The sequence below is a fragment of the Oscillospiraceae bacterium genome (assembly GCA_015068525.1).
GTDB lineage: Bacteria > Bacillota > Clostridia > UMGS1840 > HGM11507 > SIG450.
In genome coordinates this window covers 1-57,671 of the sequence record SVKJ01000004.1, presented here as the reverse complement: position 1 = coordinate 57,671, position 57,671 = coordinate 1, and the positions used below count along the sequence as shown (strand labels likewise).

The 57,671-nt window shown below is 32.2% G+C and carries 60 protein-coding genes and 1 tRNA gene (1 of these 61 running past the window's edge); 39 read left to right on the top strand and 22 right to left on the bottom strand.

Annotation, left to right across the window (positions count from 1 at the left end; translation table 11 throughout):
• The 13 genes from E7419_02295 to E7419_02235 all read left to right on the top strand — a co-directional run.
• Positions 1-571, top strand: partial view of a hypothetical protein gene (locus E7419_02295; protein MBE7014020.1) — the final stretch only. It extends 602 nt beyond the left edge of the window; 571 of the gene's 1,173 nt are visible here — the last part of the coding sequence; the start codon falls outside the window, past its left edge; it ends in the stop codon at positions 569-571.
• Between the two features lie 47 nt (positions 572-618).
• A complete protein-coding gene (locus E7419_02290; GenBank protein ID MBE7014019.1) occupies positions 619-1,779 on the top strand; it encodes a DNA cytosine methyltransferase in 1,161 nt (386 codons plus the stop codon).
• Positions 1,780-1,862: 83 nt separating this feature from the next.
• Entirely contained in the window at positions 1,863-3,539 is a 1,677-nt protein-coding gene (locus tag E7419_02285) for a hypothetical protein (GenBank protein MBE7014018.1), read from the top strand.
• A gap of 2 nt (positions 3,540-3,541) precedes the next feature.
• The gene (locus tag E7419_02280) at positions 3,542-4,759 is read left to right on the top strand and encodes a peptidoglycan bridge formation glycyltransferase FemA/FemB family protein (protein MBE7014017.1); all 1,218 of its coding nucleotides are present in this window, start codon (positions 3,542-3,544) and stop codon (positions 4,757-4,759) included.
• The gene (gene alr, locus E7419_02275) at positions 4,749-5,840 is read left to right on the top strand and encodes an alanine racemase (protein MBE7014016.1); all 1,092 of its coding nucleotides are present in this window, start codon (positions 4,749-4,751) and stop codon (positions 5,838-5,840) included. The genes E7419_02280 and alr overlap by 11 nt, the downstream gene beginning before the upstream one ends.
• A 2-nt stretch (positions 5,841-5,842) precedes the next feature.
• Positions 5,843-6,850, top strand: coding sequence for a hypothetical protein (locus E7419_02270; protein ID MBE7014015.1), 1,008 nt, complete (start codon positions 5,843-5,845; stop codon positions 6,848-6,850).
• Positions 6,843-7,703: a stage 0 sporulation protein gene (locus E7419_02265; GenBank protein ID MBE7014014.1), complete on the top strand. Its 861-nt coding sequence runs from the start codon at positions 6,843-6,845 to the stop codon at positions 7,701-7,703. The genes E7419_02270 and E7419_02265 overlap by 8 nt, the downstream gene beginning before the upstream one ends.
• A gap of 97 nt (positions 7,704-7,800) precedes the next feature.
• Positions 7,801-7,971: a 4Fe-4S dicluster domain-containing protein gene (locus tag E7419_02260; GenBank protein ID MBE7014013.1), complete on the top strand. Its 171-nt coding sequence runs from the start codon at positions 7,801-7,803 to the stop codon at positions 7,969-7,971.
• A 209-nt stretch (positions 7,972-8,180) separates the two neighbouring features.
• Entirely contained in the window at positions 8,181-8,855 is a 675-nt protein-coding gene (locus tag E7419_02255; protein ID MBE7014012.1) for an SAM-dependent methyltransferase, read from the top strand.
• A gap of 17 nt (positions 8,856-8,872) precedes the next feature.
• Positions 8,873-9,628, top strand: coding sequence for a hypothetical protein (locus E7419_02250; protein ID MBE7014011.1), 756 nt, complete (start codon positions 8,873-8,875; stop codon positions 9,626-9,628).
• A 3-nt stretch (positions 9,629-9,631) separates the two neighbouring features.
• On the top strand, positions 9,632-10,591 hold the full coding sequence (locus tag E7419_02245; GenBank protein ID MBE7014010.1) for a hydroxyacid dehydrogenase: 960 nt from the start codon (positions 9,632-9,634) through the stop codon (positions 10,589-10,591).
• Positions 10,592-10,682: 91 nt separating this feature from the next.
• Entirely contained in the window at positions 10,683-12,062 is a 1,380-nt protein-coding gene (locus E7419_02240; GenBank protein MBE7014009.1) for a potassium transporter KtrB, read from the top strand.
• An 11-nt stretch (positions 12,063-12,073) separates the two neighbouring features.
• Entirely contained in the window at positions 12,074-12,715 is a 642-nt protein-coding gene (locus tag E7419_02235; protein ID MBE7014008.1) for a TrkA family potassium uptake protein, read from the top strand.
• A gap of 57 nt (positions 12,716-12,772) precedes the next feature.
• Here the strand turns inward: E7419_02235 and E7419_02230 are convergent, their stop codons facing one another.
• Positions 12,773-13,609, bottom strand: coding sequence for a helix-turn-helix domain-containing protein (locus E7419_02230; GenBank protein ID MBE7014007.1), 837 nt, complete (start codon positions 13,607-13,609; stop codon positions 12,773-12,775).
• A 125-nt stretch (positions 13,610-13,734) separates the two neighbouring features.
• Between E7419_02230 and E7419_02225 the strand changes: the two genes are divergently transcribed.
• On the top strand, positions 13,735-14,796 hold the full coding sequence (locus tag E7419_02225; GenBank protein ID MBE7014006.1) for an aminoglycoside phosphotransferase family protein: 1,062 nt from the start codon (positions 13,735-13,737) through the stop codon (positions 14,794-14,796).
• Positions 14,797-14,841: 45 nt separating this feature from the next.
• Complete coding sequence (locus E7419_02220; protein MBE7014005.1) at positions 14,842-16,425, top strand: S-layer homology domain-containing protein; 1,584 nt, start codon at positions 14,842-14,844, stop codon at positions 16,423-16,425.
• Positions 16,426-17,012: 587 nt separating this feature from the next.
• Here E7419_02220 and E7419_02215 read toward each other — a convergent pair.
• From E7419_02215 to E7419_02175, 9 genes are all read right to left on the bottom strand, one after another.
• Positions 17,013-17,816 (bottom strand): ZIP family metal transporter, encoded by an 804-nt coding sequence (locus E7419_02215; GenBank protein ID MBE7014004.1) that lies wholly within the window; start codon positions 17,814-17,816, stop codon positions 17,013-17,015.
• A gap of 48 nt (positions 17,817-17,864) precedes the next feature.
• A complete protein-coding gene (locus E7419_02210; GenBank protein MBE7014003.1) occupies positions 17,865-18,038 on the bottom strand; it encodes a DUF951 domain-containing protein in 174 nt (57 codons plus the stop codon).
• A gap of 253 nt (positions 18,039-18,291) precedes the next feature.
• Positions 18,292-18,954: an HAD family hydrolase gene (locus E7419_02205; protein MBE7014002.1), complete on the bottom strand. Its 663-nt coding sequence runs from the start codon at positions 18,952-18,954 to the stop codon at positions 18,292-18,294.
• A complete protein-coding gene (locus E7419_02200; GenBank protein MBE7014001.1) occupies positions 18,951-19,187 on the bottom strand; it encodes a YlmC/YmxH family sporulation protein in 237 nt (78 codons plus the stop codon). Before E7419_02200 ends, E7419_02205 begins: the two co-directional genes overlap by 4 nt.
• Before the next feature lie 34 nt (positions 19,188-19,221).
• Positions 19,222-19,701, bottom strand: a complete 480-nt coding sequence (gene rlmH, locus E7419_02195; GenBank protein ID MBE7014000.1) for a 23S rRNA (pseudouridine(1915)-N(3))-methyltransferase RlmH — start codon at positions 19,699-19,701, stop codon at positions 19,222-19,224.
• A gap of 18 nt (positions 19,702-19,719) precedes the next feature.
• The gene (locus E7419_02190) at positions 19,720-20,370 is read right to left on the bottom strand and encodes a hypothetical protein (protein MBE7013999.1); all 651 of its coding nucleotides are present in this window, start codon (positions 20,368-20,370) and stop codon (positions 19,720-19,722) included.
• 50 nt (positions 20,371-20,420) lie between these two features.
• A complete protein-coding gene (locus E7419_02185; protein ID MBE7013998.1) occupies positions 20,421-21,542 on the bottom strand; it encodes an S-layer homology domain-containing protein in 1,122 nt (373 codons plus the stop codon).
• A 21-nt stretch (positions 21,543-21,563) separates the two neighbouring features.
• On the bottom strand, positions 21,564-22,277 hold the full coding sequence (locus tag E7419_02180; GenBank protein MBE7013997.1) for a hypothetical protein: 714 nt from the start codon (positions 22,275-22,277) through the stop codon (positions 21,564-21,566).
• A gap of 12 nt (positions 22,278-22,289) precedes the next feature.
• Positions 22,290-22,835, bottom strand: coding sequence for a hypothetical protein (locus E7419_02175; protein MBE7013996.1), 546 nt, complete (start codon positions 22,833-22,835; stop codon positions 22,290-22,292).
• 107 nt (positions 22,836-22,942) lie between these two features.
• On the opposite strand from E7419_02175, the gene E7419_02170 reads away from it, so the two are divergent.
• The 13 genes from E7419_02170 to E7419_02110 all read left to right on the top strand — a co-directional run bounded on the left by E7419_02170 (position 22,943) and on the right by E7419_02110 (position 33,154).
• Positions 22,943-23,827, top strand: a complete 885-nt coding sequence (locus tag E7419_02170) for a stage III sporulation protein AA (protein ID MBE7013995.1) — start codon at positions 22,943-22,945, stop codon at positions 23,825-23,827.
• Entirely contained in the window at positions 23,805-24,299 is a 495-nt protein-coding gene (locus E7419_02165) for a hypothetical protein (protein MBE7013994.1), read from the top strand. Before E7419_02170 ends, E7419_02165 begins: the two co-directional genes overlap by 23 nt.
• A 9-nt stretch (positions 24,300-24,308) precedes the next feature.
• Positions 24,309-24,503, top strand: coding sequence for a stage III sporulation protein AC (spoIIIAC, locus tag E7419_02160; protein MBE7013993.1), 195 nt, complete (start codon positions 24,309-24,311; stop codon positions 24,501-24,503).
• On the top strand, positions 24,500-24,886 hold the full coding sequence (locus E7419_02155; protein ID MBE7013992.1) for a hypothetical protein: 387 nt from the start codon (positions 24,500-24,502) through the stop codon (positions 24,884-24,886). The genes spoIIIAC and E7419_02155 overlap by 4 nt, the downstream gene beginning before the upstream one ends.
• A 14-nt stretch (positions 24,887-24,900) precedes the next feature.
• Entirely contained in the window at positions 24,901-25,980 is a 1,080-nt protein-coding gene (locus E7419_02150; protein MBE7013991.1) for a hypothetical protein, read from the top strand.
• A 35-nt stretch (positions 25,981-26,015) separates the two neighbouring features.
• Positions 26,016-26,438 (top strand): hypothetical protein, encoded by a 423-nt coding sequence (locus tag E7419_02145; GenBank protein ID MBE7013990.1) that lies wholly within the window; start codon positions 26,016-26,018, stop codon positions 26,436-26,438.
• A gap of 25 nt (positions 26,439-26,463) precedes the next feature.
• Positions 26,464-26,976 (top strand): hypothetical protein, encoded by a 513-nt coding sequence (locus tag E7419_02140; GenBank protein ID MBE7013989.1) that lies wholly within the window; start codon positions 26,464-26,466, stop codon positions 26,974-26,976.
• Positions 26,977-26,981: 5 nt separating this feature from the next.
• On the top strand, positions 26,982-27,515 hold the full coding sequence (locus E7419_02135) for a SpoIIIAH-like family protein (protein MBE7013988.1): 534 nt from the start codon (positions 26,982-26,984) through the stop codon (positions 27,513-27,515).
• Between the two features lie 287 nt (positions 27,516-27,802).
• Positions 27,803-28,594, top strand: coding sequence for a nicotinamide mononucleotide transporter (locus tag E7419_02130; GenBank protein MBE7013987.1), 792 nt, complete (start codon positions 27,803-27,805; stop codon positions 28,592-28,594).
• Between the two features lie 11 nt (positions 28,595-28,605).
• Entirely contained in the window at positions 28,606-29,451 is an 846-nt protein-coding gene (locus E7419_02125) for a PrsW family intramembrane metalloprotease (protein ID MBE7013986.1), read from the top strand.
• A gap of 294 nt (positions 29,452-29,745) precedes the next feature.
• Positions 29,746-31,509, top strand: a complete 1,764-nt coding sequence (thrS, locus tag E7419_02120) for a threonine--tRNA ligase (GenBank protein MBE7013985.1) — start codon at positions 29,746-29,748, stop codon at positions 31,507-31,509.
• A 73-nt stretch (positions 31,510-31,582) separates the two neighbouring features.
• Positions 31,583-32,485, top strand: a complete 903-nt coding sequence (locus E7419_02115; GenBank protein MBE7013984.1) for a CocE/NonD family hydrolase — start codon at positions 31,583-31,585, stop codon at positions 32,483-32,485.
• Positions 32,486-32,491: 6 nt separating this feature from the next.
• Positions 32,492-33,154, top strand: coding sequence for a hypothetical protein (locus E7419_02110; GenBank protein MBE7013983.1), 663 nt, complete (start codon positions 32,492-32,494; stop codon positions 33,152-33,154).
• Positions 33,155-33,251: 97 nt separating this feature from the next.
• Here E7419_02110 and E7419_02105 read toward each other — a convergent pair whose 3' ends face one another.
• The 9 genes from E7419_02105 to secA form a co-directional block, all read right to left on the bottom strand.
• A complete protein-coding gene (locus tag E7419_02105; protein MBE7013982.1) occupies positions 33,252-34,124 on the bottom strand; it encodes a YitT family protein in 873 nt (290 codons plus the stop codon).
• Between the two features lie 47 nt (positions 34,125-34,171).
• Complete coding sequence (locus tag E7419_02100) at positions 34,172-34,810, bottom strand: redox-sensing transcriptional repressor Rex (protein ID MBE7013981.1); 639 nt, start codon at positions 34,808-34,810, stop codon at positions 34,172-34,174.
• Between the two features lie 291 nt (positions 34,811-35,101).
• Positions 35,102-36,262, bottom strand: a complete 1,161-nt coding sequence (locus tag E7419_02095) for an isocitrate/isopropylmalate dehydrogenase family protein (GenBank protein MBE7013980.1) — start codon at positions 36,260-36,262, stop codon at positions 35,102-35,104.
• Positions 36,263-36,314: 52 nt separating this feature from the next.
• The gene (tsaD, locus tag E7419_02090; GenBank protein MBE7013979.1) at positions 36,315-37,406 is read right to left on the bottom strand and encodes a tRNA (adenosine(37)-N6)-threonylcarbamoyltransferase complex transferase subunit TsaD; all 1,092 of its coding nucleotides are present in this window, start codon (positions 37,404-37,406) and stop codon (positions 36,315-36,317) included.
• A 3-nt stretch (positions 37,407-37,409) separates the two neighbouring features.
• Positions 37,410-37,847: a ribosomal-protein-alanine N-acetyltransferase gene (gene rimI / locus E7419_02085; GenBank protein MBE7013978.1), complete on the bottom strand. Its 438-nt coding sequence runs from the start codon at positions 37,845-37,847 to the stop codon at positions 37,410-37,412.
• A complete protein-coding gene (locus E7419_02080) occupies positions 37,847-39,280 on the bottom strand; it encodes a threonylcarbamoyl-AMP synthase (protein MBE7013977.1) in 1,434 nt (477 codons plus the stop codon). Before E7419_02080 ends, rimI begins: the two co-directional genes overlap by 1 nt.
• Before the next feature lie 15 nt (positions 39,281-39,295).
• Positions 39,296-40,366: a peptide chain release factor 1 gene (gene prfA, locus E7419_02075; protein ID MBE7013976.1), complete on the bottom strand. Its 1,071-nt coding sequence runs from the start codon at positions 40,364-40,366 to the stop codon at positions 39,296-39,298.
• A gap of 247 nt (positions 40,367-40,613) precedes the next feature.
• Positions 40,614-41,733 (bottom strand): peptide chain release factor 2 gene (locus tag E7419_02070; GenBank protein MBE7013975.1). Its coding sequence is split into 2 segments (ribosomal slippage): positions 40,614-41,657 and positions 41,659-41,733, totalling 1,119 coding nucleotides; the frame shifts between segments, so codons are not numbered across the junction.
• Between the two features lie 13 nt (positions 41,734-41,746).
• Positions 41,747-44,491 carry a preprotein translocase subunit SecA gene (secA, locus tag E7419_02065; GenBank protein ID MBE7013974.1) on the bottom strand — a complete coding sequence of 915 codons (2,745 nt, stop codon included), beginning with the start codon at positions 44,489-44,491 and terminating at the stop codon, positions 41,747-41,749.
• 177 nt (positions 44,492-44,668) lie between these two features.
• Here secA and E7419_02060 point away from each other — a divergent pair, with 177 nt between their 5' ends.
• Together E7419_02060 and E7419_02055 are read left to right on the top strand one after the other, a co-directional pair.
• Positions 44,669-45,337 carry a response regulator transcription factor gene (locus E7419_02060; GenBank protein MBE7013973.1) on the top strand — a complete coding sequence of 223 codons (669 nt, stop codon included), beginning with the start codon at positions 44,669-44,671 and terminating at the stop codon, positions 45,335-45,337.
• A gap of 10 nt (positions 45,338-45,347) precedes the next feature.
• Positions 45,348-46,766 carry a HAMP domain-containing histidine kinase gene (locus tag E7419_02055; protein ID MBE7013972.1) on the top strand — a complete coding sequence of 473 codons (1,419 nt, stop codon included), beginning with the start codon at positions 45,348-45,350 and terminating at the stop codon, positions 46,764-46,766.
• A 69-nt stretch (positions 46,767-46,835) separates the two neighbouring features.
• Here E7419_02055 and E7419_02050 read toward each other — a convergent pair whose 3' ends face one another.
• The 3 genes from E7419_02050 to E7419_02040 all read right to left on the bottom strand — a co-directional run bounded on the left by E7419_02050 (position 46,836) and on the right by E7419_02040 (position 49,647).
• Positions 46,836-48,017 carry an iron-containing alcohol dehydrogenase gene (locus E7419_02050; GenBank protein ID MBE7013971.1) on the bottom strand — a complete coding sequence of 394 codons (1,182 nt, stop codon included), beginning with the start codon at positions 48,015-48,017 and terminating at the stop codon, positions 46,836-46,838.
• A gap of 103 nt (positions 48,018-48,120) precedes the next feature.
• Positions 48,121-49,128, bottom strand: a complete 1,008-nt coding sequence (locus tag E7419_02045) for a 2-hydroxyacid dehydrogenase (GenBank protein ID MBE7013970.1) — start codon at positions 49,126-49,128, stop codon at positions 48,121-48,123.
• Between the two features lie 442 nt (positions 49,129-49,570).
• Positions 49,571-49,647: transfer RNA gene (locus tag E7419_02040), tRNA-Arg, on the bottom strand.
• Positions 49,648-49,825: 178 nt separating this feature from the next.
• Between E7419_02040 and proB the strand changes: the two genes are divergently transcribed.
• The 9 genes from proB to E7419_01995 are packed head-to-tail and all read left to right on the top strand — an operon-like array spanning position 49,826 to position 57,547.
• Positions 49,826-50,620 carry a glutamate 5-kinase gene (proB, locus tag E7419_02035; GenBank protein MBE7013969.1) on the top strand — a complete coding sequence of 265 codons (795 nt, stop codon included), beginning with the start codon at positions 49,826-49,828 and terminating at the stop codon, positions 50,618-50,620.
• Positions 50,617-51,864: a glutamate-5-semialdehyde dehydrogenase gene (locus E7419_02030; GenBank protein ID MBE7013968.1), complete on the top strand. Its 1,248-nt coding sequence runs from the start codon at positions 50,617-50,619 to the stop codon at positions 51,862-51,864. The genes proB and E7419_02030 overlap by 4 nt, the downstream gene beginning before the upstream one ends.
• A gap of 5 nt (positions 51,865-51,869) precedes the next feature.
• A complete protein-coding gene (locus E7419_02025) occupies positions 51,870-52,808 on the top strand; it encodes an AEC family transporter (GenBank protein ID MBE7013967.1) in 939 nt (312 codons plus the stop codon).
• An 8-nt stretch (positions 52,809-52,816) separates the two neighbouring features.
• A complete protein-coding gene (locus E7419_02020) occupies positions 52,817-53,413 on the top strand; it encodes a reverse transcriptase-like protein (GenBank protein ID MBE7013966.1) in 597 nt (198 codons plus the stop codon).
• A 27-nt stretch (positions 53,414-53,440) separates the two neighbouring features.
• Entirely contained in the window at positions 53,441-54,022 is a 582-nt protein-coding gene (locus E7419_02015) for a GNAT family N-acetyltransferase (protein MBE7013965.1), read from the top strand.
• Positions 54,023-54,036: 14 nt separating this feature from the next.
• Positions 54,037-55,398, top strand: a complete 1,362-nt coding sequence (locus E7419_02010; GenBank protein ID MBE7013964.1) for an MATE family efflux transporter — start codon at positions 54,037-54,039, stop codon at positions 55,396-55,398.
• Positions 55,399-55,442: 44 nt separating this feature from the next.
• Positions 55,443-55,901, top strand: a complete 459-nt coding sequence (locus E7419_02005) for a hypothetical protein (protein ID MBE7013963.1) — start codon at positions 55,443-55,445, stop codon at positions 55,899-55,901.
• 12 nt (positions 55,902-55,913) lie between these two features.
• A complete protein-coding gene (locus E7419_02000) occupies positions 55,914-56,795 on the top strand; it encodes a rubrerythrin family protein (GenBank protein ID MBE7013962.1) in 882 nt (293 codons plus the stop codon).
• Positions 56,792-57,547 (top strand): ZIP family metal transporter, encoded by a 756-nt coding sequence (locus tag E7419_01995; protein ID MBE7013961.1) that lies wholly within the window; start codon positions 56,792-56,794, stop codon positions 57,545-57,547. The genes E7419_02000 and E7419_01995 overlap by 4 nt, the downstream gene beginning before the upstream one ends.
• Positions 57,548-57,671 lie beyond the last annotated feature (124 nt).

The following is a 57,671-nucleotide window of genomic DNA, read 5'->3' as shown; positions in this document are numbered from 1 at the left end:
TTCTTACAAAGAAATGGTTGCAGAGCATTTTAATAACGCTTTACAACCTGAATGGCCAGGGTTTTACTTGGAGTATAATCTTGCTAAGTATATAAAAAAATATCATGTTGAAGATATTATTCAATATACACAAAATAAAAAGAAAGGAGAAATTGATTTAGATTTATTTTTTCCACAAACCGGAAACTATGGTGATCTAAAAGCACATAGCAATGATTCTCCTGGAATTCAAGGAAATGACTGGGATACCATTATGTCTATTATAAGTGATTCCAGTGTTTATTATATAGTATGTAACCATGACACCGAAAAAGATAAGAACCATGAGTATGAAGTTACAATGTTCTGGAATACTTTGCTTAAGAAATCAAATCTGATGAGTTATGCTAGCAAAATGAAAAATTCAGTGGAATTAACTTCGTATTTAATATTGGAAATTAATAGATTTAATAGTCAATATTTAGATGTTTTTAAACAGGGACATAACAGTGATGGTAGTCCTCGTGCACCGAAAATATCTATAAAAAAGCAGAATATCAGTAACTTTTTAATCCATCAAATAAATTTTTGAAATAAAAAGTTACTAATATTTATTGGATAATTGTTTGGGGTGATTGAATGAAAGAATTTAAATTTATTGACTTATTTTCGGGGATTGGGGGCTTTCATCAAGCAATGGAACAACTTGGTGGGAGATGTGTATTTGCTTCTGAAATAGATCCTCATTGTATAAAAACCTATTACAAAAATTATGGCATAAATGCAGATTATGATATAAGGCAAGTTGATGCAACGGATATTCCCAAGCACGATGTACTTTGCGCGGGGTTCCCTTGCCAAACATTTTCCAAAGCTGGGTTTCAGAAAGGAATGAGCGATACTAGAGGGACATTGTTTTTTGAAATTGAACGAATACTTAAGTATCATAAAACCAAGTATATAATACTTGAAAATGTTAGAAATCTAGTATCGCATGATAATGGTAATACATGGAATACAATTTATAGAAGTTTAAACGATCTTGGGTATAGATTAACACCACGTCCAATAATTATAAGTCCCCATCAATTAGGTGTTCCACAATTGAGAGAGAGAGTAGTTATTCTTGGGGTTTACGATCCAAAAAATTCTAATAAAGATTTAGTAATTACATTCGATAATTTGAAATCAAAAGAGGACAACTCAATTTATAGTATACTTGAAAAGCAAAGAGTAGACAAAAAGTATTACATTAACGAAAAAGAAGAATATGTATTGAATGCTTGGAATGAGTTTTATAATGGAATTTCCGAAAATATTATAGGATTTCCTATATGGGCAGAATATTTTAGGGATAAGGACGAAGAGGAAAACTTCCCGATTTGGAAGAAGGAGTTTATTAGAAAAAACAAAAAACTTTATGATAATAATAAAAGATTTATAGATAAATGGTTACAAAAATACAATAATTTAGAATTATTTACTCCCACTCAAAAAAAATTGGAATGGCAAGCTGGAGATAAAATTAACTCTTTGTGGGATGGAGTAATACAGTTCCGACCGTCAGGCATTAGAGTAAAAACTGATTGTACGTTTCCAGCTCTTGTAGCTATAGTTCAAATTCCAATTATTGGACGTTATAAACGAAGGTTAACTGTTAGAGAAGTTGCAAGACTTCAAAGTTTTCCAAATTCATTCATACCAGATTCCGATCTTCATCAAGCCTACAAACAATTTGGAAATGCTGTTAATGTGGATGTTATTAAAGTGGTAGCAAGAAAATTATTTGAGTTTAGGTGATTTGATTTTTTATAATGAGTGGCGTTGGCATCGGATATAAAAAATATACATTTGTTTTAGATTTTAAATCTTTATAAAAAGAAATGAGTTATTTGTTAGACATAGTTACTAATATAATGATAGACAATTTAGTTAGCAAGAAAATGATATTATTTTGTTGTTGGAGGAAAAAAATGAAACGTTTTGTTTTATTAATATGTGCATTGACATTGTTTTTATCTTTACCTGTTTTTTCAATGGAACTTGAATGGGCAAGTGACCAAGTTTATTCAATTATAGATATTGGGAAAGATATCGGACTTGTATATAACGAAAAAGGGTCTGCTGTTATAAATAAATATTGCCAGATAGTTACTCCTTTTACCGAAAATCAAAAAAGAATAACACCTAACGGTCTTGTTGCAGTTTTAGGCGATAATGGTTATATCGGTTTTATTAACAATAAAGGGGAGCAGGTAACAGAGTTTATTTATGATGCTTTTTCCGATACCCATGAAAAAAGCCATATAACACAGATTGGCTATCTTAGCCACTTAACAGGTTTTCCAAGTGCAGGAGATGGGTCTTCTGATTTAATTCCTGTAAGCATCAATAAAAAGTTTGGGTATATCAATTCCTACGGTACAACAGTTATTCCGCATAAATATGAGTACGCTTACGGTTTCCATCAGGGAATTGCAATGATATGCGCAGATGGGATTTTAAGCGATTACGGAACATATACTAACGGGAAATACGGATTTATAAAAGAAACAGGAGAAGAAATTCTACCTCCTGATTCTTACTGGATAGCATCATATTTCCAAAAGGACAGAGGTTATGCGTCTGCAGGAAACGGTGTAGGAGATTCTGTTTTAATTGATAAAGACGGTAATATTTTTAAATGCGATAATGACGGATTTGCTCCTGTAGCCGATTACATCTTCTTAAATTCCGAATATGGAAGATGTTCAGTAGTTGATAAAAATAAAAACACTGTTATTCCTTGGACATGGTGCTACGGGATAGAGTTATATAATAACCGTTTTGTTTATAACAACGGCATATATAATTTAAATAACGAACTTATTTATCAGGCACCTGAGGGAGCGTCTTTGTATACTATTTCTAATGACGATAAAAATTTTATGTATCTTAGAGTACCACATCCTGAAATTGATGCCTATGCTCTTATTGGTTGTCTTGATATGAATGGGAATACAGTTATTGAACCGATATATCAATCAGTTCTTGATTTAGGCGAAGGTATCATTTATGCAAGAAGCGAAACAGAGAATTTTCTTTTTGACTATAACGGAAAACAGTTAATGAAATTAAACGGTCAGATTGACTATGACTTTTCGCATAACGGATTTTTTGCAATGAGAGATTTTGACAGTATGAAATTTAAAATAGCAGTAAATCCTCTTGTTCATCCAAAAATATATTTAAACCAAGAAAAAGTACAGTTTTACGATGCATATCCATTTATTGAAAACCAAAGAACATTAGTTCCGTTAAGAGCAGTTTTTGAAAAACTGGGAGCAGAGGTTTTATGGGATGATAGTACTAGTACTGCAACTGTTAAAAAAGATGATAAAGTAATTTCTATGACAGAGGGAAGAAATATCATAACTGTTAATGGTGTTGAAAGTACAATTGATGTATCTCCTAAGATTATAGATGACAGAACATATATACCACTTCGTGCATTTTCTGAAAATCTTGGATTTACAGTAAATTGGGATGAAAATACTTATGAAATCAATATAGGAGTTTAACTATGATAACTTATTTAACCAAAGAAACACATAAAAAATTTGATGAGTTCGTTTTTAGTAATAAAAAAGGGCATTTTATGCAATCGACACTTTGGGGTAAAATTAAAGATAACTGGATAAATGAAGCAGTTATATCACTTGATGAAAACGATAATATAAAAGGAACTTTAAATCTTCTTATAAGAAAACTGCCTGTTCTTAATTATACAATTATGTATGCACCGAGAGGCCCTGTTTGCGATATATGTGACAGGGAAACAATATGTGAACTTATAGAAGGAACAAAAGAACTTGCAAAAAAATATAAGAGCCTCGTTTTAAAAATTGATCCTGATGTAATATCCCCATCTGCAGAACTTGAAGAGGGCGAAGAAGAAAATAATATAATAAATGAAAAAACAAAAAAAGAATCTGAGGAATTCTTAAAAATAATGAAAGATCTTGGCTTTAAATCAAATGACAAGTCAAAGAAATTTGAAGCCATTCAACCGAAACACGTTTTCAGACAGGATATAAAAGATAAAGACTATGACACTGTAAGAATGATGTTTAAGTCTGATACACGTAATAAAATCAATAAAAACAACGGTGTTACATTAGAAATCGGCAACAGGGAAGATTTGAAAAAATTCAGTCATCTTATGGACTTAACAGGTCAGCGTGACGAGTTCGTTGTAAGAAATCTTGAATATTTTGAAAAAATGTATGATGTACTTGCACCGGACTTTCTAAGACTTTATATGGCATACTATAACCATGAAGAGTTTGAGAGAATAAAAAAAGCCAAAGAAACGGGCGAAGAAATTATACCATCAACTGATAAAGGACAAGCCATAGCAGGAGTTTTGGCAATATACTACGGAAATAAAGTGTGGTATCTTTATGGTGCTTCGGGCAATGAATTCAGAAATAAGTATCCGAGTGAAAAACTTCAATGGGAAATGATGAAATGGGCAATAGATAATAAGTGTGACATTTATGATTTCAGAGGAGTTGAAGCAAAAGATAAAGAAAGTGAAAAGAACAAAAACGGCGGCACACGTGGAAAAAGTATATATAATTTCAAAAAGCAATTTCGGGGAACTTATGTAACTTTCGTTGGGGAACTTGAACTTGTATTTAATAAACCACTTAATTTTATGTTTAATTTTGCAGAAAAGACATTCAGGGAACTTAGAAGAAAACTATATGTCATAAGAGGAAATAAAAATGGTAAATAAGAAAATCATAGTATCAAAAGATGATATAAGATATAATATATCCGTTTTAAAAAAGGAAATGAAAACTAAAATAATTGCAGTGTTAAAAGGTGACGGATACGGCCTTGGGCTTGTTAATATGGCAAACTTATTAAGAGATTGCAAAATAGATTTTTTCGCCGTTTCCGAAGTTAATGAAGCACTGAAATTAAGAAAAGAAGGTTTTCTTTCTGAAACAATACTTCTTCTTACTCCATCTTCCAAAGAGGAAGAAGTAAGGGAACTTATAAAAAATAATATTACATTAACATTAGATTCATATGAAAATGGCGAACTTTATTCTTCTGTATGCGAAGATTTAAAAAAGACCGTAGATGTTCACATAAAAATTGATACAGGCTTTGGAAGATTTGGTTTTTCATATCATAACAAAGAGGAAATAGTTAAAGCATTAAGACTTAAAAATTTAAATTATATGGGGATATATTCTCACTTTTCTTGTGCGTTTGAAAAGAAATATAAAATAACAAAAAAACAATTTGAAAACTTTTTATCCCTTATATCATATCTTGAAACATTTGATTTTAAATTCCAAATAAAACATATTGCAAATTCTTCGGCTGCGTTGAAATTTGAAAATACTCGTCTTGATGCAGTAAGATTAGGTTCTGCCATTCTTGGAAGAATTCCTGTTGCAAACACTCTTAATTTAAGAAAAATTGCGTACTTAGAAAGCGAAGTTTTATCAGTAAAAACATTAAAAGCAGATTCAAATATCGGATACGGCAATACATATAAAACAAAAGGGATAACCGATATTGCCATTATTCCTGTAGGGTATAAAGATGGTTTTATGACTGAAAAAAGTCAGGATACATTTAGAATAAGAGATGTACTTCGTGCAGTATATAATAATGTAAAGTCGTTCGGAAAGAAAAACTATGTTAATATTAATGGAACAAATTATAAAATTGTAGGAAGAGTAGGTATGTATAATACTGTTGCAGATGTAACAGGCGGAAATGTTAAGCCTCTTGACAAGGTAACTTTAAATATAAATCCTCTTCTTGCAAATTCTAATATTACAAGGGAATATAGATAACTATGAATTTTAAAGAAATAATCGGTCACGATTTTGTAAAATCAGGCTTAATTGATACAATTAAATCAAAAAAAATAAGCCATGCCTACATCTTTGATGGTGAAGAGGGGATAGGTAAGTTAAAGTGTGCCAAAATCTTTGCGGCAGGAATTTTGTGTGAAGATTTTTCTTCTGATTTATGTGGAGTTTGTAATACCTGCCGTCTTACTAAAGGCGAAGTCCATCCTGATTTAAAAGTTTTAGACTTAACGATAGGAGAAGACGGAAAGCAAAAAGCCTCTATATCAGTAGAATCTATCCGTCAGTTTAAAAAAGAGGTTTATCTTAAACCTTTTTATAACGGAAGAAAAATATACATACTTGAAAACGCAGAGAAAATGACGGTGGAAGCGCAAAATGCAATGCTTAAAATATTTGAAGAACCGCCTTCTTATATAACCATAATTCTGATTACAAACGGGCTTTCTAAAATATTAACCACTATAAAATCAAGAGCAGTAATTTATAAATTCGCAAATTTAAATCCAAAAGAACTTGAAATCTATCTTGATAAATATTATAATAACATAGATAATAAAAACATTTATGCAAATATTTCCGGTGGAAGTATTTCTAAAATGATAGAACTTATTTCAGATAATGAGAGTCTAAAATTCAGGGATAATGTTCTTAATGCTTTTTATGAACTTATAAATAACAGTAATAAAACAGCTATCAATCCTATTTTTGATATATTTATGAAAAATAAGGATTTAAAAAACGATATTATTAAACTTATGTCTTTATTTGTTATGGATATAGCATATATAAAAGCATCAAATGAGAATGCAGTTGTCAATATTGATATAAAGGATAAACTTGAATTTCTTGTCAGAAAACTGAGTATATCAAATGTATTCAATATCCAAAAAATATTGGCTGATTTAAATGAACAACTTACTAAAAATGCAAATTATAAACTGGCAGTGTTAAATTCTATTTTAAATATCAGGGAGGAAATTCATGACTGAAATAGTAGGAATAAGATTTAAAAAGAATTGTAAAACATATTACTTTTCTCCGAATAATCTAAAAATTGAAAAAGGGCAATATGCCATTGTAGAAACATCAAGAGGTGTTGAACTTGGCGAAGTTGTTATTGCAAACAGAGAGGTAGATGATAAAAATATTTTACATCCTCTAAAACCTGTTGTAAGAATAGCAAACGAAAAAGATATGAAAACCTTGCAGGAAAATCAGATAAAGGCAAAAGAAGCCATAGAAATCTGCAAAGAAAAAGCAAGTAAACATAAACTTAATATGACTTTACTGGATGCTGAATATACTTTTGACAGAGGAAAGATTTTGTTTTATTTTACTGCCGAAGGAAGAGTAGATTTTCGTGAACTTGTTAAAGATTTAGCGGCAGTTTTTAAAACAAGAATTGAATTAAGACAAATCGGTGTGCGTGACGAAGCCAAAATTATTAAAGGTATCGGTGTATGTGGTAGGCCGTTTTGTTGTTCAAGCTTCTTAGGAGATTTTCAGCCGGTGTCTATAAAAATGGCAAAGGACCAGAATTTAAGTCTTAACTCTACTAAAAATTCAGGTGGGTGCGGACGTCTTATGTGTTGCCTTAATTTTGAACAGGAAAATTATGAAGAACTCTGGAAAATTACTCCAAGACCAAAATCTTTAATTAAAACTCCTCAGGGCGAAGCAACCGTTTTAGATGTAAATATATTAAAAGGAACTTTAAGAGCCGTTGTATCAAGTACAAATGCAGTTCAGCAGTTTAATGTATCTGAGATTAAAATTTTAAAGAATGCGGACACGACACTTGATGAAGAAACATATAAAGAACTTAAAAAATTAGAAGATTAAAAAAATAGTTGATATCTTTTGAAATATGTGTTATAATTTAGGCGTAAATGGAAAAGTTTACGGTAGATGTATTATAAATTTAAGGAGGTGCGGACCAATGGCATATATTATTTCAGATGAATGCATTATGTGTGGTGCTTGTGAAGGTGAATGCCCAGTAAGTGCTATTTCAGCAGGTGATGATAAATACGTTATCAACGCTGACGAATGTATCGAATGTGGAGCATGTGCAGGAGTTTGTCCTGTAGGAGCGCCTGTTCAAGAGTAATTTAAAAAATGCCTGCCTTAGAGCAGGCTTTTTTTCATAGGCACTCGGGAGTTGAATACCTTATGGTTTAAAATTAGAAATTTCGCTTAATCCTGCAGAAATTCCTGCGAATATACGAAATATATCGGAAACGGCAACGACAAAAAAGTCGAATTTTAAAGGTTTTGGCGAGTTTGGATATTAACGCATTTGCTTATAGAGAGGGGCTTATGTTGCTAAAGGAAAACGAGGTTATAGATAACCTTAATATAAATAATCTTAAAATTATTCAGAATAACGAAGAGTTTAAATACGGTACTGATGCAGTTGCACTTTCAAAATTTGCGAATATTAAAAATGGCGGTAAAGTCTTGGATTTATGTACGGGAAGTGGTATAATTCCGATACTTTTATGCGGTCTTAAAAATCCGAAAAAAATTGTGGGTGTAGAATATTTTTCGCATATTTGTGATATGGCAAATAGGTCTGTAAAACTTAACTCTTTAGAGGGAAAAATTGAAATTATAAATAAGGATGTAAAAGATTACAAAGAATATATTGAAGCATATTCTTTTGATAATGTCACAATAAATCCTCCGTATAAAGTGATTGATTCAGGGTTTAAAAATGACAATAGTTTTAAAACTTGTGCAAGGCACGAAGTGCTGGTTACACTTAAAGAATGTGTAAAAGCAGCAGAATACGCCCTGAAATTTGGCGGGAAACTTACTATGGTAAACCGTATTGACCGCTTATCAGATGTTTTTTATGAATTTAAATTAAATAAGATAGAACCGAAAAGAATTATGTTTATAACCGATTTTTCTTCGCCTGCTAAAATTTTTGTTTTGGAAGGTATTAAAGGTGGGAAAAGCGGTATGACTATGGAAATTTATAATAAATAAAAAATGAGGAATTTAAAATGAAACAAACAGAAATTTTAGTAAGGTCTACAATAGATGGGTCAATGCAACCTTCACTTTTTTATAAATCAGAATCAAAGGATAAACGCCCCTTACTTGTCGGACTTCATACCTGGAGTAACGATCGTTTTAATCAGATTGAAAATATGGTGCCGATTGCAGAAAAATATGACTTTAATCTTTTGCTTCCTGAATTTCGCGGCAGTAATTTAAAAAGTAATCCTGTTTGTACTAAAGCCTGTGGCTCAATGTCAGCCAAACAGGATATTAAAGATGCAATTGACTATTTAGTTGAAAACGAAAATATCGATAAGGATAATATTTTTTTATTAGGTCTTAGTGGTGGTGGTCATATGGCACTTCTTATGGCAGGTTTCTGCCCTGAGTATTTTAAAGCGATAGGAGCATATGTGCCTATAACCAATCTTGAGAAATGGACAACTCAGAACGGATATTACCGTGAACATGTTCTTGCTTGTTGTGGTAATGACGCTAAAGTGATGGAGGAAAGGTCGCCTTTTTCCTATATTGATACGATAGCGAAAGCAAACCTTAAAATTTTTCACGGTAAATTTGACAATACTGTTCCAATGACTCAAAGTGTTGAATTATATAACGAGATAATAAAAAGATATCCTGATTGTCGTGTGTTTTTGGATATCTTTGACGGCGGTCATGAAATTGACCTTGAAACTGCTATGTACTGGATTAATTCACAGTATATAGGTGCAAATAAAATAAAGGTTACGGGTTAAAATATGAAAATTATTATTTTAGACAGATTAACATTAGGGGAAGATCTTGATATTTCTTATTTATATAAAATTGGAGAAGTTGTTTCTTATGATACAACCACCCCTGATTGTGTTGAAGAAAGAATAAAAGATGCTGATGTAATATTTGTAAATAAACTTAAACTTAACGAAGAAAATCTTAAAGATGCAAAAAATTTAAAATTGATTTGCGAAGCGGCAACAGGATACGATAACATAGATATTGATTATTGTAAAAAAAGAGGTATTGCAGTATGTAATGTTCCTGGTTATTCGGTTTATAGTGTTTCACAAATTACAGTTGCAATGGCGCTTTATTTATGCAATCATATAAGCGAATATACCCGTTATGTGAAAGACGGGACATATATAGATTCTTCTTCTGCCAATATTCTTACCCCTGTATATAATGAACTTTATTCTAAAACATGGGGGATTATAGGATACGGGGCAATCGGTAAAAGAGTTGGAGAGATTGCAAAAGCTTTAGGTTGCAATATAATTTGTTATAAAAGAAAAAAAGAAGAAGGCGTAAAGTGTGTCGATTTAGATACATTGTTAAGCGAAAGTGATATAATATCAGTTCATATTCCTTTGACGGAGGAAACAAAAAATCTTATAAGCAAAGAAAAAATAAAACTGTTAAAGAAAAATGCTATATTTATAAATACTGCAAGAGGGGCAGTTGTTGACGAGGAGGCGATATGCCTTGCACTGAAAGAAGGTAAAATTGCTGGTCTTGGATGTGACGTGTATTCCAAAGAACCACTCTCAAAAAATAGTCCCTATGTTGAGATAAAAGATTATGACAATGTGTGCCTGACTCCTCATATGGCTTGGGGGGCAAAAGAAGCAAGAGAAAGATGTTTTGATATAATGATAAAAAATATGAATGCATTCTTTAACGGTGAGATTTTAAATAGAGTAGATATTGTATTGAATTAGCAATGCATCGATATGAATTCTTTGGAATTCTCGATATATTTCTATATTTTAAAGAGTTCTTTGTCCCTAACTTGACAAAATCATAGTAAGAATGTCAAATAATGTCGAAAGGTGTGATAAATTGCAAAAGATTACAAGAAAATTTTCATCAATACATATGATTATGTTTGCTTTTTTATTTGTAATTATGATTGGAAGTATTCTTTTAAGCCTGCCTATAAGTTCGGCAAGTGAAAAGAGTGTGCCCTATGTTGATGCACTTTTTATTGCAACATCGGCTACTTGTGTAACAGGTCTTGTAACCTTGCCGACTATAACAACATGGAGCATTTTTGGTCAGATTGTTATACTTTTTCTTATTCAGATGGGTGGCTTGGGAGTTATAACAGTTATTGCAGGCGCGATGATGATTTTGCAATGTAAAATTAATATAAATGATAAAATTTTAATCAGTGATTCCTTTAATATGACTTCTATAGGAGGAATATTAAATTTCGTAAAAAAAGTAATATTGCTGACCTTTGTAATAGAACTTGCAGGTGCATTATTATATATGATAGTTTTTGTTCCCGAATTAGGTTTAAAAGGAATATGGGTGTCAGTTTTTACTTCTGTATCTGCTTTTTGTAATGCTGGTATAGATATAATTTCAGAAAACAGTTTGTGTGAATATGCCCTTAATCCGATAATAAATATAACAACTGTTACGCTTATTATTTCAGGTGGTATCGGGTTTGTTGTTTTATTTGATTTGGCTAAAGTGCTGGGAGGAAAAAAACGTAAATGTGTAAAATTTTTATCTCTTCACAGTAAAATTGCACTGTCAGTTACGGCTTTTTTGATAATTATAGGAACGGTTTTGATTTTAATTTTTGAATATAACAATCCATATACTTTGGGCGGATATACATTTGGGGAAAAAATTATGGTATCCCTGTTTCAGTCTGTTACATTAAGAACGGCAGGATTCGCATCAATAGCACAAGAATGTATTACAGATGCATCTGCATTTATATCAATGCTTCTTATGTTTATTGGTGGTTCACCGTCAGGAACAGCCGGTGGAGTAAAGACGGTTACTGTTTTTGTTTTGCTTGTAAGTACGGCGGCGGTTATAAAAAACAAAAGAACAGTAGATGTGTTTAACAGGCAGGTTTCAACAGAAATTATAAAACGTTCAGTATCCATCTTCGCAGTTTCGCTGCTTACTGTTATAGGTTCAACTTTATTACTTATAATTTTTAATGGCGGCGAATTTATTGATATATTATATGAAACTATAAGTGCCGCAGCAACAGTTGGTTTGAGCAGAAATTATACGAGTACTCTGAATACAGTAGGTAAAATTATTATTACATTAACTATGTATCTTGGAAGAGTAGGGCCTATTTCTCTCGCTTTTGCTTTTAGTGTAAATAGGGGAAAAGAAAATCTTATTGAAAATCCCGTTGAAGAAATAAGTGTTGGATAAGGAGTTTTTATATGAGTAAAAATTATGCAGTTTTTGGACTTGGAAGATATGGAAGAGCAGTTGTAAAAGAGTTATTGAATAATGGAGCTGAGGTTCTGGCAGTTGATAGGGATAGAAAAATTGTGGATGAACTGGTAGGAGAAATTCCCATTTGTAAATGTGCGGATATAACAGAGCCCGGAGTGATAGAGCAACTTGGAATATCGGATATAGATGTCGTTGTTATTTCAATGGCAAAAAGTTTTGAGGCGAGTGTTATGGCAACAATGCTATGTAAAGAAGTTTGCAAAGGCAAAGTTATTGTAAAATGCTCCGACGAATCACAATGTAAGATTTTAAAAAAAATCGGAGCAGATGAAGTTATTTTGCCCGAAACCGAATCAGGAACTCGACTTGCAAAAAATCTCCTTAGTTCAGGATTTATAGATATTGCTGATATAACTGATAATATTTCAATTCTGGAAATAGGTATAAAATCTGAATGGATAGGTAAAACATTAAGAGAACTTGATTTGAGGAAAAAGCATAATATAAACATAATAGCTTTTAAAAATATAAACGATGTAGTCTTTGCAAATCCAGATGCTGTTATCAGTGATAGTATGAAGATGATAGTAATGACTGATAAAAAAGGTAAAGATTTCCTTAAATAGTATATAAAACCACCAAAATGGGGACAGTCCCCATTTTGGTGGTTTTTAAAATTATAATCAAATTTCTGACGGGCTTATTCCCATTTCTCTCTTATATGAAACAGAAAAATAACTTTGTGAACTGAAATTAAGTTTTTCGGATACTTCACTCACGCTCATTCCGTCTTTTAACATTTTGGTAGCAACCTTGAATTTTAATTTCAGAAAGTATTTATGGATACTTATTCCTGCATACTTTTCAAACAGTCTTTTTAAACCCGATTGGCTTAAATAACAACTTTTCGCAATATCTGATACAGTTGGATGATTAAAAACATTATCATTCATATATTTTATTACATCTTTAAATATAAGTGCATCTTTACTGGTTGACACCTTTGAAATATTAGGACTATCTGCCAAAGATAAAAGTAAGTGTTCAAGGTGAGTAACCACTTGTTGTAAATACAACGGATTATCTTTCTTTGCATATAAGAACTGTTCTTCCTTTTTATAATTCATAATTAAATCATCTTCATTTGACTTAATAAATTCCAAAAATAACTCTATAATATCCTGTTGTTCTTCTGTTAAGTGAAATACTTTGTCATTAAAATAATCTGCATATTTACCTTTAAGATTAAAAGAGAAGATTAAAATGTGCGCACCCTTTTTTCCATTTACGGATAATTTGTGCATTTCCATAGGTTTATGGAATATAATATCTCCTTTAGAAAGTTCATAAATTTTTTCATCTGCAGATACTAAAGCAGTCCCTGATATAATATATCTGCATTCCCAAAAATTATGAGTTTCCCCTGAAAAATCAAACCCCTCTGGTTTTTTCTCAATGAAGAGAGAATAAAGAGCATCAATATTAACTTGTTTAACAATTTTAATAGGTTTCCATTCCATTTTTCTCACCTTTTTGAACTAAAATCAAATATTTTTGAACTTTTTGTGTATTTAAATTTGATTTCTGACCGTATATAATATATCATATAAAAATTAAAAAGTAAATATTATGAGGTGAAAAAAATATGGATTTAAATTACATTTTACAACAATTCAAAACAGAAAAGGAAATTGAACCATATGGTAATGGTCATATCAATGATACCTATGTAGTAAATCCTGCACGATTTATTATTCAGAGAATCAACACAAATATTTTTAAAAACCCATACGAACTTATGGAAAATATTGAAAATGTTACTGCTCATTTAAGAGAAAAAATTATCAAAGAAGGCGGAGATCCTGACAGAGAAACTTTAACTGTTGTAAAAACTGATAACGGAGAAAATTTCTTAAAAACAGAAGACGGATGTTTTCGTGTATATAAATTTATTGAAAACACAAAAACTGTTGAAAACGATAAAACAATAGAAGACATATACAATGCAGGTAAGGGTTTTGGAAGATTTCAGAATATGTTAAGTGATTATCCTGCACATACTCTTCATGAAACTATTAAAGATTTTCATAATACCGTAAAAAGAGTTGAAGCATTAAAAGAAGCAATAAAAGAAGATAAAGCGGGCAGAGCTGAATCGGTTAAAGAAGAAATTGAATTTGCACTTTCCTGCGCAAGTTTTTCTGATGTTGTAGTAAAAGGTATTGAAGACGGAAGCATTCCTGTTCGTGTTACTCATAATGATACAAAAATAAACAATATATTATTTGATGATAAAACAGGAGAAGCTGTGGCAGTTATCGACCTTGACACAGTTATGCCGGGTAGTATGTTATACGACTTTGGCGATACTCTGCGTATGGGTGCGTCAACAGGTGCAGAAGATGAAACAGATCTTTCTAAAGTATGGTTTGATGAAAAAATATTTGAAGAGTTTGCAAAAGGATTTCTTTCGGAAACAAAAAATTCTCTTACTGAAAGAGAAATTGAACTTTTACCATTCTCTGCAAAACTTATGACTTATGAATGTGGAATAAGATTTTTAACTGATTATTTAAACGGAGATACTTATTTTAAAATTCACAGACCAAACCATAACCTTGACCGTGCAAGAAATCAGTTCAAATTGGTAAAAAATATTGAAGAAAAAGAAACAATTCTTATTGACATTATAGCCAATTTAAAATAAAATATATATGTATACATATATATAAATTTTTAAGGAGGCTATAATATGAAAAGAATAATTTCTTTTGTACTGGCATTTATGATGTTTGGTACAGTAGCACTGGCGAATATTACTTTTACTGACATTGACGCATCTCACTGGGGATACCAAAATGTCGAAAAACTTGTTAACGATGGTACTGTTAAAGGTTATACCGACGGAAGTTTCAGACCTGACAATACTGTTACCCGTGCAGAATTTGTTAAAATGATGGGTAAAGGCGAAGTTTCAAGAGAAACTGCTTTTTATGATGTTGATGCATCTCACTGGGGTTATGAATATATTATGACTTCAGGTTTTGATTCAGCGGATGGTAATTTCTATCCTGATAAAGCGATTACAAGAGGCGAAGCAGTTACACTTTTATGGAAAAGATTTGGTTCTAAAGAAGGTTTATACGCACCAAGTGCTTTAACAAGTTCAAATTATAATAAAAGTGCTGTTTACTGGGCATATAATTACAAAATTATGATAGGGGATGACGGTCTTAATTTAAGACTTGACGATTCTATATCCCGTGTTGAAGCGGCAGCGCTTATTATAAGAACAAGAGAAACCGACTTTAATAAAGCACAGGCAAACTTTAAAGATACAGTATCTAACGATGTACTAAAAGCAGTTTTTGACAGTTTCGATATTTTTGATACCGATGTACAGTATCAAGAAAATAAAACAATTACCAACGGCGAACTTGCACGTGCAGTTATAAGAATTATAAGCGGAGAAAAAAATCTTTCTTATATTGGATTTAATGCATCATCTACTTTTGAAGGTACTTATGCAAAAGACATCAACATTGTTGCAAACAAATGTTTAGGAAAAGAATATGACACAAAAGAGTTTTCAGACAAAGAAGCAACAGTGGGAGACGCTGTAGCAATGTTATCTTATATGGCTATTGAAAAGTCCAATACTCCGATTGTACCTTATGTAAGTGATGCAGTATATAGTGATGCTCAGTCAGTAAGCGGTACAAAAAGAAATTATCTTAATTTTGCTTTCCAACAAGGAGTATTCTTAACTTGTGACGGTAAATTAGGTATTAATGATAAATTAACTCATAAAACACTTGCACTTTTACTTATCCAGTTTGATGAGATTACAGGTACTAAAACAGGTTATTCAACATTAAAAGATTCTAAAGGTAACTTTATTAAATATGATATCAGTTTAAATAAAAATATTGCAACATACCCTGCAAATTACAAAGAGTTTGACTGTGTAATAGAAGGCGTTGAAAACATTGCATATAACAAACCTCAGAAAGCAAAAGAAGAAGCATATAAGTCATATAGTTTTGCTTCAGAATTCAGTTCAATGTTTATTGATAAGATTTCTACACTTCCTGAGTTTATTAAAAAGAATTACGGCATTGATACTGAAATTGTAATGTATCCGTCACTTGTTTGGAATAACGGAAGCGGTTTTACATTAAGAGTAAAATGCAAAGTTTTAGAAACTTATGGCAAAGCAATTGACATTAATGAAATGTTTGGCGATATGTTGGTATCTAACATTTCAGGAAATCTTGCTAACGGAATGGAAATAATGATGGAAATTTCACTTTCCTATGCTGATTTAATTATGTAAATATACTTATTAAAAAAAGATGTTTGAAAATATTCAAACATCTTTTTTTACAGCCTTTTTTAATCTAACATCCCCAATGTAATTTAAAAGGGCTAGGAAAAAATGTTTGGAATGGACAAATTTAGCCAAAATCTTTGATTTTGGGTTACCCGAAGGCGTACTAAGGTACGTCGAGTGGCTAAATTTGTTCATAGCAAAAAGTATAAATTTCAAAGATTTTTTAAAAAAAATCTTTACCTTTTTCATATATATTTTAGGCTTTTTTCCTAAAAAACATTGATATATTTCACTTTTTGCGGTCCAGACTTTTTTTACAGCCTTTTTTAACCTAATATCCCCAATGTAATATAAAAGGGCTAGGAAAAAATGTTTGGAATGGACAAATTTAGCCAAAATCTTTGATTTTGGGTTACCCGAAGGCGTACTAAGGTACGTCAAGTGGCTAAATTTGTTCATAGCAAAAAGTATAAATTTCAAAGATTTTTTAAAAAAAATCTTTACCTTTTTCATATATATTTTAGGCTTTTTTCCTAAAAAACATTGATATATTTCACTTTTTGCGGTCCAGACTTTTTTTACAGCCCTTTTTAACCTAACATAACATCTAAAAGCATCATAGTAGCAAATCCTAAAATTATTCCCATAGTGGCAAAATATGGCTGTTTGTCTTTACTGCTCTGACATTCTGGAATAAGTTCATGAACAGCTACTAAAATCATTGCACCTGCTGCAAAAGACAGGGCATAAGGAAGTATTATTTCTATATAAACGACAAGTAAAGCACCTATAACTCCTGCTATTGGCTCTACCATTCCTGATGCCTGACCGTAGAAGAAACTTGTTTTTCTTGAATATCCCTCTCTTCTTAAAGGAAGAGAAACTGCTGCACCTTCAGGGAAATTTTGCAAACCTATTCCGATTGCGATTGATATGGCACCCATAAGACTTTCTAAACTGTAACCTGAGTTTTTTAAAGCACCAAAGGCAACTCCTACAGCAAGACCTTCAGGAATGTTGTGAAGAGTTATAGAAAGAATAAGCATAATAATTCTTCCCGTTTTTTCATTCCTGTTATCATCAAGTGAATTTGCTTTTTTTATGGATTGGGACACGATTTTATCTGAAATCCACATAAATACTGCACCGAATAAAAAACCAATAGTTACAACAATATAGGCAGGAAGGGAAGAGGAAACCTCTGCGCGTGCAATGGCAGGAGAAAGTAAAGACCAGAAACTTGCCGCAATCATAACTCCTGATGCAAACCCAAGCATAAGATTAAGTATCTTTGTACTTGGAGCCTTAAAAAAAATAACGGTTGCAGCGCCAAGGGCTGTAACAAACCACGTTCCCAAAGTCGCCACAAACGCCATTAAGACAAGTTCATCCATGATGCACCTCCTATATTTATTATATAGGAAGATATAAAAAGTGTTAAACTAATTTATTTTTTTAATGTTTTTTTCTAATTTTTTTCTTTCAATCAGTGTATAGTGAGAACAGTTAGTGCATTTTATTCCAATATCCATTCCCACTCTTTTTACTTCAAAGGTTTCACACCCGCAAGGATGTTTTTTCTTTAAAGTTAAAATATCTCCGATATTTATTTCCATTTTGTTACCTCATAGCCGTCGGAAAGTTATCCGAACTCGTTTTTAAATTGTAAATTTTTGATATAATTTCGTTAAAAGTCTTGGAAATATCGCATATTCCCTGCACCTTTTGCCTCATTCTATCGAAAAATTTCCTAATTTGAAAATTCTTCGAACCTCTAACTCTTAAAAATTGAGATTTTTCTAGGCGGAAGATTTCGATAATACGAGGTATATCGAAAGCGACAACAACGAAAAAGCCGATTTTTAAGTGTTAGAGGCGGGTTCGGATAGCTCTCCGACGGCTAAAATAATCTGTAATTTCTTTTGTATCATTAAATATTTTTACAGGATTATATTTTAATAATTCATCTGTTGTGCCAAACCCATAACTTACACCGTAAAAGTCAATTCCAACATCAGTTGCACCCTCGCCGTCAAATTTAGTATCGCCAATTAAAACGCAGTCTTCTTTATTAAGTTTAAATTTTTTAGTAACATAGTTTACAACCTGAATTTTGGAACTGTCAGGCTTGTCCTTTTCGCTTCCTGATACAAATTTAAAATATTTTAATATATCTTCTTTTTCAAGTATCATTTTCGCATAATCTGTCGGTTTGGATGTTGTTATAAATAAACTATAATCTTTGGATAAAGATGTAAGCATTTCTTTCATTCCGTCATAAAGCGAGAATTCAAAAATTCCTTTTTTGCTGTAATATTCTCTGTATTTTGAAACAAAAATATCTGCAGTTTCAAAATCAACATTAAATGTATTTAAAAAAGAGTTATGCAGGGGAGGACCTATAAACGTTCGCAATGTTTTTTCGTCTAATTCTTTTAGATTATAGGACTTAATAACATATTTAATTGAATTAAATATACCCTCCATAGAGTTTATAACTGTTCCGTCTAAATCAAAAAAAATATTTTTCATATGTTCTCCTTAATTAAAATTATGTCATCGCCAATTTTTTTAATTTTTCCCCATTCAATAACATAGTCTTCATTTTTCCCGAAAAAATTAAATGTTTTTGTTGAGGATGGGATTCTTATTGCTTTTATTTCTCCTGTAGTTAAATCTATGTCAATATTACTCACATATCCAAGCCTCGTACCATCATCCGCATTTATTACTTCTTTTTTTTGTAAATCTAAAAAAGTATTCATATAATCACCCTTATTATTATATAAAAAGGTTGATTTATTTATGATAGGATTCGCCCTTTTGAATTTTAAAGGCACGGTAAATTTGTTCGGTAAGCATTAGCCTTGCTATGTTGTGCGGAAATGTCATATCCGACATTGAAAGTTTAAAATCACTCTCTTTTTTAATCTTATCAGAAATACCGTAAGAACTTCCTATAACAAAATTTATTTCAGAGTAGTTTTGAGAAATATCTGAAATCATTTTGGAAAGCTCCTCTGAAGTCACTTTTTTACCCTCGATACACAATGTAAAGGTGTATGACTTGTCGGATAATCTCTTCTTGATTTCAATCGCTTCTTTTTCTAAGCATATATCAATTTCACTCTGAGACGGCTTTTCCGAAATAGGCAGGTCATTAAGTTCCAAAACCTCAAGTTTTGCATACTTTGAAAGCCTTTTTTCAAACTCTGAAATTGCATTTTTAAGATCTTTATTTTTAATTTTTCCTAAAGTTATAATTTTAATTTTAAGCATAATTTTTCCTTCTGTTACCTATTTTTCTAATTTTTTTAATAATTCATCAACCTTAATACCGCTATATATCTTCTTTGCTTGTTTGTTTTCAGAAAATGCTGAAATTGTATATCCATCGTCTGTTACATAATACATTCCTATAACTGAATAACTTCTTCTTGTCGGATGCTTTGCATTTTTACCTTCAAATACAGGTACAACTACCTTCATTCCATCGGATAATTTTGGATTGTAGTCTTTAAAAATGATATTATCGCTTATAGTAATAACATCGCCTTTTTGATATTTACCTTCGGTATCGTTTATAACATTAAGAGTATATTCGTAAAACTCAAATGTATCTTCAATTCCTTTATCTTTCCTTTTTTTATCTACCTCAGTTTTGCCTGTTGAAGCATTTACGAAATATGTTTTATAATCTCCCACTACTTCGCCATATACAAACGAATCAGAAAGTTCGATTATATCTTCAAGTGAAATATTATGATTAAGAGATACATTCGGAGGTTCAATAATACCGCATATCGGATATTGTTCTCTTAATTGCGAAATTTGCTCATCAGTCAATTTGTCTTCCTTATTGTTTAACGAAAATAAACAAATCAGACATAAACTTATTGCAATTATAACTAAAATACAAATCAGGATTTTATTTTTTGATATATGCATAACAAAAACCTCCTCTACCAATTTAGTTTTTATCACTCTTTAAAATTATTTTATAAAGCATAAGTTTCAATAGGGCCGTACCATACTGACAGCGTTGTTGTTCTCCCTGTAGTATCTGTATAAACAGTTGTTACCTTTCTTTTATACCATTTGTTTAATTCTATTTCTTCGGGCAGATTGTCACATTTTTCATATCTGAAATACTCATATCCACAAGCCTGTTTTGTACTGAACACTGCAGGAAAAACTGTTTCATAACAGTTTTCGGGTGCAAAAACATGAATACTTTCTCTCTTTGTTCCAAATTTTTGCGCTTCTTCTATAATATCCGTTATAGTAATACTTCGGTCATCTTTAAATATAATTTGGTTTGGGGTTCTTATAGAATAAGGAAAGCAAAAATTCATCTGATGCTCTTTGTAACTCTCGTCTTTTAGTTTTTCATAGTCAAGATTTCCTATTGCATCCATCATTATAATCATTTGATCTGCTACCAAAGTTTTATCGTACGAAGGTCTCTCATATTCTGCACCGCCTTTAGCAGTAATTATAGGTGTAAATTGACATATCTCATTATCATAGGCAGAATTTAAAATCTGATTCATTGATATAGGGGAAGTCCCGCAGATTTCATATAAAGAATACTTTTGCCTTGCATTTAATCCGTATTGCAAGCGTTCACCTATAATTTTAAGTTGTGACTCTGTTATATTATCTTCCGAACCGAACACATCTCCGTATCCCATTAAATACCCATGTTCTATACAGTATTTAACCTCTTTTTCGTTCCAGTAAGATAAATCTTTATAGTTACCATTGTATGTAATACTGTCAACAGGAGAAGTATAATAATCTTTTATTCTGTATATCATACAGGCAAATTCTGCTCTTGTTACATTTTGTGTAAGCCGTAAAGTTTTATCTTCGTAACCTTTTATTATATTATATTGCAACGCCAGACTGACAATATTTTTATCCTCTGCGGAAAGCTCGTTCGTATCTGTGTATTGTTTTAGTATAGTTGTATCTGCTTCTTCTATGTTAATAGAAGAATGATATATAATAAATTCAATACATCTTAATCGGGAAACAGGCGTAGAAGATGCGTTGCCATATATGGAAATTCCCGCTGATAATATTAATACTAAAAAATATACTACAAATTTCTTCATTATAACCCTCTTGTTTAAAAATTATTTGTTCTTAAGTTTTTTTACACCATAAAAAACTGCAAATACTAATGTAATAATTAGTAGTATTAACAGAAAAGTATAAATGTTGTTTTCAAAGAAACTGCCTCCGCCGATAAGTCCACCCTGCGAACTTTCCATTCTTTTTATAAAGTCGTTAATAACATTATCGTTTGTTGACTTTGCATCTATAGGTTTATCTAAATCTATAAAAATTTCCTGTTTGCCGTCATTAATTAAAAATCCGTTTATTATTGTTGTTTGTTTTATATATTTTGCATTTTTAAAATCAATGTTTTCCTTTAAATTATTTTCATTTGATACACATAAAACCTTGTAACCTGAGTCATCTTTTACTATTTCTACTGTCGCAACCTCTCTGCCTGAAACAATTATCGGAAAATAATATTTGTTATCTTCAACTAAATAGGGAAGTACATTTTTTTCGCCATTATCGTATGCCTTTTTTAGTTTTTTAAAATCAACTTTGTAACCTTTAATGCCGTCGCCAAAAGAAATTGTGCTTAAATCATCACTTTCTAAAATATTAAAACCCTCAGGGTCTCCTTTTAACGGAATTAAAATTGATTCATAATTTTTAATTGTTCCTTTTTCTAATAACAATGCTATTTCATTAAGTTCATTATTTACATTGGCTGATGCCATAATATTAATACCAAAAATAAATATGCATATTAATAAAACTATTTTCTTCATTTTATTACCTCTTTATGGACGCATTGGGGTCTGTCCCTTTTGCGTCCATTTTATACTTTTTAGCAACTTGATAATTTCTGATTTGTATAAGTTATATGTTTTAATATCCATTTTGATATTAGCAGATATGTGGTCATTTTCATTTATAAATGCCTGTGCTTCTATAATATCTCCGTTTTCTTTTTCATAAAGAACAATGTTTTTATCAATATCCGTTTTTTTATAACCGCTATCTCTAACAAACTTATCCGTTTGTTTTCCGTAAGTTTCATATACGTAGATAAAATTTTCTTTATTCCCGTCAATGTATATATTAATTCCCGAATCAGGAGAAGGATTTTCGTTTTCTGAGCCGTATCTATAAGCAAAAGTTTCACTTGCCCATGTTGACGGAAATGTTACACTAAAACCGAATATTCCATCGGTGTATGTTGAATATCCTTTTTCAAAGGTATTTTCAATTTGATTATCTTCTATAATTTGATTTTCGTTAATATTACATGAAGTTAAAAATAGTACAACTAAAATCCCTGTAAGTAAAATTAATGTTTTTTTCAAAGAAAACAGTCCTTTCTTTTTTTCTTATTATAGCATTAAATAATTCAAAAATCAACTTATGTTCTAAAATTGGACAAAGTTAAATATAAATTAGTAAGGTGATTAAGATGGATAAAAGAATGGAAAGTATTTTTAATATTTTGCCTGATAGTATAATAAAGGCGCTTAAACCGTTTTGTGATAGTTTAATTGAGGAAATAAGAATAAAAATAAATTGCCCCATATTTATATATATAAAAAGTAAGGAGCATACCCTTTATTATAACAATGAAATTTATATTGCAAAAAAAGAAGATGTTGATTACATTTTAAAAAAAGCAACAAAAAATTCTTTATATGCATATATAGAAGATATAAAAAACGGGTTTATTACCATTGATAACGGTCATAGAATAGGTATCGCAGGAAGAGCAGTTTATGAAGATAAAAAACTTATAAACATTAAGGATATAAGCAGTTTAAATATAAGGTGTGCCAATGAACTTAAGGGTGTATATGAAAATGTATATAACAAACTATTTAAAAATAAGGATATAGAAAATACGCTTATAATTTCACCTCCAAAATGCGGCAAAACTACTCTCTTAAGAGATTTAACAAGGCTTCTTTCAAAGAATAAAAATATAAAAATTGCCTTGATTGATGAAAGAGACGAAATTGCATCTTCCTATATGGGTAAAGATTATAACGATGTAGGTGAAAGGACTTTTGTGCTTTCGGGTTATTCAAAAGAGGAGGGGTTTTCACATGCTGTAAGAAGTTTATCTTCTGATATTATTATCGCAGATGAGATAGGCGGAAGGGAAGATTTTAATATAATTTCCTATGCACTTAAAAGAGGTGTAAAAATAATTGCCACACTTCATGGAGACGGCATTTTTGAAATAAAAAACAAAAGAGAATTTAGTGCATTTAAAAATATAGTTGTTCTTGATAAAAATTTTGACTATAAGATTTATAAATTTACGGATGGTGAAAATGATGAATTTTAAGATAATGGGAATTGTTTTCATACTGTTTTGCGGACTTTATTTTTCTTATGATGTTAAGAAAAAATATGATAACAGAATAAAGGTGCTTGAAGGATTTTTAAAAGACTTTGAATTTTTTATAAATGAAATATCGTTTTTAAAAACTCCTGTTAATGAAATAATCTTAAAGTTAAAAGAAGAGTGGAACAGTGATTTTTATGATTTTATTTTAAAGAAAGGTACAGATAGAGTAAAAGAAAGGCTTTTAAGTTATGAATATAACATTTTACCTAAAGATGCCGATATAATATCTGATTTTTTTCAAAGTCTTGGAACAGGTGATTATGAAAATCAGATAAACAGTTTAAAATCTTATGGTGAACTTTTAAAGGGAAGAATTAAAGAAGCAAAAAATGATAAGGAAAAAAATCAGAAATCGTCATCTTCTCTTATAATGTGCAGTTTTATAATAGTAATAATTTTTTTGGTTTAGGAGTAAAGAATGGATATAGATTTAATTTTTAAAATTGCCGCAATAGGAATAATCGTTGCTGTACTTAATCAACTTCTTGTAAGGTCGGGAAGAGAAGATCAGGCAATGATGACAACACTTGCAGGACTTGTTGTGGTTTTATATATGATGGTAGATGTTATAGCAAATCTTTTTGATACAATTAAAACAGTTTTTTCACTATGAGCATACTTATTAAGATAATTATTATCGGGATAATAACAGTTCTTCTTAGTGCCCTTTTAAAGAAATATCATCCCGAATATTCGATTATTCTTATTATCGTTTCATCAGTAATAATTTTGGCATTATTGGCTGATTCATTTACCACAGTATTTGATAATATTAATGCCATTTTAGTTGATGCAAAAATTAATCCCGACTACATAGAAGCGATAGTAAAAATAATAGGAATAGCATATTTAAGTGAATATATGGCGGCGCTTTTTTACGATGCTAATGAAAGTGCAATGGCAAAAAAAGTTGAACTTGCAGGAAAAATAATAATTTTTATAATAACACTTCCTGTTATAACTTCACTTTCCGAAATGATAATTTCTATACTTTAAGGGGCTTAAGACAAATGCTAAAAAAGATTATTTTTACGATATCCGTTATTTTAATTTTTTTAAATATATCGGTTTACGCTTCCGATTCTCTTAGCAAAATAATAGATAATGAACTGGAACTTGTAAACATAGAAAATTTTGATATAAAGGAATTTAAAAACGATATAATAGAGAAAGGTGAACTTCCTGGTCTAAAGGGGATTTTTAAAAAAATCATAGAACTTTTATTAAAAGAAACAGGGGAGCATATAAAAATTCTTTTAGTTCTTATTGTGCCGATTTTACTTATGGGGGTAGTATCTAATCTTTCTTTGTCATCTTCAGGCGTAATAAATATGGCAGAAATAATGTGTTATTTTTTAGTGTCGGGGATAATTATATATGTGTTTTCGGATATTACAACTCTTTTTTGCGAAACTGTTTTAAATATTGATGTTATGTCCAACAGTATGATACCTGTTTTGTATTCGCTTATGCTTACAATGGGAAAAGTAACCTCTTATACGGTAATGCATCCTACTATACTGTTTTTAACCCGTATACTTATTATTATAATAAACAAAGGAATTTTTCCTCTTATAATGCTGTCCTTTGCACTTAATATAACTGACAATATAACTGAAAGAGAGAAGTTTAAAAGTATTTCAAATCTCATTTTAAAATTTACAAAATGGACTCTTATTTTTTTAATAACGCTTTTTACAGCAGTTTTGTCCGCGCAGAATATACTTACTCATTCTTTTGATACGGTTGCCTTAAAAGGAACAAAATTTGTTGTTGCAAATTTTATTCCAGTTGTCGGTGGAGCCATATCAGAGGGTGCTGAAACTATAGGAAGTTCGCTTATTTTAATAAAAAATGCAACAGGAATAGCAGGGATTGCAGGGGTTATAGTTACTGCGTTTGTACCGGTTTTAAGGATATATATTGTTAGTTTTATATTTAATATACTATCGGTTGTAAGCCGTATAGTATCTAATGAAAAAATAGCAAAAGTTCTTGACAGTACGGCAGGCACGATAAGCATGCTCGGAGCATCGGTAATAAGCGTTGCATTTTTGTTTGTCGTTTCCTGTGCCATAATGCTTGGATAAAATGGTTTTTTAAAAAACTTAAACGGGTGGATAAAATGTTTAAAATGATTGTGGCAATAAGTCTTATATCAGTTATTTGCGAAATGTTTCTTTCAGGGAGCAGTTTTAAAAAATATATAAGCGTAGTTTTTGGAATATTTGTTCTTCTTATAATAATAGAAAATATATTTTTGTTAGACCCTGTAAATATTGATACTTCAATTCTTGATAAGGCTGAAATGATAACTGATTTAACTGTAACAGAGGCAGAAAAAGAACTTATAGATATTTATGAAAAAAATATTAAAGAAGAACTTTTAAAAAATAATATCAGCGTTTTAGATGTTTATGTAAGATGCGACAACAACCTTACAATAACTAAAATAAAAATAGACCTTAAAGATAAGAAAGAAAAAGACAAAGTATTAAGAATACTTACTGAAAGTTTCGGACTTGATACAAATATTATCAGTGTTTAGATAAATTGACTAAGAGGAGAAAATAATGGACTTTTCTAACATAAAAGAAAATATATTAAAATATACTAAAAGTAAAAAGAATTTACTTGTTTTGGGGTTGCTTATAGCAGGAATTATTCTTATTGTACTTCCTTCGGGAACTTCAAATAAAAATAGGGTTAACGATGAGAATGCAAAAAAAGATTTAGGTATATATGAAGAGGAAAGGCTTGAAAATATTCTTACATCAGTTGAGGGAATAAAGAATGTAAATGTAATGATATGCTATTCTGACAGTGGTGTTAAAGAATATTATAAAAACAAAAGCGAAGATATAGATGAGAGCAATGTAAGAAGTGATACAAAAATTGTTACAACGCGCCTTGATGGAAATGAAATTCCTGTTTTAAGAAGGGAAATAAGTCCTGAAATTAAGGGGGTGTCAATTGTTGCCGACTGTAGCAAAAAAGGAATGAAAGAAACGATATATTCTTTAACATCAAAGGCTTTGGGCGTTGAAATACATAAAATTGAAGTAGTAATAAATGATAGGAGATAACAAAAATGATGGTAGTAAAAAAGAAACAAATAGTAACAGTTGCTATGGCACTTATTCTTGTTGTGGCAGGGTACATAAATTATGTGTATATAGATAAGGAAAGTGAAAATCAGCCGGTTGCAAAGAATATTGAAGATAGTGTTGAAAATTATGGGGAAGCGCAGTTTGTGAGTGCTCCTGATAATGCAAAAGAGGATTACTTTAACTTATCAAAAACCAATAAGGATAAAGCACGAAGTGAAGCAATAGCACTTATAAAAGAAGTTTCAGAAAATGAAAATGCAGATTATGAGGCTAAAAAAACTGCCCAGACCGAGATGTTAAAAATTGCAAAGAATATTGAAAAAGAGGGCAATATTGAAAATATTCTTATGAATAAAGGTTTTAAAAACGTAAGTGCATTTATTAATGATGAAAGAGTAACTATATCAGTGCTTACAGACGGACTTGAACCGTCAGATGTTGCAAAAATAAGAGATGTTGTAATTAACGAAACGGGAATAGGTGCAGATAAAATAAGTATCAATGAAATAAAATAAAATGTCAGCTTAAAAAACAGTCAGTGTAATCTGGCTGTTTTTTAAAATTAAAATTTGCTAAAGATTGACAAATTTTTTTAAATATTTTATAATTAATCTATTAAAAAACAGGAGGTGGAGAGTAAGTGAAACTAAAAAAACTTAATTACAAAACAGTGCCGTGGTTTGGCGGACTTAAAAGGTGTAAAAAAAGAGCACACGGTCAGGGAACAAATTCTCCACCCCAAATTTCTCTTTTTTAAATTTTATAACTAATAAACAATTGATAAAAAAAGGAGAAAATTTTTATGAAAAAAACTTTACAAAAATTAAAAGATATATGGAACTTTTTTACACTTTATGAAAAGATATGGTTCTTTTCAATTTTAATATTATCGGTAGTATTTGCATTTGTATTTCCTGAAGAAGATATGAACGGTATTAACGGTAAAATCTTTATGGCATTGTATCTTGCTGATATCTTCTTAAACATACTTTGCGAACTTCTTATTTCAAAACAAAGTAAGTGGAATTTTATAGTATCGGTATTTGTTGAAATTACCGAAATTGTTACTTTAATACTTCTTGCAAGCAGATTTGCTACAATGGCAGTAACATTATTCTTCTGGCTTCCAATTGATATTATAAGTTTTATCAACTGGCACAGACATCCTGACAAACAGCAGGAAGAACTTACTAAAGTCAGAAAACTAAGCGGTACTATGGCAGCAATCGTAATATCAGGAATAGTTTTATGGACTGTAGTTGTAGGTTATTTCCTTTCAGGTCTTAATATTTTAACTGATCTATTCGGCGGAAACGAACTTTTAGAAAATATCGTATGTTATCTTGATGCTTGTGCATCTGCAGTCGGAATTGCAAACGGAGTATTTATTTTCTTAAGATACAGAGAACAGTGGATTGCCTGGTATATCTGCACATTTTTAGAAACTGCAATCAATATTCTTTCGGGACAATGGGTACTTTTAGTTCTTAAATTCGGTTATTTAACAAACACAACTTATGGTTATATTAAATGGACTAATTACATAAAAAATCATAAAGAATCAGAACTTGATGGTAAGAAACTTAGTTTCTAAAGGGGAGTTAAATGGATTTAAACAGTAAACTTCTTATCATAGCAGCACTTCTTCCGGCTATAGTGCTTTGCGTATATGTATATAAGAAAGACAGGGTTGAAAAAGAGCCATTAATATTTTTAATACAGTTATTTTTACTTGGCGTTTTATGTTGCGGACCTGCAGTTATTTTAGAACGTGCTATTACAGGTGCAATTGATAATTTGTTCAGTTTAATACATCTTAAAACAAACGCGTATTTTTGTAATAGTGTAGATTTTTACTATTTCTACAATCTTTTATATTATTTTGTAGGTGTTGCGTTAGTTGAGGAAGGTTTAAAATGGATTGTATTAAGATTTTTTGCACTAAGGAAAGGTAATCTTAACTGCGTTTTTGACGGACTTATTTATGCAGTATTTATTTCTTTGGGATTTGCTGCTCTTGAGAACGTTTTATACGTAACAAACCACGGATGGGTAAATGCGCTTACCCGTGCAGTTTTATCAGTACCCGGGCATATGTTCTTTTCGGTTATGATGGGATATTATTTTTCCCGTTTTGTTATACTAAAAGAAGCAAACAATGTTATGAATAACTTAAAAAATGAGGGATTAGTACCTGAAAACGCAAAAAAATTTCCTGACAAAAATTGTGAAATTTTAAGTCTTGTTATTCCTGTTTTAATTCATGGGACATATAATTTCTCTTTAAGCATAGGCTCAACTGTTGTTACAGTATTGTTTCTTTTGTTTATTGTGTTCTTATATGTGATTTCTTTTAAAACAATAAGCAAAATGTCAAAAGGCGACGGATATAATGAAACTTATGTTTCAAAACTAATTTATAAGAAATTCCCTGATTTAAAAAATACTTGACGAATGTAAATTAAAGTGCTAAAATAGTTTTAATGGCAATGATAAAGACAGTAGCATTCCAAAGATTTTTACAGAGAGAAAAACCATGGCTGGAAGTTTTTTAAAATCCGGATTTGCGAACACCCCTTTGGAGCCGCAAATGTGAACGAAATTTTTTAGTAATGTTTGCCGTAACCTTATCGTTAAAGGAAAGAAGTGGCAGTAACTCTGCAATCAGGGTGGAACCGTGCTTAATTTGCACCCCTGAAAAGTCTTATATGGCTTTTCAGGGGTTTTTTTAATACAACTTATTAAATGAGAGGATGTTATAAAATGAGTGAAATGAATGAACTTCAGATTTTAAGGCACAGTGCGTCTCACGTACTTGCACAAGCAGTTAAAAGACTCTTTCCTGATGTTAAACTTGCAATAGGTCCTGCAGTTGATAACGGATTTTATTACGATTTTGACAGTGAAATACCTTTTACACAAGATGTGCTTTCTCAAATTGAAGCGGAAATGAAAAAAATAGTTAAAGAAAATTTAAAGATTGAAAGATTTGAACTTCCAAGAGAAGAAGCATTAGAGCTTATGAAGGATGAGCCTTATAAAATTGAACTTATAAACGACCTACCTTCTGATGCTGTTATTTCTTTTTATAAGCAAGGCGAGTTTACCGACCTTTGTGCAGGCCCTCACGTTGCTTACACAAGTAAAGTAAAAGCATACAAACTTTTAAGTTCAACAGGTGCGTACTGGAGAGGCAGTGAAAAAAATAAAATGCTTCAAAGAATTTACGGTACAGCATTTGCTACAAAAGATGAACTTAATGCTCATCTGACTCAGCTTGAAGAAGCAAAGAAAAGAGATCATAATAAATTGGGAAGAGAATTAGAACTCTTTACAACGTCTGATTTAATCGGTCAGGGACTTCCTATACTTCTTCCAAAAGGTGCCAAGATAATTCAGACTCTTCAAAGATTTGTGGAAGATACTGAAGCCGAAAAAGGTTGGTTGCTTACCAAAACACCTTATATGGCAAAAAGTGATTTATATAAACTTTCAGGTCACTGGGATCACTATCAGGACGGAATGTTTATTATGGGCGATCCTGAGGATAAGGAAGTTTTTGCTCTTCGTCCTATGACTTGTCCGTTCCAGTATCAGGCATATCTTAACAAGCAACGTTCTTACAGGGATTTACCTTTAAGATATAACGAAACTTCAACTCTTTTTAGAAATGAAGCGTCAGGCGAAATGCACGGTCTTATAAGAGTTCGTCAGTTTACCATATCCGAAGGTCATTTAATGTGTACTCCTGAACAGTTGGAAGATGAATTTAAAGGTTGCCTTGAACTTGCAATATATATGCTTAAAACACTTGGACTTTATGAAGATGTTTCTTACAGATTTTCTAAGTGGGACCCTGAAGACAGAGAAAAATATATAGGAACCGAAGAACAATGGGATGAAGCGCAGGGTATAATGGAAAAAATCTTAAATCACCTTGAAATTCCATATAAAGAAGGAATTGGCGAAGCGGCATTTTACGGTCCTAAACTTGATATTCAGATTAAGAATGTTCATGGTAAAGAAGATACATTAATTACAATTCAGATTGACCAGATGTTAGCAGAAAAATTTGGTATGGAATATGTTGATTCTGACGGCACAAAGAAAAACCCTTATATTATTCATAGAACATCAATCGGATGTTATGAAAGAACGTTAGCACTTCTTATTGAAAAATATGCAGGGGCATTTCCAACATGGCTTGCACCGACACAGGTTAAAATTCTTCCTATTGCAGATGCTCATCACGAGTATGCGAAAAAAATCGGGCAGATGTTTAAAAATGCCGGTATAAGAGTTGAGGTTGATACCCGTAACGAAAAAATCGGCTATAAGATAAGAGAAGCACAACTTGAAAAAGTTCCTTATATGTTAGTTATAGGGGATAAAGAAGCAGCAGAAGAAAAAGTTGCCGTTCGTTCAAGAAAAGAAGGGGACAAAGGTGCTTTACCTGCAACTGATTTCTTAAAGGATATCTTAGTTGAAATAGCAAATAAAACAATATAAAATGTAACTTTCCGACGGCTAAATTCACAAATAAAACATGAGATTTTCATACTTAATATAACTGGAGTAACTTATGGAACTTAAATATTATGGCTACAATGAATATATTAAAAGCGGTGGGTGTATGTTATACACTGCGGTTATGCTTCCGTCAAGGGAGGGTAAATTTCCTACAGTTATAAAGCGTAGCCCTTATGTGAATTCTACGGTATCTATGTCTGATGATAAACTTCTTCTTAGCTATATGGCAGAAAATGAAAAGTGGCTCAAAAGAGGATATGCTGTTGTATTACAACATTGTCGAGGACGGGGAAAAAGCAGCGGAGAATGCATTCCTTTTATTAACGAAAGGGAAGATGGCCTTAGTCTTCATAACTATGTAAGAAATCAGGATTTCTATAATGGTGAACTTTACCTTTGGGGCGGAAGTTATTGTTGCGAGGTGCACTATGCCACAGCACCATTTGCCGATGATATAAAGGGTGCAGTGCTCCGAGTTCGCGATACTGAAAGGTATAACTTCTGTTATAGAAACGGGTTTTTCAAAATCGGGCTTTTTGGTGACTGGTTTGTTACTGAAATGTATAAGGTGCGTAATGGAGTAACTAAAAACTATACTCCGAAAACTTTTGACACTCTTCCTTTAAAAGATTTTTCTAAAACGGTTTATAGAGAAAGTGTGCCAGAATTTGATGAAATGCTAAAGCATCCTGATAAAAATGATCCTTTCTGGAATACACATCTTGGCGGTTGCGTAGAACGCGATGCACTTAAAAATGTAAAATTTCCTGTTCTTATTGAAACCGCATTCTATGATATTTTTGAGGGTGGAGTTTTCGATATGTGGAATTCAATGTCCGAAGAAGCAAAAAGTATATGTGCATTTGTGGTATCAGCATATGACCATCCGGATAATTCGTATTCCAGTCCTATACCTTTTCCAAAGGCAAGCAGGGCAGAGAAATTCGGTGCGTAATACGATGTGGATTGGTTTGACTATGTTCGCGGTAAGCGTGATGCCCCCATTGCACCCGGTAAGGTTACATACTATAACTTATTTCTTAATGAGTGGGCAACAGATGACTTTGAATTATCGGGAAAAAGTATGAATTTTCCTTTGGGCGATAAAGAAATTACATATACTTATAATCCATACGATGCTCCCGCATTCCCGGGCGGACTTTCCAGCAATTTCGGCGGTGTAGCTTTTGAAAATCCTGTGGGGCAAAGGTACGATGTTATAAGTATATACACTGATGTGTTTAAGGAGAATGTCCTTGTAAAAGGGAATATGACAGCTTCTCTTACAGTGTCATCAGATTGCGAAGATACAGCGTTCTATATACGAACCAGTATTACTAAAGATGGGGGAGATTATGGACTCAGGGAAGATATACACTCTTTAAGTGAGTTCTGCCCTGACTATAAAATAGGAGACAAAGTTAAGATGGACTTTACCTTTGACGAGCATGCCTTTATGATAAAAGCAGGCGAAAGGCTCAGAGTTGATATAGCCTCTGCAGATATAAGTAACTATGTTCGTCACACCAACACCAAAGGCCTTTTTAGTGAGCAAACAACAGCCAAAATTGCTCATAATACTGTTTATCTTGATAAGTCATATCTTAAAATACCTATAGAATAGATAAAAACATTACTATGTAAACCTATAATAAAAAAAGGGGATGTTTAAAAGTGAATTTTAAACGTCCCCTTTTTCAAGGGATATACATCCCTCCTTTTTAAATTTTTTTATCCAAATCTTCAAAATTATAAAAACCTTCACCCAAAGCTCGTCTTACATCGAATATAACCATAAACGCTTTTTTATCAATATCTTTTACTATATTTTGAAGAATAACACTTTCTTTAGGTTCGACAACAACAAAAATCATTTTTTTATCTTCTTTTGTGTACATTCCCTTAACATTAATTCCTGTGTTTCCACGACCTAGTTTGGCTATGATTTCTTTGGAAATTTGCTCGTATTTTTCCGAGAGTATAAAAGCAGCACGGTTAAAATGTGCTCCGTCTAAAAATATATTTATAATTTTTGTTGAGATATATACTGCTAAAACAGCATAAATTCCGTGTATAACTCCGAATACCGACATTCCAAGTATTATGATTAAAGCATCAATTATTAAAAGGAGTTTTGATATATCAAGATGCGGTTTTACATATTTAACTATTGATGCTAACATATCGGTTCCGCCGGATGTGGCAGTAGCACGGAGAACAAGACCTAATCCTACACCTGAAAATACACCTGCCATAAGTGAGGTTAAAAAAAGATCATTTGATACATCTAAAGGATTTTTAAAAAAAGTTGCTCCTTCCAGTACTAAACTCATCCAGAGTACTGAAATTAAGGATTTATATATAAATTTAAAGCCTCTTTGTTTAATTGATATTATAAACAGGGGAATATTAAGAACTAAATTTGTAATAAAAATGGGTATCAGTCCGTCTGATAATGATTTTATTATAATGCCAATTCCTGATACACCGCCTATAACAAGTCCTGCAGGGTCAGCAAACCAGGTGACTGACAGGGAAAAAAGGGTGCTTCCAAATATAATATCAAGGTATTCCTTATATTTTTCTTTTTTCATATCACACATTCCTTTTGCAAAATAAAAAAGAGGTTTATACCTCTTTTTTATTTTGTGTGATTTTCTTTTATTTTATACGACAGTGTCATCAAACTGTCAGATAAATGAACATTTACCATAGAAATGTGTTTTGGAACTTTTACATCAAGGTATGAAAAATTCCAGATGCCTTTAATATTTGATTTAACAATGATATCAAGCACATTCTTAATTCCAACAGCGGGAAGAGCGAATACAACAATATCAATTTCATTGTTCTTTAAAAATTCTTCCAATGTGTCAATATCAACGACATCAATGGAATTAATTTTTGTACCGATAATTTCTTTATTATTATCAAATATTGCTTTTATAGAAAATCCTCGCCTTTTAAAATTTGTATAATTGGCGATTGCTTTTCCCAAATTGCCTGCTCCTAAAATTATAACCGAATTTTCTCTGTCAGTACCTAAAATATCGCCTATTTCCTCATAAAGATAAGGAACGTTATAACCGTATCCCTGCTGACCGAAACCACCGAAACAGTTAAGGTCCTGCCTTATTTGCGACGCTGTAATGCCCATCAGTTCGCTTAAATCTTTGGAAGAAATTCTTGATACTCCGTCATTTAAAAGGTCCCCTAAATATCTGTAATATCTCGGAAGCCTTTTTATAACTGCCTCAGAAACCTTCTTTTTCTTATTCATAAACTTATCCCCTTTAGACACTCGGGAGTTGAATCCCATATGCCTTTAATTTGTTAGATTTTAATTTTTTCAACTTGGCGTCCTCGTAAGGCGACAGCCTGACTTCGTCCTTCGCATTGAAAACCTTAGAAATTTCCCTGCATTTAAGGTCGAAGAGTTTAAAATTAAGAAATTTTGTTTTAGACAAAGAAATTTCAAGGATAATACTTTCGTATATTCGCAGGAATTTCTGCAGTATTAAGCGAAATTTCTAATTTTAAACCATATGGGGTTCGACTCCCGAGTGCCTATTTATATATTTGAAATTGTTTCCATAACATAGTCTGCAAATTCTTTGCAGGTAGCGCCATTATCTCTTCCTGTGATTGATATTTTCTTTTCTTCGAACATACATTTATTAAGTGCATCTTCAAGTTTTTTTGCTTTATCTATAAATCCTATATGTTCTAAAAGCATAACAGTTGCTCTTAGCATACTGCAAGGATCTGCATAAATATCTCTGCCTTCTTTAACCATTCTTGGTGCAGAACCATGTATTGCTTCAAACATAGAATATTTTTTACCTAAATTAGCACTTCCTGCAGTACCAACACCACCTTGAAATTCGGCTGCTTCGTCGGTAATAATATCCCCGTAAAGATTAGGAAGAATAACAACTTCAAACTGATTTCTTCTCTTTTCGTCAACAAGTTTGGCAGTCATTATATCAATGTACCAGTCATCAACGGTAATGCCGGGATATTCTTTTGCCATTTCGTAGCAAAGTTTTAAGAATTTACCGTCTGTAGTTTTGATAACATTTGCTTTTGTAACAATGGTAACTCTTTTTTTGTTATTTTTCTTAGCATACTCAAAAGCCGCTCTCGCAAGTCTTTCGGTACCTTCAGTTGTTGTAACACAAAAGTCGATTGCAAGGTCATCGTTAACATGAATACCTTTTGAGCCAACAGCATAAGAGCCTTCAGTGTTTTCTCTGAAAAATGTCCAGTCAATGCCTTGTTCTTTAACTTTAACAGGTCTGACATTGGCAAATAAGTCCAGTTCTTTTCTCATTGCAACATTGGCACTTTCAACGTTAGGCCATGGGTCGCCTGCACGAGGTGTGGTTGTTGGACCTTTTAAAATAACATGGCATTTTTTAAGTTCCGAAAGTGCTGATGGTGGTATTGCAACATTAAGTTCAGCTCTTTTTTCTATTGTTAAATCGTCAATAACATTAAATTTAACTTTTCCGCTCTTCACTTCATCTTTTAATAAGAATTCCAAAACTCTTTGTGCTTCGCCTGTGATTCTCGGACCGATACCGTCACCTCCGCATATACCGATAACGATAGTGTCAAGTTTTTCAAAATCAACAAAATCTTTATCCTGATTCATTCTTTCCACTCTTGCAAGTTGTTCTTCTAAAACTTTTGCAAAATGGTCTGTTGCATTCTTTATTATTTCCTGCATTTTTTTCTTCCTTTCTTTTATTCGTTTACTAAATGTATATTAAAATAATTTTTTAACTGTTTTCAATGTCAATATAAGGTACAGCGTTTAAATTTATGTCAGCCACCTGACCGTCTTTATATAAATAATACCCCATTGAAGCAATCATTGCCGCGTTGTCAGTACATAAAACAGGCAACGGGTAAAGAACGTCTATATTATTTTTTTTCCCTTCCTTAAGGAATTTGTTTCTTAAATGAGTGTTACAGGCAACTCCGCCTGCAAGTACAATTTTGTCGTATCCATACTTAGTTGCAAGTTTAAGAGTGTTTTCACAAAGTATAGACGTTATCGCATTTGTAAAAGACGCCAAAATATCTGCTTTTGTAATTTCTTCTTTTAATTGCTTAACACCATTTCCATTAAGTTTTTCTTTTAATATAACTTTGGTAAAATCTTCTTTTTGAAAATCGGGATTTATTTGTGATATTCTGTGAATGTAATTTATAACTGCTGTTTTAACACCACTAAAAGAAAAATCAAAAGAATTATCAAAAGTAACTTTTGGAAAAGAGATAGCGTCTTTATCGCCCTCATAACTTAGTTTATCTATCTTCGAGCCTGCAGGATAGGGGAGATTAAGAACTCTTCCTATCTTGTCAAACGCTTCGCCTGCTGCATCATCTCTTGTTTTTGCTAAGATGTTATAACTGTTATAATCCTTTACCTCGATAATATGGCTGTGCCCACCTGATACAACAAGGCATAAAAACGGAGGCTCTAAATCTTTGTGGGTAAGATAATTGCCTGCAATATGCCCCTTTATATGATGCACTTTTATAAGAGGTTTTTTAAGTGCATAAGATAAAGATTTTGCATAAGATACTCCGCAAAGAAGTGCTCCCACAAGTCCGGGACCGTAAGTAACGCTTATACCATCTATCTGAGAAAGCGAAACATCAGCTTCTTTTAGTGCCATATCCACAACCTGAGAAATTTTTTCAATATGCATACGTGAAGCCAGTTCAGGAACAACTCCGCCGTATTCTTTATGTAAATCAATCTGGGAATATATAGTGTTGGATAAAATTTCTCTTCCGTCTTTAACAATAGCGCACGAAGTTTCATCGCAGGAAGACTCAATTCCCATAATAATTGTACTCATAACTTATCCTTCCAAACTGTATAGAAACGCAGTTTCATTATTTTTGTAATATTTTTTTCTTTCACCTATTTTTTTAAAGTTGTATTTTTCGTATAGTTTTTGTGCTTTTATATTTGATTCTCTTACTTCTAAAGTAAGAAATGAAAGATTTTCTTTATTTTTATATTCAATAATTCTTTTTATTAAGTAATTTGAAAGACCTTGACCCTGAAATTCTCTTTTTATTGCAATGTTTGTAATATGCCCCTCGTCAAGAATATGCCAAAGTCCAACATATCCAACTGCTTTATCGTCTTTTATAAGAACAAAATATTTTGCAAGAGGATTTTTTACTTCTTCATAAAAAGAGTCAATTGACCATGGATGTGAAAATGCAGATATTTCAACTTTATGTACATCTTCAACTAATTCTTCGGTCATAGGAGTAATTTTAATATCCATTATAAAAACCTCTTTTCGACGGCTACTCTAATGTCATCAAACACTGCCTGATATACATAGTCAGGTTGCATATAAGGGTCTTTAATATCGCCATCATCTTTTAAAGTTTTTATTTTATTTTCAAAATGGGGAAATGCGTTAATAAGAATATCTCTGTGGCTTTTTGTCATAGTATATATTTCGTCTGCCTCATTAATATCAGTTTCGGAAACCTGAGAAGATTTAAAATTAGAAAATAAAATATCATTATCCTTTAAAACCTTTTCAGAACTAAATGACATATCTGCCATACAGCAAACATATAATCCTCGAGATTTAACATTAAGTCCTTCAATGTTAAAACTTTTTAAAATAAATTCAGCCATCGGGCTTCGACAAGTATTACCTGTGCATATAAACAAAATATTTTTAACATCAACAATATTGCCTGCACAAGTTTTTTTAAGTCTGTTCATAATGGCTATACCTAAGCCTTCTTCCTTAACAGAAGGAATATATATTTTTTTACAACCCGACTTGTCTGCTTCTCTTAAATAATCAAAGATTTTTTCTGCACATTCTTCTAAAGAGTTTATGCTTCCAAGACAGTATGGGGAAAACGATAACTTTTCCTGTTCCTTAAAGTAAAATACACACTCGTTTTCCTTTATATTATTTAAGATATAGTCTTCTGCTTTTTTAAGATCTCCTCTTACAAGGACAACAGGGCAGGAGGGACTGTAATGTTTGTATTTCATTCCCGGAGATGCAGGAGATGAAACATCCGAAATATCTTTTTTTAAAGATGGATGATATATACAATCGGGAATATATTGTTTAATTTCTTCTAATGTAACCTTGCCGGGTCTTAAAATCATCGGTGGTGTTGTGGTTAGATTTATAACTGTTGATTCCAAACCGATTTTTGAGTTTCCACCGTCTATAATATAAGGGATTTTATCTTTAAAATCATCATATACATACTCTGCTTTGGTTGCACTTACAGTTCCTGAAATATTGGCACTTGGTGCAGCAACAGGACAACCTGCTTGTTTTATTAAATATCTTGTATATATATTGTCAGGCATACGGATACCAACCGTATCAAGCCCTGCAGTAACGGAGTGCGGGATACGGTCGTTTTTCTTAACTATCATAGTAAGAGGGCCCGGCCAAAATTTTTCCGCCAAAGTATAAAAACTTTCAGGAATGTCAGAACCAACATTTTCGGCGTCTGAAATTTCTGCTATATGAACTATTAAAGGATTATCCGAAGGTCTACCTTTAATTTTAAATATTTTCTCTGCCGATTTAGAAAGATACGCGTTTGCACCTAATCCGTAAACAGTTTCAGTAGGTATAGCAATAACTTCGCCGTCTTTTAACGCCGAAGCGGGTGCATCTAAAATATCCAGTTCGTTTTCATTTTTTACTCTTATTATTTTAGTATCCATTTGATTTTCCTTATATTATGCTTCTGAGTGTTTAAGTTTTTCTGCCTGATCTGCAGTAATAAGTGCATCAATAAAATCATCAAGATTTCCGTTTAAAGTGTTTTCAAGTTGATTGATTGTAAGTTTAATTCTATGGTCGGAAACTCTGCCCTGAGGGTAGTTATATGTTCTTATTCTTTCACTACGGTCTCCTGTACCAACCTGACTTTTTCTCTCAGATGCAACTTTTTCGTGTGCTTCAGCCATTTTTAAATCATAAAGTCTTGAAAGCAGAATTTTCATCGCTTTATCTCTGTTTTTGTGTTGACTTCTTTCATCCTGACACATAACAACAATACCAGTAGGCTTATGTGTAAGTCTTATTGCCGATTCAGTTTTGTTAACGTGCTGACCTCCTGCGCCCGATGAACGAAGTGTATCAGTTTCAATATCGTCAGGATTTATATCAACGTCAACTTCTTCTGCTTCAGGTAAAACTGCAACAGTAACAGTAGATGTATGAATTCTTCCGCTTGATTCAGTTTCGGGAACTCTTTGAACCCTGTGAACACCGCTTTCATATTTTAAGCGGGAATATGCTCCTTCACCATAAACCATAAACGAAATTTCCTTGTATCCGCCTATACCTGTAGGGCTTTCAGACAGTACTTCTGTTTTCCATCTTCTCTGGTCAGAATACATTGAGTACATTCTGTAAAGGTCACCTACAAACAGTGCCGCCTCGTCACCGCCTGCACCTGCTCTTATTTCAACTATAACATTTTTATCATCATTAGGGTCTTTTGGAAGCAGTAAAATTTTTAATTCTTCTTCATATACTACAATATTTTCTTTTGCTTCTTCCATTTCCATTTCAACAAGTTCTTTGAAATCTTTTTCTAAAGTCGTTGAAAGAAGTTCTTTTGATTCTTGGATTGTATCTTTTGCTTTTTTATATTGTTTGTATTTTTCAACAATAGGAGTAAGGTCTTTTTGCTCCTTCATAAGTTTTCTCCATCTTTCCTGATCGGCAATAACTGCAGGGTCAGCGATGGTTTCGTTTAATTTGTTATATTTGTCTTCTAAAAAATCAAGTTTATCAAACATAAATTAACCTCTCTTTAAGCAGATGCGTTAGTATCTGAATCCGTTTCTTGTCGGATTTTTTGCTACTGCTTTATTTATTATATTTACTTTGTATGAGTTTTTCCAAATCTTAAAAATTCGATGAGAAATCTCTTAAGACCATAAACCTTTTAAATTTGTGATTTTTCAAGGCGAAAGATTTCGATAATACGAGGTATATCGGAAGCGACAACGAAGAAAAATCCATATTTTAAAGGTTTTGGCGGGTTTAGATATTAACGTTTCTGCTTATAGTCTTCTTGAGATACTCGTTTATAAAACCGTCAAGTTCTCCGTCCATGACTGCGCCTATATTTCCCATTTCAAAACTTGTCCTGTGGTCTTTAACAAGATTGTAAGGATGAAAAACATAAGAACGTATCTGACTGCCCCAACCGATATCCATCTGTTCTCCCTGAATATCCGATAATTTATCTCTTTGTTCCTGCTCTTTTATTTCCAAAAGTTTTGCTTTTAGCATTTTCATAGCAGTTTCACGGTTTTTATGTTGTGAACGTTCGTTCTGGCAGGAAACAACAATTCCGGTAGGGAAGTGGGTAATTCTTATTGCAGAGTCGGTTTTATTTATATGCTGACCTCCTGCTCCTGATGCCCTGAAAGTGTCAACCCTGATTTCATCGGGATTTATATCAACTGTAACATCGTCATCAAGTTCGGGTAAAACATCTAATGACGCAAATGATGTGTGCCTTCTTCCTGATGCATCAAAAGGGGAAATTCGAACTAATCTGTGAACCCCTTTTTCCGCTTTAAGATAGCCGTAAGCATTAAGTCCCGACACAAGCATTGTAACACTTTTAATTCCTGCTTCGTCGCCGTCTAAAAAGTCAATTGTTTCCGTTTTGAAGCCTCGCCTTTCACACCATCTTGAATACATACGGTAAAGCATTTCGACCCAGTCCTGAGCTTCAGTACCGCCTGCACCTGCATGAAGAGAAATGATAGCATTATTCTTATCATAAGGGCCTGAAAGAAGAGTTTCAAGATTCATAGTATTGGTATCTTTTTTTAACTTTTCAAATAAATCTTTGGCATCTTTTAAATAAGATAATTCTTCTTCTTCGTTTCCTAATTCAATTAAAAGTTCAATCTCATCTGCCATTTCGTTTAAGTTTGAAAACGCTTCATCTTTATCTTTAAGATTTTTAATCTTCTGAAGTGTTTTTGAAGAAGTTTCCGAATCGTTCCAAAAATCCGGCCTTGCAGTTTCTTCCTCCAATTTTTGCACCTGACATCTTATATCAGCCAAGTTAAAGTGAATCACCTAACTTTGTTATTTCTTCTTTTAGAGTTTGAAGTTCCTTATTTAGTTCTTCGTATTCTAACATTTAATCAACTCCTTTAATCCTTACTGTCAAATCCGCAACATTTTTTATATTTTTTACCGCTACCGCATGGGCAAGGGTCATTTCTTCCTACCTTTTCTGCTTTTCTTACTGTAACTTTTTTTGGTGCATTTCCGTTATCGAGTGAAGCACTGACAGGAACTATAGTTTGTTCTCTTTTAAGACTTTCGGGAGCAACTGTGTTAAGAAGAAATTTTACAGTATCAAAACTGATTGATGTAACCATTTCTTCAAACATATTATAACCTTCTAACTGATACTCGATAACAGGGTCTTTCTGTCCGTATGCACGAAGCCCGATACCACGTCTTAACTGGTCCATATCATCAATATGATTCATCCACTTTTTATCAACAACGTTAAGAAGAATAATTCTTTCTACTTCTCTTATGTGTTCACCAAACGCATTTTCTTTTTCTTCATATCTTTCTAAGGCAAAATCGGTAAGAATGTTTGTCATACGTTCTTTGGTAAGATAATCATAATCATTACGTGTAAATTTTATTTCTTTTCCTTCAGGTGCAAAGTATTTATTGGAAAATTCTAAAATATGTTCCATATTCCAGTCATCCGGAAATTCGGTAGCACAGTTTACTGATGTAAAATAAGAAACTGCATCGCGAATCATTTTTATAATACTGTCCCTGATATTTTCTCCATTAAGAACTTTCTGCCTTTCTCCATATATAACCTCTCTTTGCTTGTTCATAACATCGTCATATTGGAGAACGTGTTTTCTTATCTGGAAGTTTCTTCCTTCAACTTTTTTCTGTGCATTCTCAATAGCAGAAGTTAAAAGATTATGCTCAATCGGTTCATCATCAGGCATACCGAGTGCATTTACCATGCTCATAATTCTTTCCGAACCGAAAAGCCTCATAATATCGTCTTCAAGTGATATGAAAAATCTTGTTTCTCCAGGGTCACCCTGACGACCTGCACGACCTCTTAGCTGATTGTCAATTCGTCTTGACTCATGCCTTTCAGTACCAATAATGGCAAGACCGCCTGATTTTATAACTTCATCGGCTTCTTTGTCGGTTTGTTCTTTGTATTTTTCAATAAGTTCTTTATATGTTTTTCTTAAATTTAAAATATCTTCGTCATTTGTTTCAAAGAAACTTTCGGAATCTGATATTTCTTCGTGAGTGTAACCAAGTTTTGCCATTTCGGACTTTGCAAGAAATTCAGGGTTTCCTCCTAACTTAATATCAGTACCTCTTCCTGCCATATTTGTAGCAATGGTAACTGCATTGAGTTTACCTGCCTGAGATATTATTTCCGCTTCTTTTTCGTGATATTTAGCATTTAAAACTTCATGTTTAATTCCGTATTTTTTAAGCATTTTGCTTAAAAGTTCACTTTTTTCAATAGAAATAGTACCTACCAAAACAGGCTGTCCTGTTTTATTCTTTTTAATTATTTCGTTAACAACTGCATTAAATTTTGCAGTTTCGTTTTTATATACAAAATCTGATAAATCTTTTCTTGCTATTTCTTTATTTGTAGGAACAACAACAACATCAAGTTTATAGATTTCCTGAAATTCAAGTTCTTCAGTAAGAGCAGTACCTGTCATACCCGAAAGTTTTTTATAAAGTCTGAAATAATTCTGGAAAGTGATTGTAGCAAGAGTTTTTGATTCTCTTTCAACCTTAACTCTTTCTTTTGCTTCAATTGCCTGATGCAATCCGTCAGAATATCTTCTTCCGAACATAAGACGTCCTGTAAACTCGTCAACAATGATAACTTCACCATCTTTAACAACGTAGTTTACATCTTTTTTCATAAGACCATGAGCCTTGATTGCCTGGTTTATATGATGCGAAATCGTCATATTGTCAGGGTCGGATAAGTTTTCAATGTTAAATGCTTTTTCTGCTTTTTCAATACCTTGTCTTGTAAGTGTGGCATTGTTTGCCTTTTCGTCAACAATATAGTCAGCAGTTTCTTCTTCTGCTTCTTCTTGTTTTAAATCAGTTTCAACAATAACTTTGTATTTTAAAGTTCTTACAAATTTGTCTGCTTTTTCATAAATGTCAGTCGATTCATCGCCTGCACCTGAAATAATAAGTGGCGTTCTTGCTTCGTCAATTAAAATACTGTCAACTTCATCGACAATGGCAAAGTTATGACCTCTTTGCACCATCTGGTCTTTAAAGATAACCATATTATCTCTTAAATAGTCAAAGCCGAATTCATTATTTGTTCCGTAAGTGATGTCGGCAAGATAATTTTCTTTTCTCTTTTCAGGTTCAATATCGTGTATAATAAGTCCGACAGTCAGTCCTAAAAACTTATAAACTTTTCCCATCCATTCACTGTCTCTTTTTGCAAGATAATCATTAACTGTTACTATATGAACACCTTTACCGCTTAAAGCATTAAGATAAGCGGGAAGGGTAGCAACCAAAGTTTTTCCTTCGCCTGTTTTCATTTCGGAAATTCTTCCCTGATGGAGAATAATTCCCCCTAAAATCTGAACAGGATAGTGCTTAAGGCCAAGAACTCTCCAAGATGCCTCTCTTACTGTAGCAAAGGCTTCGGGTAAAATATCATCTAAACTTTTTCCTGAAGATATAAGTTCTTTAAAATAAGGAGTTTTTGCTTTTAATTCTTCGTCAGTAAGATGCGAAAACTCTTCTTCTAACTGTAAAGTTTTATTTAATAAAGGTTTTAATTTTTTAATTTCTCTTTCAGAATACGAACCAATCATTTTTTCTATTATATTTTTAAGCATTTTATCATATCCTTTCTCAAAATATCATTATAACATTAATTATAATTTTTTACAATAGCAAAAATATAAATAAAATGTGAATTTTTGTTGTGATAATCTAAAAATAATGGTAAAATTATAATGAAAATTTCACACAAATATCACAAAAGAGAGTTATTATATAAAAAGGTGATTATTATGTATAGTGTTTTAATATGTGATGATGAGCAGAAAATAAGAGAAGTTATAAGAGAATATGCAGAATTTGAAGGGTACAAAGTGTTTGAGGCAAAAGACGGTATTGAAGCGCTTGAAATTATAAAATCAAGTGATATTGATGCAGTAATTTTAGATATAATGATGCCTAAAATTGATGGATATACCGTATGTAAGGAAATTAAAAAGGTAAAAAACATTCCGATTATAATGCTAAGTGCAAGAGCAGAAGAGTATGATAAACTGTATGGATTTGAAGTCGGTGTTGACGATTATGTAGTAAAACCTTTTTCTCCAAAAGAAATAATGGCACGTCTTAAGGTTGTTATCGGCAGGGAAAGGCATAAAGATATTAAGAATGAAATTTTTGAACTTTCAGGTCTTAAGGTTGATTTTCCTGCAAGAAATGTTTTTGTTGACAATGTAAAAAAAGAACTTACACCTAAAGAATACGACCTTTTGTTTTTTCTTATAAAAAACAAAAATATTGCCTTGTCGAGAGAAAAACTTCTTACTGAAGTATGGGGATATGATTATTTCGGAGATGACAGGACGGTTGATACTCATATAAAAATGCTGAGAAATTCTTTGGGAGTTTACAGAGATTTTATTGTAACCCTAAGAGGAGTAGGGTATAAATTTGAAGTTTGAGGTGGACAAATTGAAAAAAAGAGGACTGCAATTTAATCTGTGGGTTTATTTTACATCTTTTTCGTTAATTATTCTGATGATTCTGTGGCTTCTTCAGGTAATTCTTTTTAATACATATTATGAAACTATGAAAATTAACGAAGCAGAAAATCTGGGAAATGAAATAGCACAAAATTTTACATCAGGCAATGTGCCTGATATTCTTCCTCACGGAGAGTTCAGGCATGGAATGATTATAAGAAGTGTTTCATTGGATGGTGAACTTAAATATAATGATTTGGGAAGAAATGAACTAAGACCCAGAGAAAGAATTGAAAGAGAGAAAATATTAAAATATATTGAAAAACTTAATAATTCAAGTAAAAAGCATATAGTGGAAATATCTGCTAATAATTTTATAGGGATAGATAAAAACGTTGTGTATATGTCAAAAGTATATGATTCTAATGGGAAATTACATTCTTATCTTTATATTCAGACACCTCTTACACCTACTGATGCAACTGTGAATGTACTTAAAAGTCAACTGTTGATGGTATCAGTGCTTATTATTTTTATAAGTTTTTTATTGTCTTTTTTCTTGGCAAAAAAACTTTCGAAGCCTGTAATAGAAATAAAAAATTCATCTTTGGAACTTGCAAAAGGGAATTATAATGTTCATTTTAATGACGGTGGATATAAAGAAATAAGTGAACTCTCAAATGTTCTTAATAATACGGCTTATGAACTTAAAAAGAACGAAATGTTAAGACGTGACCTTATTGCCAATGTTTCCCATGATTTAAAAACTCCCCTTACAATTATTAAATCTTATGCGGAAATGATAATTGATATTTCGGGGGATAACAAGGGAAAAAGAGAGGAGCATCTTGGGGTTATTATAAAAGAGTCGGACAGGCTTACTGAACTTGTTAATGATATTTTGGATTTATCAAAAATAGAAGCGAAAATTGAAAAATTTGAAATGAAAGAGTTTGATATAGCCGATACTTTAAGAAGAGTTTATGAAAAATTCCAAGTGTTTTCCGAATGTAAAAAAATAAATTTTAATCTTATCTGTCCTGATAGTCTTATGGCAATTGGGAATGAAGTAAGAATAAATCAAGTTATGTATAACTTGATAGGAAATGCAGTGAATTATACCGGTCCTGACAATTTTGTAGAGGTAAAACTCTTTGAAAAGGAAGAAACTGTTCGTTTTGAAGTTCGTGATACAGGAGAAGGAATAAGCGAAGAAGACAAAGAAAGAGTATGGGACATGTATTATAAAACATCTAAAAATAATACAAGAGAACAAACAGGAAGCGGGATTGGCCTTGCTATTGTAAAAAATGTTTTAATAAATCATAATGCTTTTTATGGAGTAGAAAGCGAACTTGGTAAGGGTTCAACATTTTACTTTGAACTAAAAAAGGCTGTGAAGAAATAAATTTCTCTACAATAATATATGAAAAAAAGAGGGCGAAATGGCTGCATAGCAGCATTTCGCCTTTGGTAATTAAAAATCAACTTCTGTTCCGTAGAATGTACATTTATATAGTTTTTCCATTTGTTCAGGAGTAATTGAACGTGGATTTGAACCTGTGCAAGCATCGCCAACTGCATTTTTAGCAATTTCTGAAACTTTTGATAAGAATTCGTCTTCATTAACTCCAAATTCTTTGATTGTTTTAGGAATACCAAGAAGTCTGTTGAATTCTTCAATCTTTTCAATCAAAGCATTCACACATGCCTTGTCCGAACCTTGACATAAGCCTATTCTTCTTGAAATGTCTGCATATCTTGCAAAAGCTACTTTATCGTGAGCATTGTATTTTATAACATAAGGCAGATAAATTGCATTTGCACATCCGTGAGGAATATGACCTGTAGAGAATGCAGCACCTGTTTTGTGAGCCATTGAATGAACAATACCTAAAAGTGCATTTGTAAATGACTGACCAGCTAAGCACTGTGCATAATGCATTTGTTCTCTTGCTTCCATATCGCCTTTGTAAGACATTGGAAGATAATCAAATACCATTTCAATTGCTTTAATTGCAAGAGGATCGGTAAATGGAGAATTTAAGGTTGAAACATATGCTTCAATAGCATGAGTTAACGCGTCCATACCTGTATATGCAACCTGAACAGGTGGTAAAGTTTCAACTAATGCAGGGTCAACTATAGCAACGTCAGGTGTTATTTCATAGTCTGCAAGAGGATATTTAATTCCTTTTTGATAATCAGTAATAACTGAGAATGCAGTAACTTCTGTTGCTGTACCTGATGTAGAAGGAATTGCACAGAATTTTGCTTTTGTACGAAGTTTAGGGAATGAAAATGGTGTGCAAAGTGTTTCGAAAGATGTATCGGGATATTCATAGAATGCCCACATTGCCTTTGCAGCGTCAATAGGAGAGCCACCACCGATAGCAACAATCCAGTCAGGCTCAAAGTCAGTCATTGCTTTAGCACCTTTCATAACTGTTTCAACGGATGGATCGGGTTCTACACCTTCAAATAAACTAACTTCCATATTAGCTTCTTTAAGATAGTCTTCAACTAACTTTAAGAAACCACCTTTTCTCATAGAACTTCCGCCGGTAACAATAATCGCTTTTTTACCTACTAAGTTCTTTAATTCAGAAAGAGAATCTTTTCCGTAGAATAAATCTCTTGGTAAAGTAAATCTTGCCATAATATATACCTCCTAAAATAAAATTCTTTAGTGTAGTGTTATAATTATACTACATCAACTATTTTAACATTTATCTTAGTTTAAGTCAAGAAAGATATATTGGCTAAATTAATCCTTTTTTGTAAGAAATCTCGTTTGCACAGGAGCCGGTTTTTGAAAAAGCAGTTATATTCTCTAAAGTAGTTTTTGCAATATTTTGGAGTGCTTCTTCAGTTAAAAATGCCTGATGTGACGTCAGTATAACATTCGGCATTGATATAAGTCTTGCTAAAATATCGTCATCCATAATATGCCCTGAATTATCTTCGAAAAAAACATCTGATTCTTCTTCATATACATCTAAACACGCTCCGCCGATTTTTCTTGATTTAATTCCATTAAGCAGTGCTTCGGTATCGACAAGTGCTCCTCTTGATGTATTAATAATTATAACTCCTTTTTTAATTTTCTTAAGAGATTTTTCATTTATTATATATTGTGTTTCGTCGGTAAGAGGGCAGTGCAGAGAAATAATATCACTTGATTTAAGCAAAGTGTTCATGTCAACGTAACGTATAGTATCGCCATTTTCAAGGTCTTTTTTGGGATACTTATCAAATGCCAGAACTTTCATTCCAAATCCGCGGCAAATATTAATAAAAACTTCGCCGATTTTTCCTGTTCCTATAACTCCTACGGTTTTATTATATAAATCGAAACCTGTAAGTCCGTTCAAACTGAAATTAAAATCTCTTGAACGGATGTACCCTTTATGAGTTCTTCGTACTAAAGTTAATAACAAAGCAATTGCGTGTTCTGCAACTGCATAAGGAGAATAAGCAGGAACTCTCATAATATGAAGTTTATCTTTTGCATATTTCATATCAATATTATTAAAACCCGAACATCGTAGATAAACCTGTTTAACTCCCATATTGTAAAGTGCATCAATCACATTGGCATTTACTGTATCGTTTACGAAGATGCAAACACCGTCAAATCCCTTTGCTAACTCTGTAGTATCTTCGTTTAATTTTGTTTCAAAATATTTAAAAGAAACACCGTATTTTTCTTTATATTTGTCAAATGATTCTTTATCGTATGGTTTTGTATCATAAAATGCTATTTTCATTTATTTTAACCTCCTTTGTATATTATTCATAAAATTTAAGGAAAATATGTCAGGAGAAATGAAAAAGCAACTCAAGGAAATTCAATTATTAATTATTCATCAGCGAAGCAACTTACGTTTTCATTATTCATTAAAAAATCCTGTCAAATTTAATGAATAATGAATAATGAATATTGAATAATGAAAAATGAATAGTACAAAACAAAAAGAAAACCACTCAAAAGAGTGGCTTTCTTTTTGGCGCGCCCGGAGGGGAAAAGCTGCTTCGCATCTTACCTTGCAAGAACGACCGTAAACAAGTTTACAGTACCCGTCTTGCACCATCATCGCTAAAAACAGTTCTCCGGACTGTTTTCTTAACGCTCGATGCCCTCTCAGGCTTCGAATCCCTCACGTGAGCACAAAACAAAAAGAAAACCACTCAAAAGAGTGGCTTTCTTTTTGGCGCGCCCGGAGGGATTCGAACCCCCGGCGCCTCGGTTCGTAGCCGAGTCCTCTATCCAGCTGAGGTACGGGCGCAAGTATTACTATGTTAATTACAACTACTAAATTATATCACATTTGTTTTTTATAATCAATCATTATTTTTAAATTTTATAAAAAAACTTGTTAAAAACTTATTAAACCCTTGAAAATATTGATTTTTTGATGTAAAATACTATAATATAGAAAGTATTTTGTGAATTGAGGGATATATATGAGTTTAAGAGATATAAATTCTGAAATAGTAGTAATTAAAGTAGGAACAAGTACTCTTACATACGATACCGGTAAATTAAATCTTAACAGGCTTGATAAATTATCAAGGATATTATCTGATTTAAAGAATTCGGGTAAAAAAGTTGTTTTAGTATCTTCAGGGGCTATTGGTGTTGGTATGTCTAAACTGGGTATGACCAAACGTCCGGAGTCTGTTAAAGAAAAGCAAGCTATTGCCGCAGTTGGTCAATGTGAACTTATGAGTATCTATGACAGGCTTTTTGCTGAATATGGTTCTGTTGTTGCTCAAATTCTTTTAACAAAAGATGTTTTGACAAACAAGGAAAGAAATGAGAATATTATTAACACTTTTAATGTTTTACTTGATAAGGGGATAATCCCTATTGTTAACGAAAACGATTCTATATCAATAGACGAAATTAAGTTTGGCGATAATGATACTTTGTCTGCTATTGTATCTAAACTTATAAACGCTAACACTTTGATTATTTTATCTGATATTGATGGTTTATATGATAAAAACCCAAGAGAATATCCTGATGCTAAAATTATAAAAACAGTTGATGTTATAGATGAAAATATAGAAAATATGGCTTCAGGTGCCGGAAGCAAAAGAGGTACAGGTGGTATGATTACAAAAATATCTGCCGCTAAAATGGCAACGAAAAACGGTTGCGATGTTATAATAGCAAACGGAAGTGATCCTCATATTATATATGAAATACTAGATGGTGTTGAAATAGGAACGATATTTAAAGGAGATTTAAAATGACAGAAGAACTTTTAATAAAAGGTAAAGCCGCTAAAGAGGCATCAGTTTTTTTGAAGAATATAAGTAAAAGTAAAAAAGATGAAATAATAAAAAATATAATGTCTGCACTTTTAAGATGTAAGGATTACATTCTTAACGAAAATAAAAAAGACGTTGAAAATGCCCGCATAAATGGTATGAAGGATACAATGATTGACAGACTTACCCTGACAAGCGAGCGAATAGACGATATGATTGAGGGTGCAAATAATCTTTTGGGCTTAAAAGATCCTGTCGGTGAAGTAATATCTATGTGGGAAAGGCCTAACGGTCTTAAAATCGGGAAAAAGAGAGTTCCTATGGGAGTTGTAGGTATAATTTATGAAGCACGTCCCAATGTTACTGTTGATGCGGCACTGTTATGCCTTAAAACTTCGAATGCAACAATTTTAAAAGGTGGAAAAGAAGCAATAAATTCAAATATTGCTCTTGTTAATGTAATAAAGGAAGCACTTAAAGAAAGTGATGTTCCTGAAAACGCGGTTAATATTATTGAAAATACAAACAGGGAAGTTACAGCCGAATTTATGAAACTAAATGAATATCTTGATGTTTTAATTCCAAGAGGTGGCGCAGGACTTATTAAAACGGTTGTGGAAAATGCTACTGTTCCTGTTATTGAAACGGGTACAGGCAATTGCCATACTTATGTTGACTCTGATTGTGATTTTAAAATGGCAGAAGATATTATTATAAACGCTAAAACACAAAGGCCATCTGTTTGTAACGCATGTGAAGGTATTGTACTTCACAAGGATATAGCAGAAGAGTTTTTACCTCGTATATCGGCAAAATTAAAAGAAAATGGTGTAGAGGTAAGAGGTTGTGAAAAATCTTGTAAAATTTGTCCTGAACTAAAAAAAGCGTCAATAGAAGATTTTTATACTGAATATAATGACCTTATAATTTCAGTTATAATTGTTGAAAGTATAGAAGATGCAATAAAACATATTAATGAACACTCAACAGGACATTCTGAATGTATTGTAACAAACAATTACTTTAATTCAGAAAAGTTCTTAAATGAGATTGATTCTGCCTGTGTGTATGTTAATGCATCAACAAGATTTACTGACGGATTTGAATTCGGGTTCGGAGCAGAAATAGGAATAAGTACTCAGAAACTTCATGCACGCGGTCCTATGGGGCTTACGGAACTTACAAGTGTAAAATATATTGTTTACGGTAATGGACAGGTAAGGTAAGAATTATGGAAAATTTTCTTTTTGCGCTAAACGGTGTACTGCCGATTTTTCTTGTAATGGCATTAGGATGTTTTTTAAAGTATAAAAATATACTTAAAGATGAATTTTTAAATGGTGCTTCAAAATTTGTATTTCTTATTGCAACTCCTGCACTTTTATTTACTGATACTGCTTCGGTAAGTTTTAAAGATACATTTGATTTTAAATTTATAGTTACTGCACTTGGTTTGATTTTTGCTTTTATAGTTATTTTGTGGATAACTGTTCCGATTTTTGTTAAAGACAGGGTAAGAGCAGGTGCAATTATTCATACATCTTTCCGTTCAAATTTTGCAATTCTTGGAATACCTCTTGCAAAGAATGTTCTTGATTCGGTTGGAGTTGCAAAAGCAGAACTTGTTCTGGCGTTTGGTGTGCCGCTTTTCAATGTTTGTGCAGTTGTTTGCTTGGCGTACTGGTCGCAAAGCAAAGGCGATTATAAAAAGATTTTAAAAAATATTGTAACAAACCCACTTATTATTGGTGCATTATCAGGGCTTTTATTTTCAGTTTTTTCTATTCCAATACCTGTTGCAATAAGCAAAACTATTAGTTATATTGGCAATACTGCATTGGGGCTTGGTCTTATTGTACTGGGCGCATCTTTTGATTTTAATAAGTTTTTAAAAGACTTAAAAACGACTGTTATAGCATCTTTAGTTAAAATTGTTGTTGCTCCATTATTCGGACTGACTGTTGCATTCCTTTTAGGATACAGGGGAGCAGAACTTTTGATTATACTTATATTTATGGGCTCATCCACTGCTATAAACAGTTACATTATGGCAAAGGAAATGGGATCAGACAGTGAACTTACATCAGGGATAGTTGTTTGCACAACTGGACTAAGTATGTTTACTTTGTTTTTAGGTTTATTTATATTAAAAACATTCGGATTGTGTTGAGGTTTTCTATGAAAAAAGTTTATGCAGTAAAGAAAGGCAAAAAAACAGGTATATTTTATAACTGGGATGAAGTAAAAGAACTTATCTCGGGCTTTTCGGGTGCCGAATATAAAGGCTTTAAGAATGAAAAGGATGCGAATGATTACCTGTATGGTGAAGATTCCGAGCAACTTTCGTTTGAAGATGACAATACTTTAACTGCGTATGTTGATGGAAGTTTTGATACTGAAACTATGAACTATTCATTCGGTGCTGTTATAATATTTAATAATGAGGTTATAGATACTTTAAACGGCGTGGGGCAAAATGAAGAAGCGGCTTTAATGCGAAATGTAGCAGGCGAACTTTCAGGTGCTATGACTGTTATGAAATATGCCTGTGAAAAAGGGTATAAAAAAATAAAGATTTATCACGACTATGAAGGAATAGGAAAATGGGCAAGAGGAGAATGGAAAACAAATCAAACCTCAACTAAACAGTATAAAGAATACTGTGATAAAATGGCAAAAAAAATAGAACTTGAATTTATAAAAGTTCCTGCCCATTCGGGCGTTAAATATAATGAGATGGCTGATAAACTCGCTAAAGAGGCACTGGGTAAGTAGGTGCTTTATACTTTAATACTATAAAAGATGCTAAGCATAAATACTTTGAGGTGTAATATGGAATTTTTGGATGCTAAGAATTACAAAAATGAAATAAAAAAACTATACAGAACTGCTTTTCCAAAAAATGAAAGAGCACCATTGTTTTTACTTTTTAAAAGGACAAATAATGGCAGGGACTCCTTTTATGCAGTTTCAGATAACAAGGAATTTGTGGGACTTATTTATACTATAAGTACAAGAAAATTAACTTATGTGTTTTTCCTTGCAGTTAAAGAGGAAATGAGAGGTAAAGGTTACGGAAGTAAAATTCTTGATAAAATAAAAAAAGATTCTGTTAACAAAACTGTTATACTTATGATAGAAGATACCGAAAAAGAAGATTGTGATAACATAAAAGAGCGTTTGGAAAGGCTTAAGTTTTATGAAAAAAACGGTTTTAAAAAACTTATGATAAAGATAAACGAAGCAGGCGTAGATTATGAACTTTTGGGAACCCAATTAAACGTGACACAAGCAGATTTTCTTAATCTGATGAAAGATTATGTTGGTTCTTTATTGTTTAAGTATTTATATAGAAAAACCATATTGTCACAACAGGATAAATAAGAAAAGAGATAAAAATGAGCGTTTCTAAAGATTTTACACAAGGAAAAATCCCTAAGCAACTATTGTTATTTACTCTGCCTTTTATGGCATCAAATGCACTTCAGGTGTTATACAGCACCATTGATATGATGATTGTAGGTAAATTCGTAGGTACTGCAGGACTTTCTGCGGTTGCCCAAAGCAGTCAGATTGTAAATTTTGCCACAATGGTATGTCTTGGTGTATCAAATGCAGGTCAAGTGCTTGTTTCTCAGGCAATTGGTTCGGGAAAAAAAGAAAAATTAAATAATATAATCGGCACACTTTTTTTAATACTTATGATTATGGCAATTGCTTTTTCAACAGTAATTTTAAGTTTTAAAACAAAAATACTAAATTTAATGAATGTGCCTTCCCAATCATATAAAATGGCGATGCAGTATCTTATAATCTGCGTAAGTGGGCTTGTTTTTACTGCAGGATATAATATGGTTTCCTCTGTGTTAAGAGGTATGGGAGATTCAAAAAGGCCTCTTCTTTTTATAGTAATCGCATCAGTTGTAAATCTTATTCTTGATATTTTATTTACAGGTGTGCTTGGATGGGGAGTGGCAGGAGCAGCATGGGCTACTATTATTGGTCAGGCAGTTTCTTTTGTTTTTTCTGTCTATTATCTTTATAAGCATAAACAGGAATTTGGATTTGATTTTAAAAAGGAAAGTTTTGTTATTGAAAGAACTTATGCTAAAATTATTATAAGTCTTGGTACACCGATGGCAATTCAGTCAGGTTTTATAAATCTCTCTATGCTTTTTGTTAATTCTATGATTAACAAAGTCGGCGTTGTTGCATCTGCTACATTCGGTGTAGGATGCAGAATTGATGATATTGTAAATAAGATATCTCAGGGAATTCAATATGCCGCAATGCCTATGATAAGTCAGAATATTGGTGCAAAAAACCATAAAAGAGCAAAGAAGGTTGTGTATTATGCATGGCTTTACTCAGGCATACTTACAATATTCTTTATGATTTTATATATTTGTTTTGGCAAACAGTTGTTTATGGTTTTTTCAGATGATTCTTACGTTTATGAAATGTCAAAAATATTTATTAGCGGTATTCTGTGGATGTTCCCGGCTTTTGCAGTTATGAGAGGCAGTGGTGCATTTATTCAGGGGATTGGGAATGCAAAACTTTCAATGGTATTGGCACTTCTTGATGGTGTGGTATTAAGAATAGGTTTAAGTTGGCTTTTTGGTACATACTTTAATATGGGATTTTACGGATATGTGTTAGGATATGCACTCGCACCTTATGGTTATGCAATACCAAGTATGGTTTATTTTATCTTTGGCAAGTGGGAAAAAAGGAAAACACTTGCTGATGAAATGTAGAATATATCAAATATGGATGTACGTTTTAAAAGGGGTAAAAAGGTATGAAAAAATGTAAAAAATGCGAATATGAAAATATGAGCAGTGCCACAGTGTGTGAAAATTGTTATAGTCCTTTGGAAGATGAAATAAGTTCAGAAACAAGTGAAGCATTTTTTAAAAAACTTGACAGAAAAGAAAAAATAATAAATATTATAAATTATTCTTTATTAGTTTTATATTTTATAATAGTCGTTCCGTTATATGTTATTTCAGTAAAAGAAATCGGCCATTTGGGTGTAGGACTTTTTCTTTTCATTTTTCTTCTTTTTATGCCGATTGCATTTTACCTTTCTTTGTTTCATCCTGATATTTTATTTGAAATGTCATATACACATATGATTTCAAATATTTCTGATGCACAGCCTTCAGATTGGTTTTATACAACTACGAAATGGTCAGGTTACTTGTTTTTAGGTCTTGGGGTATTTGTGATATTAAAATTATATTTTGGATTAATATAAGGGGAAATAATTATGGTACAAGAAATTTCAAAAAATGCAATTTCAATTATTAAAAAAATGCAGCAAAATGAAATAACTGAAAGTGCAATATATGAAAAAATCTCAAAATTTGCAAAGGGGAAAGAAAATCAGGAAACCCTTCTTCGCTTGTCAAACGAAGAAAAAAATCATTATTTAATATGGGAAAAATATACTGGTGCTAAATTAAAACCTGATAAGAAAAAAGTTTTTTTGTATACTTTTCTTGCAAGGATTTTTGGATTTACCTTTTCTGTTAAACTTATGGAAAATGGAGAAGGGAATGCACAAAAAGAATACGAAATTATTGAAAAGGAAGTTCCTGAAAGTACAATGATTCGCAAACAGGAGGAAGAACACGAAGAGGCACTTTTAAAAATCTTAGATGAAGAAAGTCTTAACTATGTTGGCAGTATGGTGCTGGGAATGAATGATGCACTGGTAGAATTAACAGGCTCTCTTGCAGGCTTTACCTTTGCTATGCAGAATACACGTCTTATTGCGTTGTCAGGGCTTATTATTGGTATTTCAGCAACTTTTTCAATGGCGTCGAGTGAATTTTTATCTGCAAAAAGTGAGGGGAGAGGCGATGCACTTAAATCCTGCACATATACCGGGATAGCATATTTGATAACGGTTGTGCTTCTTATTTTACCTTACTTGGTTTTAGACAATTCTAAATTTATGTTAGCACTTTTTTGTATGCTTTTAACCGTTATTTTAATTATTGCAGGTTTTACATACTTTATATCTGTGGTAAAAGACGAAAAATTTAAACCAAAATTCTTAGAAATGACGATAATCAGTGTATCTGTTGCAGTTTTATCTTTCTTTGTAGGTATTTTGGCAAAACATTTTTTAGGAGTTGAAATATGATTATTGTGTTACTTACTGCACTGGGGGTTGGGGGAGCAACTTTAATCGGTGCAATAATAGGTTTTAGTTTTAAAAATATTTCCCATAAATTCAGTGATATAATATTATCTTTTGCGGCAGGCGTAATGCTTTGTGCCGCTGTTATGGGACTTATAATACCATCGTTGGAACATGGTGGCGGAAAATCTGCAGTGGCAGTAACTGTTGTTGGCATATTCTCTGGAGCATTAGTTCTTAATCTTATAGATAAATTGGTTCCTCATTTGCATAGGATGTCAGGCGCAGATATAGAAAACCATTCTAACAATAATAAGATAAATAAAGTAATGCTTTTTGTTCTTGCTATTGCTATTCATAATCTGCCCGAAGGTATTGCTGCAGGTGTTGGTTTTGGAACAGGGAATATGGCAGAAGCCTTAACTATTGCAGGAGGTATTGCACTTCAGAATGTGCCTGAAGGTATGGTTATAATAGGCCCAATGCTTGCATCGGGTATTAGTAAAAAACGTACATTGATTATTGCAGCTCTTACAGGGGTTGTAGAAGTTATAGGAACATTTATTGGCTTTTTTGCAGTAAGCATTTCAAATGCAATTTTGCCTTTTGCCTTAGCGTTTGCAGGCGGAACAATGCTTTATGTTATCAGTGATGAAATGATTCCTGAAACTCATCATGACGGGGAGCGTGGCGCGACTTATGCTTTGCTTATCGGATTTTCACTAATGTTACTTATGGATTTTTATTTAGGTTGATTTATAATTAATAATAAGTTTTAAGACTAACTATTAAAAGTCAAGAGAAAAAAACGAAAATTCTCAAAATAATTTTTAGTAAGTCAAAATAATCAGCTGTACATTGAAAATTGCATGACAAACA

Bases quoted from the DNA above. Each gene is read 5' to 3' on its own strand.
- thrS (MBE7013985.1), top strand. From the start codon at position 29,746: ATGAGAGGATGTTATAAAATGAGTGAAATGAATGAACTTCAGATTTTA.
- E7419_02225 (MBE7014006.1), top strand. From the start codon at position 13,735: ATGGATTTAAATTACATTTTACAACAATTCAAAACAGAAAAGGAAATT.
- secA (MBE7013974.1), bottom strand. From the start codon at position 44,491: ATGCTTAAAAATATAATAGAAAAAATGATTGGTTCGTATTCTGAAAGA.
- E7419_02045 (MBE7013970.1), bottom strand. From the start codon at position 49,128: ATGAAAATAGCATTTTATGATACAAAACCATACGATAAAGAATCATTT.
- spoIIIAC (MBE7013993.1), top strand. From the start codon at position 24,309: ATGGATATAGATTTAATTTTTAAAATTGCCGCAATAGGAATAATCGTT.
- E7419_02240 (MBE7014009.1), top strand. From the start codon at position 10,683: ATGTCAAATAATGTCGAAAGGTGTGATAAATTGCAAAAGATTACAAGA.
- E7419_02190 (MBE7013999.1), bottom strand. From the start codon at position 20,370: ATGCATATATCAAAAAATAAAATCCTGATTTGTATTTTAGTTATAATT.
- E7419_02290 (MBE7014019.1), top strand. From the start codon at position 619: ATGAAAGAATTTAAATTTATTGACTTATTTTCGGGGATTGGGGGCTTT.
- E7419_02135 (MBE7013988.1), top strand. From the start codon at position 26,982: ATGATGGTAGTAAAAAAGAAACAAATAGTAACAGTTGCTATGGCACTT.
- E7419_02020 (MBE7013966.1), top strand. From the start codon at position 52,817: ATGAAAAAAGTTTATGCAGTAAAGAAAGGCAAAAAAACAGGTATATTT.
- alr (MBE7014016.1), top strand. From the start codon at position 4,749: ATGGTAAATAAGAAAATCATAGTATCAAAAGATGATATAAGATATAAT.
- E7419_02105 (MBE7013982.1), bottom strand. From the start codon at position 34,124: ATGAAAAAAGAAAAATATAAGGAATACCTTGATATTATATTTGGAAGC.
- E7419_02060 (MBE7013973.1), top strand. From the start codon at position 44,669: ATGTATAGTGTTTTAATATGTGATGATGAGCAGAAAATAAGAGAAGTT.
- E7419_02145 (MBE7013990.1), top strand. From the start codon at position 26,016: ATGTTTAAAATGATTGTGGCAATAAGTCTTATATCAGTTATTTGCGAA.
- E7419_02010 (MBE7013964.1), top strand. From the start codon at position 54,037: ATGAGCGTTTCTAAAGATTTTACACAAGGAAAAATCCCTAAGCAACTA.
- E7419_02155 (MBE7013992.1), top strand. From the start codon at position 24,500: ATGAGCATACTTATTAAGATAATTATTATCGGGATAATAACAGTTCTT.
- E7419_02260 (MBE7014013.1), top strand. From the start codon at position 7,801: ATGGCATATATTATTTCAGATGAATGCATTATGTGTGGTGCTTGTGAA.
- E7419_02245 (MBE7014010.1), top strand. From the start codon at position 9,632: ATGAAAATTATTATTTTAGACAGATTAACATTAGGGGAAGATCTTGAT.
- E7419_02140 (MBE7013989.1), top strand. From the start codon at position 26,464: ATGGACTTTTCTAACATAAAAGAAAATATATTAAAATATACTAAAAGT.
- E7419_02115 (MBE7013984.1), top strand. From the start codon at position 31,583: ATGGAACTTAAATATTATGGCTACAATGAATATATTAAAAGCGGTGGG.
- proB (MBE7013969.1), top strand. From the start codon at position 49,826: ATGAGTTTAAGAGATATAAATTCTGAAATAGTAGTAATTAAAGTAGGA.
- E7419_02265 (MBE7014014.1), top strand. From the start codon at position 6,843: ATGACTGAAATAGTAGGAATAAGATTTAAAAAGAATTGTAAAACATAT.
- E7419_02230 (MBE7014007.1), bottom strand. From the start codon at position 13,609: ATGGAATGGAAACCTATTAAAATTGTTAAACAAGTTAATATTGATGCT.
- prfA (MBE7013976.1), bottom strand. From the start codon at position 40,366: ATGTTTGATAAACTTGATTTTTTAGAAGACAAATATAACAAATTAAAC.
- E7419_02185 (MBE7013998.1), bottom strand. From the start codon at position 21,542: ATGAAGAAATTTGTAGTATATTTTTTAGTATTAATATTATCAGCGGGA.
- tsaD (MBE7013979.1), bottom strand. From the start codon at position 37,406: ATGAGTACAATTATTATGGGAATTGAGTCTTCCTGCGATGAAACTTCG.
- E7419_02255 (MBE7014012.1), top strand. From the start codon at position 8,181: ATGTTGCTAAAGGAAAACGAGGTTATAGATAACCTTAATATAAATAAT.
- E7419_02015 (MBE7013965.1), top strand. From the start codon at position 53,441: ATGCTAAGCATAAATACTTTGAGGTGTAATATGGAATTTTTGGATGCT.
- E7419_02285 (MBE7014018.1), top strand. From the start codon at position 1,863: ATGAGTTATTTGTTAGACATAGTTACTAATATAATGATAGACAATTTA.
- E7419_02180 (MBE7013997.1), bottom strand. From the start codon at position 22,277: ATGAAGAAAATAGTTTTATTAATATGCATATTTATTTTTGGTATTAAT.
- E7419_02005 (MBE7013963.1), top strand. From the start codon at position 55,443: ATGAAAAAATGTAAAAAATGCGAATATGAAAATATGAGCAGTGCCACA.
- E7419_02095 (MBE7013980.1), bottom strand. From the start codon at position 36,262: ATGCAGGAAATAATAAAGAATGCAACAGACCATTTTGCAAAAGTTTTA.
- E7419_02280 (MBE7014017.1), top strand. From the start codon at position 3,542: ATGATAACTTATTTAACCAAAGAAACACATAAAAAATTTGATGAGTTC.
- E7419_02000 (MBE7013962.1), top strand. From the start codon at position 55,914: ATGGTACAAGAAATTTCAAAAAATGCAATTTCAATTATTAAAAAAATG.
- E7419_02220 (MBE7014005.1), top strand. From the start codon at position 14,842: ATGAAAAGAATAATTTCTTTTGTACTGGCATTTATGATGTTTGGTACA.
- E7419_01995 (MBE7013961.1), top strand. From the start codon at position 56,792: ATGATTATTGTGTTACTTACTGCACTGGGGGTTGGGGGAGCAACTTTA.
- E7419_02215 (MBE7014004.1), bottom strand. From the start codon at position 17,816: ATGGATGAACTTGTCTTAATGGCGTTTGTGGCGACTTTGGGAACGTGG.
- E7419_02200 (MBE7014001.1), bottom strand. From the start codon at position 19,187: ATGAATACTTTTTTAGATTTACAAAAAAAAGAAGTAATAAATGCGGAT.
- E7419_02210 (MBE7014003.1), bottom strand. From the start codon at position 18,038: ATGGAAATAAATATCGGAGATATTTTAACTTTAAAGAAAAAACATCCT.
- E7419_02205 (MBE7014002.1), bottom strand. From the start codon at position 18,954: ATGAAAAATATTTTTTTTGATTTAGACGGAACAGTTATAAACTCTATG.
- E7419_02025 (MBE7013967.1), top strand. From the start codon at position 51,870: ATGGAAAATTTTCTTTTTGCGCTAAACGGTGTACTGCCGATTTTTCTT.
- rlmH (MBE7014000.1), bottom strand. From the start codon at position 19,701: ATGCTTAAAATTAAAATTATAACTTTAGGAAAAATTAAAAATAAAGAT.
- E7419_02080 (MBE7013977.1), bottom strand. From the start codon at position 39,280: ATGGATACTAAAATAATAAGAGTAAAAAATGAAAACGAACTGGATATT.
- rimI (MBE7013978.1), bottom strand. From the start codon at position 37,847: ATGGATATTAAAATTACTCCTATGACCGAAGAATTAGTTGAAGATGTA.
- E7419_02270 (MBE7014015.1), top strand. From the start codon at position 5,843: ATGAATTTTAAAGAAATAATCGGTCACGATTTTGTAAAATCAGGCTTA.
- E7419_02030 (MBE7013968.1), top strand. From the start codon at position 50,617: ATGACAGAAGAACTTTTAATAAAAGGTAAAGCCGCTAAAGAGGCATCA.
- E7419_02125 (MBE7013986.1), top strand. From the start codon at position 28,606: ATGGATTTAAACAGTAAACTTCTTATCATAGCAGCACTTCTTCCGGCT.
- E7419_02150 (MBE7013991.1), top strand. From the start codon at position 24,901: ATGCTAAAAAAGATTATTTTTACGATATCCGTTATTTTAATTTTTTTA.
- E7419_02130 (MBE7013987.1), top strand. From the start codon at position 27,803: ATGAAAAAAACTTTACAAAAATTAAAAGATATATGGAACTTTTTTACA.
- E7419_02165 (MBE7013994.1), top strand. From the start codon at position 23,805: ATGGTGAAAATGATGAATTTTAAGATAATGGGAATTGTTTTCATACTG.
- E7419_02235 (MBE7014008.1), top strand. From the start codon at position 12,074: ATGAGTAAAAATTATGCAGTTTTTGGACTTGGAAGATATGGAAGAGCA.
- E7419_02050 (MBE7013971.1), bottom strand. From the start codon at position 48,017: ATGGCAAGATTTACTTTACCAAGAGATTTATTCTACGGAAAAGATTCT.
- E7419_02100 (MBE7013981.1), bottom strand. From the start codon at position 34,810: ATGAATAAGAAAAAGAAGGTTTCTGAGGCAGTTATAAAAAGGCTTCCG.
- E7419_02250 (MBE7014011.1), top strand. From the start codon at position 8,873: ATGAAACAAACAGAAATTTTAGTAAGGTCTACAATAGATGGGTCAATG.
- E7419_02170 (MBE7013995.1), top strand. From the start codon at position 22,943: ATGGATAAAAGAATGGAAAGTATTTTTAATATTTTGCCTGATAGTATA.